This window comes from Streptomyces sp., assembly GCF_031181705.1.
Taxonomy (GTDB): domain Bacteria; phylum Actinomycetota; class Actinomycetes; order Streptomycetales; family Streptomycetaceae; genus Streptomyces.
The window spans coordinates 1-50805 of record NZ_JAPSKN010000018.1 but is presented as its reverse complement, the minus strand read 5'-3'; the positions used below and the strand labels follow the sequence as shown (position 1 = coordinate 50805).

The window sequence follows — 50805 nt, the reverse complement described above, 5'->3', positions numbered from 1 at the left end:
GGCGTCGCACGCGCCGAGGCCCTTGACGAGCGACTCGGGCTGGAACCCGAGGGAGAAGAAGTTCCTGACCGAGTCCGCGGCGCTCGGCCCGGTCGGAGGGCTCGTGGGCACGTGGCGGGCATCGCGCATCCCGCCCGTGGATGCGCTGCGCCGCTGAAGCCGGGCGCGGCCCGGAGACGGTAGAGGTCCCCGCGGCGGTCCGGGAGTTGTGAGGCAGCTCTCATCAGGCTGCTCGGCTGCCGCAGATCCGCACCGTCCGGCCGGCCGCCGGAGACGGCCAGGGCCGCCACCCCCCACAGGAGAGGCCCCGGCCGTCGCACGGCACGGGCCGCGCGGCGGCCCGTACCTCCTACAGCGTCCGGTGTGCGTTTTGTGTCACACCCCTCCGTGTCACGGCTTAGTTGCATCTCGGGGGGACGTGGACGGCGAGTGGTTTCAGGTCGTAACGTGCCTTTCGCGCCACACCGGAGGCAGCAGGACCACCGCAACCACCTGCGGTCTTGTGAACCGCAATGATCAACGAGGAACGACGACGGCGAGAACCCGGGCCGCGCCAAGCGGCGCCGGCTCAGGCGCAGAAGGGCACGCGGTGCTGGGGGACGACGCGGAGCTGACCGCCGCGGTGCGTGCGGCACAGGACGGGGACGAGACCGCGTTCCGTACTGTGTACCGCGCCGTGCACCCGCGGTTGCTCGGATACGTACGGACGCTCGTCGGCGACCCCGACGCCGAGGACGTGACGTCCGAGGCGTGGCTGCAGATAGCCCGGGACCTGGAGCGGTTCACCGGCGACGCGGACCGGTTCCGCGGCTGGGCCGCCCGGATAGCCCGCAACCGCGCGCTGGACCACATACGCATGCGCGGGCGGCGACCCGCCATAGGCGGTGACGAGACGGAGCTGACCGGCCGCGCCGCCGAGTGCGACACCGCGGGCGAGGCCATCGAGGCGCTCGCCACCGACGGCACGTTCTCCCTGATCTCCCGGTTGCCGCAGGACCAGGCCGAAGCGGTCGTGCTGCGCGTGGTCGTGGGGCTCGACGCGAAGACCGCCGCGCAGACGCTCGGCAAGCGCCCGGGCGCGGTCCGCACGGCGGCGCACCGGGGCCTGAAGCGGCTCGCCGAGCTGCTGGGCGACAATCCTCAGGCCGATCCGGAATCGGCCGGGGTGCTCGACGCCCTGCCGCCCCAGCGAGAACCGCGTGGCGGTGCGGTGACGTCCGCAGGTGTGACGCACAGCGTTGCGCGGACGCAGAAGGATGTGTGATGGCCGACGAGCAGTACGGGTGGCTGGACCGCGAAACGGCGGAGCGTTTGCTGAGCGGAGAGCCACCGGAAGCTGTCGACGGCGCCCACCGCGGCGAGGCCGAACGGCTCGCCAGGACACTCGGCGCGCTGTCCGTGCCACCCCCGCCGACCAGCGAGGAACTGCCCGGTGAGGCCGCCGCGGTAGCCGCTTTCCGCAAAGCCCGCGAGGAACGCGCCGACGCCCTGGCCGCCTCCGCCGCCACCCGTGATCAGGCCCTCGCCGGGACCGCCCACGCCGGGCTGGTCCGGATCGGCGGCGCACGCGGCCGCGGCGCGGGTGGCGTCCGGCGCTCCCGCCGGGTCCGTCCGGCCGGCCTGGCGCTGGCCGCCTCGCTGGCCGTCGGCACGGTCGGCTCAGTCGCCGTCGTGGCCGGAACCGGAGGCCTGGGCGCGCCGTTCGGCGGCGACGAGACCGGCCCCGGTGCCTCCGTCTCGGCCGCCACCACTCCTCCCGAGCGCCCCCTGGTCTCACCCTCGCCGACCGGCGCCGGGCAGGGCGACGGTGCTCCCGGCGACGACGCCCCGAACAGCGCCGCGACCGGCGGCGCCGGTGACCCCGGACGGAACGGCACCCGCGAGGACACCACCGGGAAGGGCGACGTCCGGGAGGGCCGCCCCGACAGCCGCGAGGCGATCGCCCGGGCCTGCCGCGACCTGCACGACGGCAGGCACCTGGACGACGACCGCAGACGCGCCCTGCGGGACGCGGCGGGCGGCACGCGCGTGTGGAAGTACTGCAAGGGCGTCCTGTTCATGGCAGGCCCCCGCTCCGGCGAGCCGGACGAGAAGGCGACGGGGCAAGGGCAAGGGCAGGGGCAAGGGCAGGGACAGGGGCAAGGGCAGGGCCACGGCAAGGGCCGGGACGGGCAACGGGACCGCGGCCAGGACCGCGAGGCGGACAAGGCGGAGCGGAAAGCCGAGCGGAAAGCGGAGCGGAAAGCCGAGCAGAAGGCCGAGCGGAAAGCGGAGCGCAAGGCCGACCGGAAGGCCGGGCGGCAGGCCGGGGTGAAGGCGGCCGACATCGCGGAGGACGTCGGCCACAGCCGCGCCGGGCACTCCTTTGCACCCCTGCGACCTGCGGTTTCGTACTCCGTGAGAATCCCTTGGCCGAGGGTGTGACGTTTTCGGCCGCCGCGGCGCAGTAATGAGTGAGCCGACTGGTCATCGGCTGTCGCACGGAGCCGGGGTTCCCCCCGTACCTACGGCTCGTGCACCTGAGCGCGGGCGGGACACGTTCCCCCGGTCCCGCCCGCGCCCCAAATCCCTCTCCCCGGTCTCACCAGGACACGACGACCTTGTCGCCGTTGCGCACCTGCGCGTACAGGCTTGCGATCGCCGCCTCGTCCCGGACGTTGACGCAGCCGTGCGAGGCACCCGCGTAGCCCCGGGCGGCGAAGTCCGCCGAGTAGTGCACGGCCTGGCCGCCGCTGAAGAACATGGCGTAGGGCATGGGGGAGTCGTAGAGCGTCGAGACGTGGTCGCGGGACTTCCAGTAGACGGAGAAGACGCCTTCCCGCGTGGGTGTGTACTCCGAACCGAAGCGGACGGCCATCGTCGACAGCGTCCGCCCGTCGACCATCCAGCGCAACGTCCGGCTGGTCTTGTCGATGCACAGCACCCGGCCGCTGCGGCAGCGCGGGTCCGGCGGATCGGCCGGCTGGCCGCCCATCAGATACAGCTCCCAGCGGCCCGGCTCGCGGGTCATCCGCAGCAGCCGCTCCCAGGTGACGGTGTCGGTCCGCCCGGTGCGCGGCAGCCCGCGCCTGCCCTGGAAGCCACTGACCGCCCGCTCCGTGGCCCCGTCGTACGTCCCGGTCGGGCCGTCGAACAGCCAGGCGACCTGCCGGAGCCGCGCCTGGAGCTCGCGGACGCCCCGGCCCGTGTCGCCGCGCGACCACAGCACGCGGGGCGCGGCCCGGGGCGTGTCCCCGGAGGGCGGGGCGGTGCTCGGCCGGCCCTCGCCACCGCCGGCGGGGCTGCGCGCGGGCGACGGCGTGCCGTCGGGCAGCTCGATGCGCACCGGCGAGCGGCCCCTGCCGTCGTCGCCGGGGGTCTGCACGGTGCAGCCCGTCAGCGCGGCCAGCACCGCGACCGCTGCCGCTGTCGATCTCCCCATGCCCGTGGTACGCACACGGCCCCCCGTCGTCTCAGCGGTCCGCCCGGATGTCACCTGAGATGTTCCCCGGGCGTGACCCGCCGCGAACCAGAGGGCATGGTGGTGAGCGAGGTCACTGCTTCCGGGAGGCATCCACCATGGCACGCGAGTCGGAGTCGGGACTGCCGATCGAGCCGGTCTACGGGCCCGAGGCCCTGGACGGCTGGGACCCGGCCGAGAAGCTGGGGGAGCCGGGGGAGTACCCGTACACGCGGGGCGTGTACCCGACGATGTACACCGGCCGGCCCTGGACGGTGCGCCAGTACGCCGGGTTCGGCACGGCGAGCGAGTCCAACGCGCGCTACCGGCGGCTGATCGCCCACGGCACCACGGGGCTGTCGGTCGCCTTCGACCTGCCCACGCAGATGGGCCACGACTCCGACGCGCCGCTCGCGCACGGCGAGGTCGGCAGGGTGGGCGTGGCGGTCGACTCGGTCGAGGACATGCGGGTGCTGTTCGGCGGGATCCCGCTGGAGCGGGTCTCGACGTCGATGACGATCAACGCCCCGGCGGCCGTGCTGCTGTTGCTGTACCAACTGGTCGCCGAGGAACAGGGGGCCGGGCCCGGGCAGCTGACCGGCACGATCCAGAACGACGTCCTGAAGGAGTACATCGCCCGCGGCACGTACATCTTCCCGCCCAAGCCGTCGCTGCGGCTGACCGCGGACATCTTCCAGTACTGCAGGGCGGAGCTGCCGCGGTGGAACACGATCTCGATCTCGGGCTACCACATGGCCGAGGCGGGTGCCTCGCCCGTGCAGGAGATCGCCTTCACCCTGGCCAACGGCATCGAGTACGTACGCACGGCGGTGGCGGCCGGGATGGACGTGGACGACTTCGCGCCGCGGCTGTCGTTCTTCTTCGTCGCGCGCACCACGCTCCTGGAGGAGGTCGCCAAGTTCCGCGCCGCACGCCGGATCTGGGCCCGGGTGATGCGCGAGGAGTTCGGGGCGCGCAACCCGAAGTCGCTGATGCTGCGCTTCCACACCCAGACCGCCGGGGTCCAGCTCACCGCCCAGCAGCCGGAGGTGAACCTGGTGCGCGTCTCCGTCCAGGCGCTGGCGGCGGTGCTGGGCGGCACCCAGTCGCTGCACACCAACTCCTTCGACGAGGCCATCGCCCTGCCCACCGACACCTCCGCCCGTCTCGCCCTGCGCACCCAGCAGGTCCTGGCCCACGAGACCGACGTGACGGCCACCGTGGACCCCTTCGCCGGCTCCTACGTCATGGAGAGGCTGACCGACGACGTGGAGGCGGCGGCGGTCGACCTGATGGGCCGGGTCGAGGAGCTGGGCGGGGCGGTCGAGGCCATCGAGCGCGGTTTCCAGAAGGGCGAGATCGAGCGCAACGCCTACCGCATCGCCCAGGAGACCGACTCCGGCGAGCGGGTCGTGGTCGGTGTCAACCGCTTCCGGCTCGACGAGGAGGAGCCCTACGAGCCGCTGCGGGTCGACCCGGCCATCGAGGCCCGGCAGACCGAACGCCTGGCCGCCCTGCGCGCCGAACGCGACCGGCAGGCCGTCACCACCGCCCTCACCGCCCTGAGGAAGGCCGCCGAAGGCGACGACAACGTCCTGTATCCGATGAGGGAGGCGCTGCGGGCCCGGGCGACGGTGGGCGAGGTGTGCGGCGCGCTGCGGGAGGTCTGGGGGGCGTACGTCCCCTCGGACGCCTTCTGAACGGCGGCCGAAGCGGGTGAGCACCGGGTCCGGAGTCCCGGCCTCCGTGCGACACTCCCTTCCATGTTCGGTGTCATCGATCTGCCCACCTACCTGGCGGGCCTCGTCCTGATCATTCTGCTGCCCGGTCCCAACTCCCTGTACGTGCTGTCCGTGGCCGCCCGCCGTGGCGTGCGCGCCGGGTACTCCGCCGCCGCGGGCGTCTGGTGCGGGGACGCGGTGCTGATGACCCTGTCCGCGGCCGGGGTCGCCTCGCTGCTGCAGGCGAACGCCGTGCTGTTCGGGATCGTGAAGTACGCGGGGGCGGGCTATCTGACCTGGCTGGCGATCGGCATGCTGCGCGCCGCCTGGGGCATGTGGCGGACGCGCGCGGAGCGGACCGTCCGTGACGAGGGCGCCGCGCCCGCGGAGGAGCGGCCCTTCCGGCGGGCCTTCGTCGTCAGTCTGGTCAACCCGAAGGCGATCCTGTTCTTCGTCGCCTTCTTCGTGCAGTTCGTGGACCCGGCGTACGCCTACCCGGCCCTGTCCTTCGTCGTCCTCGGCGTCCTCGCCCAGCTCGCCAGCGTGCTGTACCTCAGCGCGCTGATCTTCGGCGGCACCCGGCTGGCCGCGGCCTTCCGCCGCCGCAGGCGCCTGTCGGCGGGGGCGACCTCGGCTGCGGGCGCGCTGTTCCTGGGGTTCGCGGTCAAGCTGTCGCTGGCGAGTTCGTGACGCCTCGCCGCCGGAGGCAGAAGCGGGCCGGGTGGCCGGGGAGCCCGGCCGCCGTGTCGCCCGCCCAGCCGAGGTAGCCGTCTGGGCGGTAGAGGTACAGCCCCGGTGTCCGATGACCCGGTGTCAGGACCGCTTCGCCCGGGCCCGCCGCACGGCCCGGGTGACCACGGGCGGCAGCAGGTCCCTGACGATCCGGCGGGTCCGGGACGGGGCGGGACGGGCCGGGCGCGCGGCACGGGCCTCGGCGACCTCGGTGGCGGGAGCCTGCACGGGGACGGGTGCCACGTAGTGCCGCGAGGTCGGGAAGGGCGGCGGCTTCATGCCCCGGGAGCGGGTCCGGATCAGCCGGTGCCCGGCCGCCTCCTGCACGCTCAGCCCGACGTCCGTGCGCTGCCGCAGCATGTGCAGCAGCTCCTCCTGGAGCGGCTCGGGATCGCCCCAGGTGCCGTACAGCTTCTGCGTGCTGAGGCAGATCGGCCGCAGGCCGCGGTTGAGGACGGCCTCCCAGGCGGCGACCGAGACGCCCGGCGTGTGCTCGGAGCGGAAGTCGTCGAGGACCACGATGCCGTCGGGCCGCAGGATGTCGTGGGCCGCGCCGATGTCGCCGTAGACGTGCTCGTACAGGTGCGAGGCGTCGATGTGGACGAAGCGGCAGGTGCCCGGGGCCACCCTCTCCGGCACCACCGAGCTGGGGGCCGCGATCACCGTCGGCAGGCTGTCGTGGAAGGAGAGGTAGTTCCGCTCGAAGGCCTGCCGGGTCAGTGAGGAGTACGACTTCGCCGCCTCCGCCTGGTTGGCCCCGTCCGGGGCGTCGCCCTCGAACAGGTCGCAGACCGTGAACGTCTCGCCCGGCTGCAGGTGGTGACCGAGCAGGATCGCGCTCTTGCCCAGGTAGACGCCGAGCTCCAGCAGGTCGCCGCGGGTCCCCAGCTGCTGCTGCCGTTCCAGGAACCAGGTGAAGAGCATCTGGTCCAGCGCCGGGAACCAGCCCGGGACGTCCGCCAGTTCGCCGGGGTGCTTGTCGGTCACTTGCGCGTTGGTCATGAGACGAGCCTTCTCTGTGAGCGTTGCCCGAACCGACGGTGGGTTGAACGGCCCGTGAACAGCTCAGCGGGCCTTGGCCAGCAGCTCCCGCAGCCGCGGTGTCAGCGGCTCCTCCACATACTTGTTCAGCAACCACGCCAGAAGCAGCATTGACGCCACCGTCAGGGAGAAAGTCACCGCCGACGGCAGCCCCAGGCCGCGGTGCAGGGCGTGGATCACCACCCAGCCGAGATGCTCGTGGACCAGGTAGAACGGGTACGTCAGCGCCCCCGCCACCGTCAGCCAGCGCCAGTTCGCCCACCGCAGCCAGCCCAGCGCGATCGCCGCGACCGCCACGAAGCCGAAGGTGACGACGAGCATGATGCCGAGCGAGGAGCGGTACGAGAAGCCGCCCGCCTCCGGCGCGTGCCACAGGTCCTGCACCGCGTAGTGCTGCCCGACCAGGAAGCTCACGGCGACGATGCCCCAGCCGTAGACGTCCCGCCGGTCGAGGTGGACGAGGTAGAGCCCCACACCGCCGATGAAGAAGGGGGCGTACTCGGGCATCAGGACGATGTCGAGCAGCGGCATGCGCGCGTTGTCCGCGATCACCGCGGCCAGCGTCCAGGCCGCGCAGAACATGATCACCCGGCGCCGGGTGGCCCCGGGCAGCACGACGCACAGCGCGAACAGCGCGTAGAAGCGGACCTCCGCCCACAGCGTCCAGCACACCCCGAGCACCCGGTCCACGCCCAGCGGCATCTGCAGCATGGTGAGGTTGACCAGCGCGTCGCTCGGCGATACCGCCTCGTAGGCGACGACCGGCAGCGCGAAGACGGCCGTGACGAGCAGGACCGCCACCCAGTAGGCGGGCAGCAGCCGGGAGGCGCGGGAGGCGAAGAACGACTTCAGCGGCCGGCCCCAGCCGCTCATGCAGATCACGAACCCGCTGATCACGAAGAACACCTGCACGCCGAGGCAGCCGTAGGCGAGGAACTCGTGCAGCGTGGGGAACTGCAGCTCCGGCGAGGTACCCCAGGCCTCGGAGACCTCGCCGTCGCGCCCGCCGTAGTGGTACGCCGCGACCATGAGCGCGGCCACCAGCCGCAGGCCGTCGAGGGCGCGCAGCCGGCCCGCGGACTTCTCCCGGCGCCGTGGGACGGTCGTGGCGCCCGGTGGGTCGACCAGCACGGCGGGACCGGGCCGGGGCTTGCGGGGGCTGACGACCGTCTCGGTCACGCTGGAAACCTCTGTGTGGCTCGTATGTCCTCTACCTGGGCCGCCTGTGGGCGGGCAGGGCGCCTGTCACCCTAGGACGAGAGTTGACGGAATCGTGTTCGATGGCGACAGGCTTCGCCTGCCGGTTTCCAGGGATTCATCTGGATGTCGCCGTGACCGGCGGCCGGGCGCACCTTCGTCAGCGGCGTACCGCCTTGTTGCGCAGCGCCCGCGCCCGCCGGACCACCCGGCGCGCCGTGGAATTGCGCGGCAGGAACGCCAGCCGCTGCGGAATTCCCCCGGGCAGTCCGAGCGAGGTGAGGCGGCGCTTCTTGAAGTAGCGCCGGGTGCGCGGACCGAGGTGCCGGGCGAGGAACTGCTCGGCCTGGTCACGCAGCTCCGGATAGATCTGCGGCTGCATGGTGAATCCGACGGCGGTGAGCAGACCGGGCAGCCGCTCGGCGGGCAGGACGTCGCCCTCCGTGCCGCTCTCCAGGCCGGGCAGCAGTGCGTCCGCCAGGGTGGTGGGGACGCGGTTGCTGTTCTGGTAGGGCGTCAGCCGCTCCAGCAGCAGCTCGGTCCCGATGCGGGCGACCGGCAGGTCGTAGAAGGCCGACGCCGTGAACAGGGCGGTGGAGAAGCAGCCGACGACCAGCGCGGGCCGGGCGCGGTCGAAGAGGACCTCGGCGAGGACGGGCGTGTCCAGCACGGTGAGGTCCACGCCGAGCTTCTCGGCCTCGGTCTCCAGGGCGCGGCTGTAGCGGGCCGGGGCGGTCGGGTGGGGTTTGAAGACGACGGTGCGGTGGCCGCGGGCGACGGCGCCCCGCATCATCCGCACGTGCAGGTCCTCCTCCTCCTCGGGGGAGAGGATGTCCAGCGCCGACAGGTACTGGCCGAGCAGCAGCGCCGAGTCGCCGGGCAGGGCGGGCAGTTCGGGCACGGTCTCGGTGACCTCGCCCAGCACCTTCAGGAACGCGGGCGTCGGCACCAGGTGGGCCGGCACGCCGAACTCGGTCAGCAGCATCGGCGTGAGCCCCGGCACCAGGTCCAGGTGGAGCAGCCGCCGCACACGGGTGCCGACCAGCGGGTCCAGCTTGTTGCGCGTGGGGCCGTAGCTCATCAGGCCGTCGGCGTAGACGTCGACGGGGGCGTCGGTGAACAGCTGGGCCACCGTGAGCGCGGGCGCCACCTGGATGGACTCCAGGACCAGGCTGACGCGGTCGTCGCCGAGGTTCCACAGCATCCGCAGGTAGCGCTCGAAGAGCGGCACGTCGTCGGCGCGCGGGGTCCAGGCCCCGGGGTGGAACGGGCGGATGGCCTCGTTCCAGGAGAGCACCTCGTCGAAGTGCTCGCGCAGCGGCGCGAAGCCCGGCATCTCGTCCAGGGCCGGGGTGGTCTCCGGGGTCGCCGCGTTGTTGAACACCAGCAGCACCCGGCGGTCCGGCTCCTCGAACAGGTCCGAGTCGATCGCGGCGGCCAGGGTGGCGACGCCGTAGAGCGTCGAGGCGCAGAAGATCTGAGTGGTCCCGGGCATCAGGCGGCCGCTCCCGTCGTGGTCACCCGGCGGCGCAGCCGCCGCAGCTTGGACGCGCGGTCCATGTCCATGGCCTCCAGTGCGTCACGGAGCGCGTCCTGCGGCATCCGCTTGATGGCCGCCGCGCTCATCGACCGCAGCTGCCTCGCCACGGCCGGTTCGAACCTGTCTTCGTTGGAGAGGTGGTGGGCGATGATCGCGCAGTAGGTCCGCACCGCCTTGGGCAGCAGCCGGCCGGCCTCGCGGTCCGCGGCCGTCTCCTCGATCACCTGGTCGAAGGCGCGGATGAAGTCGAGCTGGCGGACATCGCCGATCTGCGTCAGCGACGAGGCCACCCCGCGCCGGTAGAACACGCCCAGCAGGCTGACCACGGCGAACGACTCCGCCTCCCGGTGCAGCTTCCAGATCCACGGCCGGTCCTCGGCCGTGCGCAGCCCGTCGGTGAAGTGGAGCAGGCCCTTGTCGACCAGGCGGCGGTGGTAGGCACCGGCCCAGGCGTAGGCGTAGTCCACCGAGGTGGAGCGGTGGGCCGGCAGGATCGCCTCACGCGGGTCGAACGCCTCCCAGCGGCGCCCGACCGGGACCCGGTGCACCGAGCGGGCGCGGGCCGTGGCCTGCACATGGTCGGTGCGCACGAAGTCACATCCCAACCCCTCGATGGCGGACACCAGTTCGGTGAGATAACCGGGGGCCAGCCAGTCGTCACCGTCCAGGAACGTCAGGTACTCGCCCTGCGCCGCGTCCAGGCCGGTGTTGCGGGCGGTGGCGAGGCCGCCGTTCTTCTCGTGTCGGATGTAACGCACCTGCGCGACATCCGAGAGCTCCTCGGCCGCCCGTTCGAGAATGGCCGGGGTTTCATCCTTCGAATGGTCGTCGACCAGGATGAACTCGAAATCGCGGTCGGCGTTCAGCCGAAGGCTTCTGAGGGTGTCCGGGGCATATTGCTGCACGTTGTAGAACGGCACGATCACGGAAAGCTTAGGCACCCGCAAGACGTTAGGAGCCCGCCCGGCAGCGCAACTTTCCGGTGAAGGTACACCGGGTGAACTCCATGTGTCAGAACGGTGCACCCCGTGTACTTACCGCTTTCCGGCGGGCCAGTTCGGCTCCCGGAGGGGTGTTGTTAACTTTTCGTTGAGTCGGGGTTCCGCCATACCTAGGATTCGCTTCCTAGCGTCATCGACGTGCCAGCAAGTACACCGAACCGCCCGCGCATCGCGGTCCTCGCGGACTCCGACACCCGATGGAAATGGGGTGCGTTGACCGCGCACCGCATCGCCCCGGGACCGTCCATGGAAACCGCGGCGCGTCAGGGCGCGCAAGTCGGTCCCGTCCTCGACGGCTTCCTGCTGCGCGGCCGGGCCACGCCCACCCCGCGCCAGCTCCAGGAAGTGGGCGTGCGCGCCGACTCGCTGCGGGAGGTCACCGCGGTCGAGTTCCTGCGCGCCATGGCCGAGGAGTCCTACGACGTCCTCGTCCTGTCCCTGGTGGGCGGCGGTGTGCAGGCGATGCTGCACGGCCTCAAGCGGGTCTGGGAGGACCGCACCTCGCGGCCCGTCGTCGTCACCGGCTACGTCGGCGTCGTCTACGAGAAGCTCGCCGACGGTCTGCTGCTGAGGCACGGCGCCGATCTCGTCCTCGCCAACTCCCGTCAGGACGCGGAGCGTTTCCGGGCCGTGTACGAGGGAGTGGGCGCCGACGCCTCCGCGGTGACGGAGGTGGCCCTGCCCTTCCTCGGCGGCGCGCCGTACACCGGCGAACACGACCCCTCTGCGAAGCAAGGGCGCAGGCCCTACACGGTCGTCTTCGCCGCCCAGCCCTCGGTCCCCGAGAGCCGCAGGGACCGCACCTACCTGCTGGACCGGCTGGTGCAGCACGCCCGCCGGCACCCCGAGCGCGAGGTGCTGCTGAAGCTGCGCTCCAAGCCGGGCGAACACACCACCCACATCGAGGAACTGCCCTACCAGAAGCTGGTCCAGCGGCTCGATCCGCCGGCCAACTTCCGCCTGGTGTACGGCAACATGGGCGAGGTCCTGGACCGGACCGACCTGCTGGTGACGGTCAGCTCCACCGCCGCCCTGGAGTCGCTGCACCGCCGCATCCCCACGGTCGTCCTCACCGACCTCGGCGTGCGCGAGTCGCTCGGCAACCACCACTTCGTGGGCTCCGGCTGCCTCGCCTCCTGGGACCAGCTCGACGCCGGACACCGCCCGGAACCCGACAAGGAGTGGGTCTCCCGGCAGGGCGTGGTGGCCGACGGTTCCTACGACTCCGCCTTCGACGCGGCCCGCGAGCGGATCGCCGAGCTGCTCGGCAGGCCCGGCGGCCTGCCCCCGCTGACCCCGTACTACACCCCCGCCACCGCCCCCGGGTACCTGCCCGGGATCCTCGCCCGCCACCACCTCGGCCCGGACGGCACGCCGCTGCCCGGCGCCCCCGCCGCCGACAAGGAGCCCGGACCGGTCCGGCAGATCGTGCGCCGGGCGGCGCGCGGCGCCTACCGGCACGGCGTGCAGCGCGTGGCGCCCGTCATCCGGCGGATGGGGGAGCTGTGAGCCGCCAAGAGACCCCTGCCCAAGGAGTAGACCCGATGTCCCGACCGGAAGCCGGCCAAGGCGCCTCCGTGCGCCGCGTGCTCGCGGTGATCCCCGCACGCGGCGGCTCCAAGGGCGTGCCCGCGAAGAACCTCCTGCCCGTCGGCGGCGTGCCGCTGGTGGCGCGGGCGGTCCGCGAGTGCCGCGCCGCGCGGCTCGTGACCGACGTCGTGGTCTCCACCGACGACCAGGCCATCGCCGCCGCCGCCCGCCAGGCCGGCGCCGAGGTCGTGCTGCGCCCGGCCGCCATCGCCGGCGACACCGCCACCTCCGAGGCCGCCGTCCTGCACGCCATGGACGCCCACGAGGCCCTGCACGGGGCGCCGGTGGACGTGGTCCTGCTCGTGCAGTGCACCAGCCCGTTCCTCGTCCGCGAGGACATCGACGGGGTCGCCGGCGCGATCGCCGAGAACGGCGCCGACACCGCCGTCACCGTCGCGCCCTTCCACGGGTTCATCTGGCGCGACGCCGACGACGAGGCCACGGCCAAGAGCGAGGCCGAGGCCGACGCCGCGGCCGGCGGCGGCTACGGCGTCAACCACGACAAGTCCTTCCGGCCCCGCCGCCAGGACCGTCCCCAGGACCTGCTGGAGACCGGCGCCGCCTACGCCATGGAGGCGACCGGCTTCCGCGAGCACCGGCACCGCTTCTTCGGCCGCACCGAACTGGTCCGCACGGACCCGGCACGCGTGCTGGAGATCGACGACCCGCACGACCTCGCCCGCGCCCGGGCCCTCGCCCCGCTGTTCGACGCGGACCGGCCCGGCGCGCTCCCGACCGCCGACGACATCGACGCGGTCGTCCTCGACTTCGACGGCACCCAGACCGACGACCGGGTGCTCGTCGACTCCGACGGACGGGAGTTCGTCTCCGTGCACCGCGGGGACGGACTCGGCATCGCCGCCCTCCGCAGGAGCGGCCTGAAGATGCTGATCCTGTCCACGGAACAGAACCCTGTGGTCGCCGCCCGGGCCCGGAAGCTCAAGCTCCCGGTGCTGCACGGCATCGACCGCAAGGACCTCGCGCTGAAGCAGTGGTGCGAGGAGCAGGGCATCGCGCCGGAGCGCGTGCTCTACGTCGGCAACGACGTCAATGACCTCCCGTGCTTCGCCCTCGTGGGCTGGCCCGTGGCGGTCGCGAGCGCCCACGACGTCGTGCGCGGCGCCGCACGCGCGGTCACCACCGTCCCCGGTGGCGACGGCGCGATCCGAGAGATCGCCAGCTGGATCCTCGGCCCCTCTCTCGATTCCCTCACCAAGTAAGGACATCTCCTGCCATGAGCACCAACTCCCGTATCCGCCAGTTCGGTTCGCGCGAGGTCGGCCCGGGCCGTCCGGTCTACGTCTGCGGTGAGATCGGCATCAACCACAACGGCGAGCTGGAGAACGCCTTCAAGCTGATCGACGCCGCCGCCGAGGCGGGCTGCGACGCCGTGAAGTTCCAGAAGCGCACCCCCGAGATCTGCACGCCGCGCGACCAGTGGGACATCGAGCGCGACACCCCCTGGGGCCGGATGACCTACATCGACTACCGCCACCGCGTGGAGTTCGGCGAGGACGAGTACCGCGCCATCGACGACTACTGCAAGTCGAAGAACATCGACTGGTTCGCCTCCCCGTGGGACACCGAGGCCGTCGCCTTCCTGGAGAAGTTCGACGTGCCCGCCCACAAGGTGGCCTCCGCCTCCCTCACCGACGACGAGCTGCTGCGCGCCCTGCGTGCCACCGGCCGCGCGGTGATCCTCTCCACCGGCATGTCGACCCCGAAGCAGATCCGCCACGCGGTGGAGGTCCTCGGCTCGGACAACATCCTGATGTGCCACGCCACCTCGACCTACCCGGCCAAGGCCGAGGAGCTCAACCTGCGCGTGATCAACACCCTGCAGCAGGAGTACCCGAACGTCCCGATCGGCTACTCCGGCCACGAGACCGGCCTGCAGACCACCCTCGCCGCGGTCGCCCTGGGCGCCACCTTCGTCGAGCGTCACATCACCCTCGACCGCGCCATGTGGGGCTCGGACCAGGCCGCCTCCGTCGAGCCGCAGGGCCTGACCCGCCTCGTCCGCGACATCCGCACCATCGAGGCCTCCCTCGGCGACGGCGTCAAGAAGGTCTACGAGTCCGAGCTGGGCCCGATGAAGAAGCTGCGCCGCGTCGCCGGCGTGGTCGCCGAGGCGGAGATCGCCACGGCCGCGGGCGAGCCGGTCGGCGTCTGAGCGCACCACCTCCACAACCCCCCTTACGACGGGACGGTCGTACGTCGATGAGCCCCCGCGCCGGGAACGCCGGCTCCCACACTCTCGCCTTCGTCGAGAGCCCGGTACAGCTGCTGAACGTGCTGGAGTGGGCGCACGCGCACGCCCCCGGCGTGGGGCTCACCCTCGTGGTGCTGTCACCCGTCGACCCGATGACGCGCGGCCAGCTGCGACGGATGTCCGACCTGGCCCGCGAAGAGGGGCACGAGGTCCGCTGGGAGGAGGCGCGCGGCGGGCCCCTGGCTCCCTTCCAGACCGTCGGCGGCCTGGCCGGCCTGCTCCGCAGGGCGAGCCGCGTCGTCCTGGGGGACCCCTTCTCCCGCTACGTCCAGCTGCTGCTGACGATCACCCGCGCCCGTGACCTGGTCGTCGTCGACGACGGCACGGCGACGATGGAGTTCGTCGGGCAGCTGGCCCGGGGCGAACGCCTGGTGCGCTGGCACCGCAAGGGCGGCCGTCCCGGCCCGCGGGACGTCCTCTTCGCGCCGGTGTCGGCCGCGGCGCGCCGCCGTCTGACCCCGGGCGACAGCCGCCGCGTCGAGATCTTCTCCTCCATGCCGATGGACGAGACCCCGGCGGGCGTGACGGTCCGGGCCAACACCTTCGCCTGGACCCGGGCCCGCTTCGGCCCGCCGCGCCTCACCAGGGGCGCGGACATGGTGGGCACGTCCCTGGTGGAGACGGGCGTGGTGGACGACGGCCGCTACCTGGAGGCGGTCCGCGCCCTGGCCGCGGCCCACGGCGCCACGCGCTACTTCGCCCACCGGCGCGAGAGCACCGACAAGCTGCACCGGCTGGCCGTCGAGACGGGCCTGGAGATCGTCCGGCCCGAGCTCCCCCTGGAACTGATCGCCCGCCGCGGCCCCATCGGCCGCACCATCCTCAGCTTCCCCTCCACGGTCGTCCACACCCTCCCGCTCGCCCTGTCCGGGACGGAGGTGCGCGTCGCGGTGTGCGACATCGACCCGGCCTGGCTGACCGAACACGCCTCGCCCCGCGCCCAGGGCTTCCTCTCCGGCGTCACGGGCACGGCCCGCGAGGCCCACGGCCTGACGACGGCGGCCCCGACGCACCCGCCGGACCCCGCGCCCGCCACGGACCCGACCGCCCCGCCGCACACGGCGACCTTCGCGACGCTGCCGGGTCCCACGGGCCGCACCGGCCCGGCGGGCACGACGGGGGCGGTGGCGGCGGGTTAGACCACCGACGCCCAATGGTCCGTCCGGCCGGCGCCCGCGGCGACCGGCCGGCCGCGGTCTTGGACCGGGGCCGCTAGGAGTGGTCGCGGCCGCGCCCCTGGGCTGCGGGCCACGGGCACGGGTTCCGGGAGGGACGGGCCGGGGCGACCGGGGACGTGGGGATCCGGGGAGGCGACCCGCCGGAGCCCGGCCGGAGCCCGGCCGGAGCCGGGCGCGTGCTGCCGGGCAAGGCGAGCCGAGGTGGCTCTGGGGGAGGGCGGAGCCCCGGGCCACGCAGCCCGGCGGCCCGTAACCGCTGCCACGACGTCACGCTCGTCGTCACGGGACGCCGACGCTGCCGACGCCGCCGACGCCGCGATTCCCGCGGTGAGGGGCACCCGGGGGGTCCCGGGGCACTGCGGGAGATTGAGGTCCGGGACCGGCGGCCCGGGCGGTTGGCCCTGGCCATGTGACCGGGCCGGTGGGCCCGGGACGCACTCGCCCGGGCGGGCCGGGGGCCCGCGGTCCGCAGCCCGGGCGGCGGCCTGCGCGGCGGCCATCCGGATGCCCGGTCGGGCCCGCGAGCCCGGGTCTGCCGGTCGGTTCAGCCAGCAGCCCGGCGGCCTGCGCGGCGGCCACCCCGACGCCCGGCCGGGCTTGCGAGGCCGGGCCTGCCGGTCGGTGCGGGAAGACCCGCCGGTGGGGCCCGCCGGTCGGTTCAGACGGGCCCGTCGGCCGTACCCGGCTTCCGGGCCAGCAGGAACGCGCGTGGCAGCTTCTCCTCGTCCTCGGGTTCCCTTACGACCCGGGCGTAGAGCTCCAGGCCCGCCTGCCGGAGCCGGTCGGCCACCGACTCCGGGGTGCGCCAGTAGTAGTCGAGCGAGATCTCCCGCCCGAAGCGCTCGGTCAGACGCCGGTGCCCGTCCGCCGTGCCGGACTGGAAGGCGAGCAGGACGGGCGCGCCCGGCACCAGGACGCGGTGGAACTCCGCGAAGACCGACGGCAGGTGACCGTCCGGCACATGGATGATCGAGTAGAGCGCGACGACGCCCCCCAGCGACGCGTCCGGCAGGTCCAGCGCGGTCATCGAACCGACGTGGAACCGCAGGTCCGGGTGTGCCCGGCGGGCCAGGGCCACCATGCGGGGCGAGAGATCCACCCCGAACACCGGCAGCCCGAGGTCGCGCAGCCGGGCCGTGACGTACCCGGGGCCGCTGCCGAGGTCGGCCACCGGGGGCCGCGACGGCCCCCCGGACGCACCGGCCAGCGCCGCGAACACCGTGAGCAGCGCGCTCTCCAGCGGTCTCCCGGCCAGGCTGTCCGGGTGCTCGGCGGCGTAGGCCTCGGCGACGGCGTCGTACGAGGCTCGCGTCGGGTCGAGGAACTCGGGGCTGTCGGCGCGCACGGGGCGCACCCTATCGGCGCACGCGTCCGCCAGATGAACGCGCCCGTGTTCGGCGCGCAGGGCGTGGTATCCGTGAAGGAGGAAGGATGGATACCCGAAGCTCCGAGTCGGGTGTGGCCGAAGTCACAGCCAGTGACGCGACCGCCGACTCGGCCGGAAAGGCGGCAAGTTTACCCAGCTCAGTCGATACATATGCGTCCGGCAGTCATATTTTCTTCCCCTAACGGGTTGAAGTTTTGTCGATCCAGGGTCGGGCGACCGCACCGGCGCCCTACCCTTCAGAGGGTGAAGCCACTGATGTCACTGGAGTCCGAGGTCGGCCTTCCCGCGGGAGCCGTGCTTCCCGGCGCGCTTCCCGACCCCCTGCGCGCCGAGCTCATCGCGTTCCGGCGCGATCTGCACATGCACCCGGAGCTCGGCAACCAGGAGTTCCGCACGACCGCGGCGATCAAGGAACGGCTGGAGGAGGCCGGCCTCAAGCCGCGCGTCCTCCCGGTCGGGACCGGGCTCGTCTGTGACATCGGCGTAGCGGGCGAACAGTGGGACGGGGGTCCCAGCATGCTCGCCCTGCGGGCCGACATCGACGGCCTGCCCATCCCGGACACCAAGTCCGACTGCGCGTACCGCTCGACCGTGCCCGACCGCGCGCACGCCTGCGGCCACGACGTGCACACCACCGTCGTCCTCGGCGCCGGGCTCGTCCTCGCCGAACTGCACAAGCGGGGCCAGCTGCCCCGCCCCGTCCGGCTCGTCTTCCAGCCGGCCGAGGAGGTGCTGCCCGGCGGCGCCGCCGACGCCATCAAGGGCGGGGCGCTGGAAGGTGTCGGCGCGATCATCGCCGTGCACTGCGACCCCCGGGTGGACGCCGGGAAGATCGGGCTCCGGGAGGGCCCCATCACCTCCGCCTGCGACCGGCTGGAGATCGGCCTGGACGGCCCGGGCGGCCACACCGCGCGCCCGCACCTGACGACCGACCTGGTCACCGCGGCGGCCCGGGTGGTCACCGACGTGCCCGCCCTGGTCGGCCGGCGCTTCGACACCCGCAGCGGGCTCGCCATCACCTGGGGCCGCATCGAGTCCGGACACGCGCCGAACGTCATCCCGCAGCACGCCGAGCTCTCCGGCACCGTGCGCTGCCTCGACATCGAGGCGTGGCGGCAGGCCCCCGACGTGGTGGTCGCCGCGATCGACGAGATCGCCAACCTGCACCGCGCCAAGTCGGAGATCAACTACGTGCGCGGCGTCCCGCCCGTGGTCAACGAGCCCGGCGTGACCGAGCTGCTGCGCGACGCGATGGTCGCCCGGCGCGGGGTCGACTCCGTCGTGGGCACCGAGCAGAGCCTCGGCGGCGAGGACTTCTCCTGGTACCTGGAGCACGTCCCCGGCGCCATGGCCCGCCTGGGCGTCCGCACCCCCGGCGAGCGCCAGATCCGCGACCTCCACCAGGGCGACTTCGACGTCGACGAGTCGGCCATCGCGGTAGGCGTGGAACTCTTCACCGCAGCGGCCCTCGTCAACGGCCTGCGCTGACCCCGAACTCCACGACGGGCCGCCCCCGGTTGCGAGCGGCGCAGCCCGGGGGCAGCCTGGTGCGCGTGACGAGCAGGCACGCGCCGTGTCCCCGAGTACACCTTTCGACCCCGTTCGATCCCGCGGTTCACAAGGGCGTAACCGGCCATCGGCACGAATGGATAACGGCCCCGCGGCGACCCGTTCCCAGGAGTGTCTACGCGCGTTAATGTGCGCCGAACTGAGCACCCGCTGCGGAGCTTCGGAGAATGGGGAACTTCAGATGCGTCGGATTTCGAAACTGACCCGCGTCGCGGTGGGGGTCGCGTCGCTGGGGCTCGTCGCCACGGCGTGTGGCGGCACCAGCAGTGACAGCGGCGACAGCGACAGCAGCGACCGCGGCGTCGCCATCGCCTACGACGTCGGCGGCAAGGGTGACCAGTCCTTCAACGACGCCGCCTACGCCGGCCTGACGAAGGCCAAGGACGAGTTCGGCTACAAGACGGCCGACATCGAGCCCACCGAGGGCGAGACGGACGCCGACAAGGAGCAGCGCCTGGCCTCGCTGGCCAAGCAGGGCTACAACCCGGTCATCGGCGTCGGCTTCGCCTACGGCCCCGCTATGAAGGCCGTCGCCTCCAAGTACCCGAAGACCACTTTCGGCATCGTGGACTCCGTCGTCGAGGGCAAGAACGTCGCCTCCCTCGTCTTCGCCGAGGAGCAGGCCTCTTACCTCGCCGGTGTCGCCGCCGCCAAGGCCACCAAGAGCGACGTCGTCGGCTTCGTGGGCGGCGTGGACATCCCGCTGATCCACAAGTTCGAGGCCGGCTACAAGCAGGGTGTCCAGGACACCAAGCCCGGGGTGCAGGTGCTGTCGCAGTACCTCACCCAGACGGCCGAGGAGGGCGGCTTCTCCAGCCCCGACAAGGGCAAGGCCGCAGCCGAGGGCCAGATCGAGAAGAAGGCCGACGTGCTCTACGCGGCCGCCGGTCTGTCCGGACAGGGCGTGATCGAGGCCGCCGCCAAGGCGAAGGCCTGGGCGATCGGCGTCGACTCCGACCAGTACAAGCAGGCCGCTCTCGCCCCGTACAAGAACTACATCCTCACCTCCGCGCTCAAGGACGTCGGCGGCGCGGTCTACGCGCTGTCCAAGTCGGTCCAGGACGACAAGCCGCTGACCGGCACGCAGACCTTCGACCTGAAGGTCGACGGCGTCGGCCTGTCCGAGTCGAACCCGGAGTTCGCCAAGGTCGCCGGCCTCAAGGAGGCCGTGGACAAGGCGAAGCAGGGCATCGACGACGGCTCCATCAAGGTGAAGACCGAGTAGAACGGCCCTCGCAGGGCACCAGGGCGGGCGGGCACCTCAGGGTGTCCGCCCGCTTCGCGCTCCCCGGGGCGCGGATCACCCAGCGCCACCTCCCGTTTGCGGTCGGCAACACCCGGGACAAGGCGCGGTGATGGCTTGGCCACGGGCGCATAACAAGGTGGACAGAAGGGGTTTTCAGGCAGGTCTACGCGCGTTAATCTGCGGCGAAGCCAGCGCTGAAGCTGAACCGTCCCGGCGCTGTGCGACCTCGTTGTACGACAGGAGCACCCAGACATGCGCCGGATTTCCCGGATCACGGTCGCAGGCGCAGCGACCGCCTCCCTGGCCCTCGCCCTCTCCGCCTGTGGCAGCACCTCGACCTCCGGGTCGTCGGACTCGAAGGGCGACAAGGGGCTCGCCATCGCGTACGACGTCGGCGGCAAGGGCGACCAGTCCTTCAACGACGCGGCGTACGCGGGCCTGGAGCAGGCGAAGAAGGAGTTCGGGTACCAGACGGCCGACCTGGAGCCCACCGAGGGCGAGACGGACGCCGACAAGGAGCAGCGCCTGGTCTCGCTGGCCAAGCAGGGCTACAACCCGGTCATCGGCGTCGGCTACGCGTACGCCTCGGCCATCAAGGGTGCCTCCGAGAAGTTCCCGGACACCACCTTCGGCATCGTCGACGACGCCACCATCAACTCCAAGAACGTCGCCGACCTGGTCTTCAGCGAGGAGCAGGCCTCCTACCTGGCCGGTGTCGCCGCCGCCAAGTCCACCAAGTCGAACGTCGTCGGCTTCGTCGGCGGTGTGGACATCCCGCTCATCCACAAGTTCCAGGCGGGCTTCGAGCAGGGCGTCAAGGACACCAACCCGAAGGTCAAGGTCCTCTCCCAGTACCTGACGCAGACGGCCGAGGAGGGCGGCTTCTCCAGCCCCGACAAGGGCAAGACGGCCGCCGAGGGCCAGATCGAGAAGAAGGCCGACGTGGTCTACGCGGCCGCCGGCCTGTCCGGTCAGGGCGTGATCGAGGCCGCCGCCGCCAACAAGGTGTGGGCCATCGGCGTCGACTCCGACCAGTACCGGCAGGAAGCCCTCGCCAAGTACAAGGACTCGATCCTGACCTCGGCGATGAAGGACGTCGCCAAGGCGGTGTACAACCTGGCGAAGTCGGTCGAGGACGGCAAGCCCGAGACCGGTATCGTTCGTGGCGATCTGAAGACCGGCGAGGTGAGCCTGTCGAACTCCAACCCGAAGTTCGCGGACGACGCCGAGCTCCAGGAAGCCATCAAGACGGCCAAGGAGAAGATCATCAGCGGCGAGATCAAGGTCAAGAGCAGCTGACGAGCGACTGCCTCGAAGCAGGCGGTAACCCCCGGGGTTACGTCCGCTCGACGGGGTACGGGGAGCTGCTCCTCGTGCCCCGTTGCCGCGGGGCGTCGGCCCCTTTGCATGCCGTAGGGGCGCTACGCGCGTAGACGACCCCCGTCCCCAGGAGAGTGCGCCATCAACGCGTCCAGCAGCCCTCCGGCCGGAGCGGCGGTCAACGAATCGGTGACCGCTGTGGAGCTCGCCGGGATCACCAAGCGTTTCCCCGGTGTCGTGGCCAACCACGACATCCACCTCAGCGTCCGCAAGGGCACCGTGCACGCCCTCGTCGGCGAGAACGGCGCCGGCAAGTCGACCCTGATGAAGATCCTCTACGGCATGCAGAAGCCGGACGAGGGCACCATCTCCGTCGACGGGCAGCAGGTCGCCTTCTCGTCCCCGGCCGACGCCATCGCCCGCGGCATCGGCATGGTCCACCAGCACTTCATGCTGGCCGACAACCTCACGGTCCTGGAGAACGTGGTCCTCGGCAGCGAGAAGCTCCACGGCATCGGCGCCAAGGCCCGCCGCAGGATCAAGGAACTCTCCGAGCGCTACGGCCTCGACGTCGAGCCCGACCTGCTGGTCGAGGAGCTCGGCGTCGCCGCCCGCCAGCGGGTGGAGATCCTCAAGGTCCTCTACCGCGGCGCCACCACCCTCATCCTGGACGAGCCGACCGCCGTGCTCGTGCCGCAGGAGGTCGACGCGCTCTTCGCCAACCTGCGCGAACTGAAGTCCGAGGGCCTGTCGGTCATCTTCATCTCGCACAAGCTCGGCGAGGTGCTCTCCGTCGCCGACGAGATCACCGTCATCCGCCGCGGCACCACCGTCGGCACGGCCGTCCCCGCCGAGACCACCCCGCGCCAGCTCGCCGAGATGATGGTCGGCAGCGAGCTGCCCACGCCCGAGACGGCCGAGTCCACGGTCACCGACCGCCCGGTCATCAGCGTCGAGAAGCTGCACCTCGCCGCCCCCGGCGGCAAGGCGCTCCTCGACGACATCACCTTCACCATCCACGCGGGCGAGGTGCTCGGCATCGCCGGTGTCGAGGGCAACGGCCAGACCGAGCTCGTCGACGCGCTCATCGGTCTGCGGGCCCCCGACTCCGGCACCATCCGGCTCGCCGACGAGGAGATCACCTCCTGGCCGACCCGCAAGCGCCGCGAGCAGGGCATCGGCTACATCCCCGAGGACCGGCACCGCCACGGCCTGCTCCTGGAGGCCCCCCTCTGGGAGAACCGCATCCTCGGCCACGTCACCGAGAAGCCGCTGGCCAAGGGCGTCTGGCTGGACCCGAAGGCGGCCCAGGAGGACACCCGCCGGATCGTGACGGAGTACGACGTCCGCACCCCCGGCATCGACGTCACCGCGGCCTCCCTGTCCGGCGGCAACCAGCAGAAGCTGATCGTCGGCCGCGAGATGAGCCACAAGCCGCGCTTCCTCATCGCCGCCCACCCCACCCGCGGCGTGGACGTCGGCGCCCAGGCCGCCATCTGGGACCACATCCGCGAGGCCCGCCGCGAGGGCCTGGCCGTGCTGCTGATCTCCGCCGACCTGGACGAGCTGATCGGCCTGTCCGACACGCTGCGCGTGATCTACAACGGCAAGCTGGTCGCGGACGCCGACCCGGCCGCCATCACCCCCGAGGAGCTCGGCTCGGCCATGACCGGCGCCGCCACCGGGCACCTCGAACACGACGAGACCGCCGACGAGACCGCCGAGACCCCGGCGAAGGCCCCCGAGCCGTCCGAGTCTCCGGAAGACGAGGCCCGCTGATGAAGAAGTTCGACAAGGAGCGCCTGCTCCTCGCGGTGGCCGGACCGGTCATCGCGCTCGCCGTGGCCTTCGTCCTGAGCGCGATCGTGCTGATCGCGTCGGGCAAGAACCCCGTCGAGCCGTTCGCCCTGATGTTCGAGCAGCTCGGCTTCTCCGACATCCAGGTGCTGATCATCAACCAGGCGTCGATGTACTACATCGCGGCGCTGGCGGTGGCCATCGGCTTCCGGATGAACCTGTTCAACATCGGTGTCGACGGGCAGTACCAGCTCGGCGCCATGATGGCCGCCATCGTCGGCGCCCACATGAACCTGCCGGCCGCCCTGCAGATCCCGCTGCTGCTGCTGACGGCCGTCCTCACCGGCGCCTTCTGGTCCGGCATCGCCGGTGTCCTCAAGGTCACCCGCGGCGTCAGCGAGGTCGTCGCGACGATCATGCTCAACGCGATCGCCACCTCCGTCATCGCCTACCTGTGGCTGCCGGACGTCTTCGGCGTGAAGGTCGGCAACAACAACACCACCGGCGAGATGCACGAGTCCGGCTGGATCCCCGGCATCCCCATGGGCGCCGCCGGCGAGATCTACGGCCTGGTCCTGCTCGCCGTGCTGCTCGGCATCGGCTACTGGGTCGTCCTCAACCGCACCCGCTTCGGCTTCGACCTGCGCGCCTCCGGCGCCTCGCAGACCGCCGCCGCCGCCAGCGGCGTGGACCCCAGGCGCATGGTGCTCAGCGCCATGCTGATCTCCGGCGGCATCGCGGGCCTCGCCGGCCTGCCGATCCTGCTCGGCGACACCCACACCTACAGCCTGAACTTCCCCACCGGCATCGGCTTCCTCGGCATCGGCATCGCCCTGCTCGGCCGCAACAGCCCCGTCGGCATCGCCTTCGCGGCCCTGCTGTGGGCCTGGCTCGACAAGGCCTCGCCGGAGCTGGACTTCCACGGCTACGACAAGGAGATCGCGGTCATCATGCAGGGCCTGATCGTCCTCTCGGTCGTCGTCTCCTACGAGGCCGTCCGGGAATGGGGCCTGCGCCGCCAGCAGCGCCGCGTCGGCGCCGAACTGGCCGCCGGTCACGTCCTCGGCGCCCACAACACCACGAAGGAGGTGGCTGGCCGATGACCGCTCCTACCTCGGCGATCGACGTCAACCAGCCCACGCTGCAGCCCGCGGCGCCCACCGGCCGCCGCCTGTCGTGGCCCGTCCTGCTGCTGATCATCGCCGGCGGACTGGCGCTCACCTCGATCGTCCGCCTCATCACCGGCGCCGACGGCATCACCAACGTCAGCCAGATGTCCACCGCGCTCCAGCTCGCCGTGCCGATCGGCCTCGCCGGCCTGGGCGGTCTGTGGGCCGAGCGCGCGGGCGTGGTCAACATCGGCCTCGAGGGCATGATGATCCTCGGCACCTGGTTCGGCGCCTGGGCCGGCTTCCAGTGGGGCCCCTGGACCGGTGTCCTGGTCGGCATCCTCGGCGGCGCGATCGGCGGTCTGCTGCACGCCTTCGTCACCGTCACCTTCAACGTCAACCACATCGTCTCCGGTGTGGCCATCAACATCCTCGCCCTCGGCGCCACCCGCTACCTCGCGCCCCTCGCCTTCGAGGGACACACCGGCGGCTCCGCCAAGCAGTCCCCGGCGGTGGACTCCCTCGGCCACTTCACGGTGCCCGGCCTGTCCGACGCCCTGCGGGACCTGAACAACCAGGGCTGGTTCTTCGTCTCCGACATCGCCGGCCTGCTCGGCGGCCTGGTCACCAACGTCTCCTGGCTGACCCTGATCGCCGTCGCGCTGATCCCCGCCACCTGGTGGATCCTGTGGCGCACCGCCTTCGGCCTGCGGCTGCGCTCCTGCGGCGAGAACCCGGTCGCCGCCGAGTCCCTCGGCGTCAACGTCTACAAGTACAAGTACATCGCCGTCGTCGTCTCCGGCGGACTGGCCGGCCTCGGCGGTGTCTTCCTGTCCATCGTGGCCAACCCCTTCTACCTGGAGGGCCAGGTCAGCGGACGCGGCTTCATCGGCCTCGCGGCGATGATCTTCGGCAACTGGATGCCGGGCGGCCTCGCCCTCGGCGCGGGCCTGTTCGGCTACACCGACAGCCTCAACCTGCGTGGCGGCTCCGCCAACGTGCACGCCCTGCTGCTGCTCGGCGCGCTGCTGCTGGTCATCGGCGCGATCTGGCTGGTGGTCCGCAGGAAGTACGTCCCGGCGGTGATCACCGCGGTCGTCGCCGCCCTGGTGTTCGCCTGGTACGCCTCCACCGACGAGGTCCCCAACCAGGTCGTCTCCGCCACGCCGTACGTCATCACCCTGATCGTCCTCGCGCTGTCCGCCCAGCGGCTGCGCATGCCGAAGGCGGACGGGCTGCCGTACCGGAAGGGACAGGGCAAGTGACCGACGCCGGCCCGGCCGTGGACTGGGAGAGGCTGCGGGAGGTGGCCCGGGAGGCCATGTCCCGGGCGTACGCCCCGTACTCGGGCTACCCGGTCGGTGTGGCGGCCCTGGTCGACGACGGCCGGATCATCTCCGGCTGCAACGTCGAGAACGCCTCGTACGGACTGGGCCTGTGCGCCGAGTGCGGCCTGGTCTCCGAGCTGCACAACACCGGCGGCGGGCGGCTGACGCACTTCGTCTGCGTCGACCGGGACGGCGCGCCGCTCGTCCCGTGCGGCCGCTGCCGCCAGCTGCTGTACGAGTTCGGCGGTCCCGACCTCCTGCTGGAGACCCCGGCGGGAATCCTGCCGCTGTCGGAGATGCTGCCGCAGGCCTTCGGGCCCGGCCACCTCAGCAAGTAACTCCCGTGCGGCCCTCCTGAGTCGATCAGGGGGGCCGTACGGCTTGTGGAACCCTCGGAAGGAAGCCAAGCCATGGCCATGGACGCCATCTCCGTCATCCGCGCCAAGCGGGACCGCGGCGAACTCAGCGACGAGCAGATCGACTGGGTCATCGACGCGTACACCCGCGGGGAGGTCGCCGACGAGCAGATGTCCGCGCTCGCCATGGCGATCCTGCTCAACGGCATGAACCGCCGTGAGATCGCCCGCTGGACGGCCGCGATGATCGCCTCCGGCGAGCGCATGGACTTCTCGTCCCTGTCCCGCCCGACCGCCGACAAGCACTCCACCGGCGGCGTCGGCGACAAGATCACCCTCCCGCTGGCCCCCCTGGTCGCCGCCTGCGGCGCGGCCGTCCCCCAGCTGTCGGGCCGCGGCCTCGGCCACACCGGCGGCACCCTCGACAAGCTGGAGTCCATCCCCGGCTGGCGGGCGCTGCTCTCCAACGAGGAGATGCTGCGCGTCCTGGACACCACCGGCGCGGTGATCTGCGCGGCGGGCGACGGCCTGGCCCCCGCCGACAAGAAGCTGTACGCGCTGCGGGACGTCACCGGCACGGTCGAGGCGATCCCGCTGATCGCGTCCTCGATCATGTCCAAGAAGATCGCCGAGGGCACGGGCTCGCTGGTCCTGGACGTCAAGGTCGGCACCGGCGCCTTCATGAAGACCATCGAGGACGCCCGGGAACTGGCCTCCACCATGGTCGGCCTGGGCACCGACCACGGCGTGCGGACGGTCGCGCTCCTCACCGACATGGCGACCCCGCTGGGCCTGACCGCCGGCAACGCCCTGGAGGTCCGCGAGTCCGTCGAGGTCCTGGCGGGCGGTGGCCCCGCTGACGTGGTCGAGCTGACGATCGCCCTGGCCCGCGAGATGCTCGACGCGGCCGGCGTGAAGGACGCCGACCCGGCCAAGGCCCTGGCCGACGGCTCGGCGATGGACGTCTGGCGGCGGATGATCTCGGCCCAGGGCGGCGACCCGGACGCCGAGCTGCCGGTGGCCCGCGAGCAGCACGTGATCAAGGCTCCGGCCTCGGGCGTCCTCACCCGCCTCGACGCCTACGACATCGGCGTCGCCGCCTGGCGTCTCGGCGCGGGCCGGGCCCGCAAGGAGGACCCGGTGCAGGCGGGCGCGGGCGTGGAGATGCACGCCAAGCCGGGCGACACGGTGACGGAGGGCCAGCCGCTGCTCACCCTGCACACCGACACCCCGGACCGCTTCGCCTACGCCCTCCAGGCGGTCGAGGGCTCCTACGACATCGCGGCCGCCGGCACGGACTTCACGCCGTCGCCGGTGGTGCTGGAGCGCATCGCCTGACCCGGCTTCCGCGCGGGGAGGCGAAAGGGGCGGCGCACGCCGACGGTTGTCGGTGTGCGCCGCCCCCGGCGCTGGGACGCGGTGCGTGAGGCGGCTCCCGTGGCCGTGGCGGCTACTGCGGATCGGCGTCGAACCGGGCCGCCGACCAGAAGTGGCCGAGGACCGCGAGACCCAGACACGAGGCCACCCCCAGCCAGCCGTTGTGGCCGATCCCGGTGCCCAGGAGCATTCCGCGCAGGGTCTCGATGGCCGGGGTGAACGGCTGGTACTCGGCGATCGGCCGGAACCAGCCCGGCAGCGCGTCCAGCGGCACGAAGGCGCTGGACAGCAGCGGCAGCAGGATCAGCGGCATGGCGTTGTTGCTCGCCGCCTCGGCGTTCGGGCTGACCAGGCCCATGCCGACCGCGATCCAGGTGAGCGCGGTGGCGAAGAGCACCAGCAGCCCGAAGGCCGCGAGCCACTCCAGCACGGTCGCGTCGGTGGAGCGGAAGCCGATGGCCCGGGTGGTGGCGAGGTCGTGGCCGCCGACGCGGATCTCGCCCGCGTCGGCGCCGGTCAGGGTGGAGAGGATCTTGACGACGGTGGTCTTGCCGGCGCCGTTCGGGCCGAGGAGGGAGAAGACCGTGCCCTCCGGGACGGCCAGGTCGATGCCGTCGAGGACGGTCCTGCCGCCGTAGGACTTGCGCAGTCCGGTCGCCGCGATGGCAGGTCGGTCATGGGGAGGCGCTCCTTCACACTGCGGGTGGTCACACGCCGCGGGCGGTGATGTCGCCGTGGGCGGTGGTCGCGTGGATGGTCAGGGCGGGGGAGCCGTCGGTGTTCCGGAGCGAGTTGTGGATCCGGCCGTAGGAGGTGCCGGCGTCCAGGGAGGCGGAGACGCCGCGGGCGGCGCCGACCGTGATCCCGCCGAACTCGGTGCGCAGGGTGACCGAGCCGCGCAGCGCCTCGGCGACGCCGATGTCGCCCTTGCGGGTGCTGATCTCCGCGCCGCCGTTCAGCCGTCCGACCGAGACGTCGCCGGCGGCCAGGGCCAGGCGGGCGCGGCCGACCTCGTCGAGCTTGACCGTGGCCTGCGCGCCCTCGAAGACGACGTCCCCGAGCCGGCCGACGCCGCGCAGTTCGCCGGCGGCGGCCTTCGCCTCCACGCGGGAGCCGGCCGGCAGCCGGACGGTGATCTCGACGGTTCCGGACTGCCCGAGCATCCGGTGCTTCGCCTCCGGGGCCGTGATCCGCAGGACACCGTCGGCGCAGGCGACCTCGATCCGCTCCGCGGCCTGCACGTCGCGACTCCGGGAGGCGTCGGCGGGCAGGACCTCGACCGTGGTGTCGGCGCGGTCGGCGGCGATGAACCGGATGGCCCCGGCCGGGATGTCGAGGACGGCCAAGACCGGGCCGGGGGTGGGGAACGTCTGCATCGTGCACTCCTTCGATCGGCGTTTCTGATATCGAAAACGCTACGTTGCGTTCATGAATTCGGCAACAAGTCTGTTGCATCGGGATCACGTCAGCGCAGGTGAACGCAGGTATTTCGTTGCAACGGGTGGGAATTCAACGCAACAGAACATCGAGTGATGCGTTGCAACGAAACCAGGTGAACGCTACTGTGGGGCTTCCCCGCAGCACGGAGGAGATCGCGATGCCGGGAGGCAGGCTCACCCAGCAGGAACGCCAGCAGATCGCGCTGGGACTGGCCGACGGCCTCGCCTACGCCGAGATCGCCCGACGCCTGGACCGCCCGACCTCGACCGTCACCCGTGAGGTGATGCGCAACGGCGGCCCCACCGCCTACCGGGCCGATCTGGCCCATCGCGCCACCGAACAGCGCGCCCACCGCCGCAGGCGGGCGGCGCCCCGGGACGCCGGCGCGCCCCCGCTGCCCCACGGCCGGGACCCCGAGGCGGTGCGCCGGTACGAGGAGGTGTTCACCACCCTCTTCATGCGGCAGGGCCTGCCCAAGATGATGTCCCGGGTGCTGACCTGCCTCTACACCACCGACGAGGGCAGCCTCACCGCCGCCGAACTGGTCCGCCGCCTCCAGGTCAGCCCGGCGTCCGTCTCCAAGGCCGTGGCGTTCCTGGAGAGCCAGGGCCTCATCCGCCGCGAGCGCGACGAGCGCCGCCGCGAGCACTACATCGTCGACGACGACGTCTGGTACCAGTCGATGATCGCCGCCGCCCGGGGCAGCGCCGAGATCGCCGAGGCCGCGCGGCAGGGCGTCGGCATCCTCGGCCCCGGCACCCCCGCCGCCGTCCGTCTGGAGGGCATCGCCCGCTTCGTCGACTTCGTCACCGAGAGCATGGCCCGCGCCGCGGAACAGGCCCGCGACTGCCTCTACACGAAGCCCCCCGCGACGGCGGACACCACCCCCGAGCCGGCCCCGACGGGGACCGCCTCCGACCGAAGGGCCGTCACCGGCCGAAGGCCGGCCACCGACTGAGGGCCCGTCACCCCAGCAAGGCCGCCACCACCACCAGGACCGGCACCGCCAGGACCGTCGACAGCAGGATCGCCTCCCGGGCCAGCACCTCGCCCACCCGGTAACTGCTCGCGTACGTGAACAGGTTCTGCGCCGCCGGCAGGGCGGACGTGACCACCACGTCGAGCAGGGGCGCCCCGCGCAGTCCGAACACGCCCGCCGCCAGGGCCCAGGCGACCAGGGGCTGGACGACCGACTTGAGGGTCACGGCGAGGAGCACGGGGGTCCGCTCCGCGCCGCGCAGGGGGAGGGTGCTGCCGCGCAGCGAGATGCCGAAGGCCAGCAGGACCGCCGGGACCGACATGTTGCCGATCAGGACGAGGGGGTCCATCAGCGGCCCCGGCACCGTCAGGCCCGACGCCGACGCCGCCACCCCCGCCAGGGAGCCCAGCGCTACCGGGTTGCGCAACGGGGTGAGCAGACGCTGCCACAGCGGCCGCTTCGCCCCGCCGCTCGCCAGGTCCAGGACGGTCAGCGCCACCGGTGTGACACCGACCAGCTGGAACAGCAGCACCGGCGCGACCAGTGAGGCGTCGCCCAGCACGTACACGGCGATCGGGATGCCCAGGTTCCCGGAGTTGACGTAGCTGGAGCACAGGGCGCCGATGGTCGTCCGGCCCACCCCCCAGCCGCGTGCGGCGCCCACGGCCACGAAGACGCCCGCCGCCGCTGCCGTGCTCAGCGCCGTGACCAGCAGCCGGTCCGAGAAGATCACCGACAGGTCGGCCCGGGCGAGCGTCGTGAACAGCAGGGCGGGGGAGGCCACGTGGAAGGCGAGCTTGGTGAGCACCTCGCGCCCGCCGTCCCCCAGATACCCCCGGCGGCCGATCAGATAGCCGACCGCGATGACGACGGCGATGACGGCGAAACCGCTCAGCACCCCCTGCACGGCACCCCCCGACCGGCGAAGGAGGGGTCACGCGGCGCGGGAGGGGCAGATGCATGGGGCATACAGCAAACCCTCGGGGCCGGGCCGCACCCGGGTCAATGTGATCCTCACGGCGCCGGCGGGACGGACCGCCCCGATGAATTACCGCAGCCCGCCCGGTCTACCGATCGTGGACGCCATGACACCGCCCGTGCTCGTACTGCCCGGACCCGTCACCCGGGACGAGGTGAACGGGCTGAGCGACGACGTACGGGCACTGCTGCGCTCCGGCGGCGCCCGGGTCGTGGTCTGCGACGTCGCAGGGCTGGGCCCGCCGGGGCTGGCCGCCGTGGACCTGCTGGCGCGGCTTCAGCTGGCCGCGCGCCGGGCCGGGGGCCGGATCCGGCTGCGCGACCCCGACCCGGCCCTATGCGCCCTGCTCGACCTGGTCGGGCTCCGCTTCGAGGTGGAGGGGCAGGTCGAACAGCGGGAACCAGCGCTGGGTGTCGAGGAAGCAGTGGAACCCGGTGATCCGGCCGTCTGAGATCTCCAGCACCTGCACGGCCCAGGGCGTGAAGCCGCCCTTCTCCGGGTCCGGCTTGTACTGGGCGAACCCGGGCAGGCCGTTGACCTGGACCGGCACCAGCCGGGAGCCCGCGCAGGGCGCGCCGAGCGTGGTCATGAAGCCGGTGATGTCCCGCACGCCGGTCAGCCACAGGTCGAACGGCGGCATCGTCATGACGGCGTCCTCGTGCAGCAGGGCCGTCAGCGCCGTCATGTCGTAGCCCTCGAAGGCCGTGACATAGCGGTCCAGCAGCTTCCGCTGGTCCTCGTCGAGCGGGTCGCAGACGGCCGCGTCCGCGCCCGGCTCCTGCCGCTCGGCGAGGGTGGCCCGGGCTCGCTGGAGGGCGCTGTTGACCGACGCCACCGACGTGTCCAGCAGCTCGGCGACCTCGCTCGCCTTCCAGGCCAGCACCTCGCGCAGGATCAGCACCGCCCGCTGCTTGGCCGGGAGTTGCTGCAGGGCGGCCATGAACGCGAGCCGCACGGACTCCTTGGCGACCGCCGCCTCCGCCGGGTCGTGGGTCGTGGGCAGCACGCGGGCGTCGGGCATGGGCTCCAGCCAGGTGTTGTCCGGTCGGGGGGAGAGGGCCGCCTGGGCCAGCGGGGTGGAGTCCGTCAGGTCCATGGGCCGGGCGCGCTTGTTGCCCGCGGTCAGCATGTCCAGGCACACGTTCGTCGCGATGCGGTAGAGCCAGGAGCGCAGGCTGGAGCGGCCCTCGAACTTGTCGTAGCTGCGCCAGGCGCGGACCATCGTGTCCTGCACCGCGTCCTCCGCCTCGAAGGAGGAGCCGAGCATCCGGTAGCAGTAGCCCGTCAGCTCCGTGCGGTGTGCCTCCAGCCTGGTGTCCAGATCCGTCGGTGTCGCCGTGCCGTTCGCCATCTCCACCCACCCCTGTGGACGTCCTGTTCACGCGCCATCGCGCCCCAGCACTTCGGAAGCTACCGCAGCCCACTGACAACGGCCCCCCGAGCGCATGAAGGCGCAGGTGGGAGGTGGTGATCCACTACCTCGCGGGGGCAGCCGCACCCCTTCGCACACGCCGCCCCGGCAACGGCCCGAGCCGCCCCCGGCAGCAGGGCGGCCCGCAATCTCAGGCGGCGGTGGCGAGGTGCCGCTGGTGCCGGGCCGCCCGGGTTCCGAACAGCGTGATCGTCACGACGCCCAGGACCGCCAGCAGCCCGACCCCGACGGTCCCGGCCCAGCCGCCCGCGTGGAAGGCGAGGGCGCCGGCCGTACTGCCCGCGCTGGAGCCGATGTAGTACGCGGACTGGTAGAGCGCGGAGGCCTGGGCGCGGCCGTGCGTGGCGGTCTTGCTGACCGCCGAGGAGGCCACCGCGTGCCCCGCGAAGAAGCCCGCCGTGATGAGGACCAGGCCCAGCAGGACCAGCGGCAGGGAGCCCGCAAGGGACACCAGCAGGCCCGCGGTGGTCGTGCCGCCGGCCGCGTACAGCGCGCCCCGGCGGCCCAGCCGGCCCACCAGGCGCCCGGCCGTCGACGCCGAGACCGTACCGACCAGGTACACCAGGAAGATCGAGCCGATGATGCCCTGCGGCAGCGAGAACGGGGCCTCGGTCAACCGGTAGCCGATGACGGTGTAGACCCCGCCGAACACCGTCATGAACAGCGCGCCGATCGCGTACAGCCGGCACAGCAGCGGGTCGGACAGGTGGTCGCGGACCGTGCGGGCCAGCACGCCGGGCCGCAGCGAGCCGGCCGTGAAGTGCCGCGGGGCGGGCAGCAGCGCCCGGAAGGCCACCGCGCAGCCCACGGCGATCACGCCGATGACACCGACGGCGACCCGCCAGCCCCACTCCTGAGCGACCCAGCCGGTGATGACCCGGCCGCTCATCCCGCCGACACTGTTGCCCGCGACGAACAGCCCGATCGCGGTGACCAGCGCCTTGGGGCTGACCTCCTCCGCGAGATACGCCGTCGCCGAGGCCGGCAGCCCGGCCAGCGCGGCGCCCTGCAGCGCCCGCAGCACGACCAGGACGCCCAGCGAGGGCGCGAAGGGCACCAGCAGCCCCACGGTCACCGCCACGGCCAGCGAGGCCGTCATGACCGTACGCCGTCCGAAGCGCTCCGACAGCGCGCTCATCGGCAGCACGAACAGCGCCAGCCCGCCCGTCGCGGCCGCCACGGTCCAGCTCGCGTCGCTCGCCGCGACCCCGAACTCGCCGGAGATCAGCGGGAGCAGCGCCTGCGTGGAGTACAGCAGCGCGAAGGTCGCGACACCCGCGAGGAAGAGGGCGAGGCTCATCCGGCGGTAGCCGGGCCCGCCCGGGGACACGCGTGAGCCGGAAGCAGGGACGGAGGCATCGGCGCCCACGGCGGTGGACGCCCCGGTACTGGCGGGAGACATGCCTCGAACGTACGGACCCTTTGACTGATCCGTCCAATGCATGGAACGGCCATAATCGTTCCCATGGCGCATCAACGCAGTTCAGGCGAGCGGCTGTCACCGTCCAGTGACACAGAAGACATGGTGACGACGCTGGCGCCACGCCTGGCGTACTTCGCCGGCGTGGCCCGCACCGAGCACGTCACCCGCGCGGCCCGGGAGATGAACGTCCCGCAGTCCACGCTCTCCCGCTCCATGGCCCGGCTGGAGCAGGACCTGGGCGTCGACCTGTTCGCCCGGCACGGCCGCACGGTCTCCCTCACCCCGGCCGGCCGCACCTTCCTCACCTCCGTCGAACGCGCCCTGGCGGAGATCGGACGGGCCGCCGAGGAGGTCCGGGCCGACGCCGACCCCACCACCGGCAAGGTGGCCTTCGGCTTCCTGCACACCATGGGCGCCGAGACCGTACCCGGTCTCCTCCAGGCCTTCCGCGCCGACCACCCCCGCGTCCGCTTCAGTCTCGTGCAGAACTACGGCGAGGCCATGCTCGAACGCCTGCGCGCCGGCGAGCTCGACCTGTGCCTGACGTCCCCGGTCCCCGACGCGCCGGACCTGGTCGCCCGCCGCCTGGACGAACAGAAACTCCGCCTGGTCGTCCCGGCCGACCACGCCCTGGCCGGCCGCCGCCGCATCCGCCTCGCCGAGGCGGCCGACGAAACCTTCGTCACCCTGGAGCCGGGCTACGGCCTGCGCCGCATCACCGACGATCTCTGCAAGGAGGCCGGCTTCAAGCCCCGCATCGCCTTCGAGGGCGAGGAGGCGGAGACCCTGCGTGGCCTGGTCGCGGCGGGCCTGGGGGTCGCCCTCCTGCCACCGCCGGCGGTCCCTCGCCCGGGAGTGGCCGAACTGACGGTCACGGCTCCCCGGGCCGTACGCGAGATCGGCGTGGCCTGGCTGGAGGGCCACCCCGACACGCCCCCGGTGGCGGCCTTCAAGAAGTTCCTGCTGTCCAGAAGAGGCAGCCTGCTCCCCACCTGAAGGGGCCCGCTCCCCACCTGAAGGGGTGCGGGGAAACCTGAAGGGGCGCGGGGAACCGCGCGAGCGACCGCCACGGACCCGCACCCCGGGAACCGCCGGCAGCCGGACGGCGCTACCCCCGCGACGGACTGAACCCCGCCGCCAACGGCATCCGCAACCCCAACGGCGGCGGCGCGGCCAGCGCATCCCGCACGGGCCGCGACACGGGCCGCCCGAACACCGCCCCCATCACGAAGTCCTCGGCCAGCGCCAGCACTTCGTCCCGGTACTGGTGCAACCCGTGCCCGTCCGCGTGCACTTCGAACCGGCACACGTCCCGGTTCGCCTTCTTCGCCCGCGCCGCCAGCCGGAACGACAACTCCGGGTCCGTCCGCCCGTCGTTCGTGCCGTGCACGATCAGCACCTGCCGGCCCACCAGTTGCCTCACCGGTTCGGGTGGCGCCGCCACGTCCTCCTCCGGCAGCCAGGGGGCGAGCGCCACCACGGAGTTGACGGCCTCGTGCCCACCCGCGTGCAGCGCCGCCCGCCCGCCCATCCCCACCCCGGCGAGGCAGACCGGAACGTCTCCGTAGCGCCGTACGGCCTCGTCCGCGGCCCAGGCCGCGTCGCGCGCGAGATTCGCCTCGCTGCCGTTCCAGCCGCGGCAGCGGTAGTGCACCACGTGCGCGGCGAACCCCTCCTCCCGGCCGGCGCGGGCCAGCCGGCGCCCCAGGGCGCGCACGGAGGCGGTCGCCAGCAGCGGCGACGGCCTGCGGCTGGAGACCTCGTCACCGCCGGGAAGCAGCAGCACCACGCCGCTCACCGCCGTCGGCTCCGGTCCGAGTGTCCTTCCCAACCGGGCCCTGCGCGCCGGCGTCGCTTGGTGTGCCATGACAGAACAGTGTCAGAAGGCCGGGTGTACTCGACCTGTCCCGGCGGTCACCGTTACATATCGACGGAAACGTCAAGCAGTCGAGGACGCGCCGTCTACGCGCGTAGGAGTTAGAGTGCGGAAATGACGAGCCAGACCATCGCGAACACCCCGACTCCGGACCAGATCCGCCGGGCGCCCAAGGTTCTGCTGCACGACCATCTCGACGGCGGCCTGCGCCCCGCCACCATCGTCGAACTCGCCCGCGGCAACGGCTACACCCGGCTTCCCGAGACCGACCCGGAGAAGCTCGGCCTCTGGTTCCGCGAGGCCGCCGACTCCGGTTCCCTGGAGCGGTATCTGGAGACCTTCTCCCACACCGTCGCCGTCATGCAGACCCGCGACGCCCTGGTCCGGGTCGCCGCCGAGTGCGCCGAGGACCTCGCCGCCGACGGCGTCGTCTACGCCGAGGTGCGCTACGCGCCCGAGCAGCACCTGGAAGGCGGGCTCGGCCTCGAAGAGGTCGTCGAGGCCGTCAACGAGGGCTTCCGGGAAGGGGAGCGGCGCGCCCGGGAGGCCGGACTGCGCATCCGCGTCGGCGCCCTGCTCACCGCCATGCGGCACGCCGCCCGGGCCCTGGAGATCGCCGAACTCGCCAACCGCTACCGCGACCTGGGTGTCGTCGGCTTCGACATCGCGGGTGCCGAGGCCGGCTACCCGCCCACCCGGCACCTCGACGCCTTCGAGTACCTCAAGCGCGAGAACAACCACTTCACCATCCACGCCGGCGAGGCCTTCGGGCTGCCGTCCATCTGGCAGGCCCTGCAGTGGTGCGGCGCCGACCGGCTCGGGCACGGCGTGCGGATCATCGACGACATCCAGGTCCACGAGGACGGCCGGGTCGAACTCGGGCGGCTCGCCTCGTACGTCCGCGACAAGCGCATCCCGCTGGAGCTGTGCCCGAGCTCCAACCTCCAGACCGGTGCCGCCTCCTCGTACGCCGAACACCCCATCGGGTTGCTGCGCCGGCTGCACTTCCGGGCCACGGTCAACACGGACAACCGCCTGATGTCCCACACCAGCATGAGCCGGGAATTCGAGCACCTTGTCGAGGCGTTCGGTTACACGCTCGACGACATGCAGTGGTTCTCCGTCAATGCGATGAAATCAGCGTTCATTCCTTTCGATGAACGACTGGCCATGATCAATGACGTGATCAAGCCCGGATATGCCGAGCTGAAATCCGAATGGCTGTTCCGTCAAACCGCCTCCACCAGCGGTTCTTCACCCTCCGAGGGCTGACCGGGCGGGAATCGGCGCACAGCGGGTGCGGGCGGTGTTCACAATCCGTCCGCATTTCGATGTTTGCGGCGAGCGGCGCTGGGTGTCTACGGTCGCTGGACCGCTCACACACCCCGTCATCCCATTACGAGGACGCCTTTCATGAAGCAGTCTGCTGCCAAGTCCCTCGGTGTCGCCGCTCTCGGTGCCGCCTTCGCCGCCGCCGGCGCCGGTGCCGCCAACGCCGCCGCCCCGGCCCTTCCGGACACCGCCCAGACGCTCGAGACCGTCACCACGGCGCTCCCGGCGGAGCAGTTCTCCCAGACGCTGCCGGGCTCGGGCGAGGCGCTGGGCCAGGGGCAGACGGCGGCCAGTGCCGGTCTCGCCGCCGCCCAGCCGGTGGCCGAGCAGCTGCTGGCCGAGGGCCCGACCGGCCCCGCCGCCAAGCTGCTGGGCGGTCTCCCGGTGCAGGGCCTGCCCACGCACGGCCTGCCGGTGAACGGCGTGCCGGTCGGCTGACCGTACGCCGAGGCGGACACACGCCGGTGGGGCGCACCCGTGGACACGGGGTGCGCCCCACCGGCGTTCCGGCGCGGGTGCGTCACCAGGCCGTCTGCGCCTTGCCCTGCGTCCCGCTCTCCGCGGGCAGCAGGATCCACAGGGCGATGTAGAGCAGGAACTGCGGGCCGGGCAGCAGGCAGGAGACCAGGAAGATCACCCGCATCGTCGTCGCGGAGGTGCCGAAGCGCCGTGCCAGTGCGGCGCACACTCCGCCGATCATGCGGCCGTGGGTGGGGCGGGCGGGGCGGGACATGTGCGGCTCCTTCACCGTCGGTGTGCGTGAGGCCTCTGGTCCGAGTACCCCATCTGCACTCCACGCTACGGAGACGAAGGGGGTAAAGCGTCGCTCCACGGGGCGATCCCGACCCTGGGAATCGTCGGGGTCCGACCCTGAGCCGGCTCCTCCACGGCCAGGGGCGCGCGGGGTGGGTACGCGCCGGTGCGGCGGCGCAGCCAGGAGCGGCCGGCGGGCACCAGCGCGAGGTGCGCGAGGACGACGCCCGCGGTGTTCACGAACAGCGAGTCCACGTCGACGACCTGGCCGGGAACCCCGGTCTGCAGCAGTTCGATGCCCAGCGACAGCAGGGCGCCGGCCGCGGCGGTGCGCAGCAGGGACACCAGGGGCGAGACGACCAGCCGGCCGCTCGCCATCGGCAGCAGCACGCCCAGTGGGGCGAGCAGGGCCAGCTTCTCGCCGATGGGGCGGACCGCCTGCGGCCAGCCCAGGGCCAGGTCGGCCCGGATGCCGGCGAAGGGCCGCAGATTGGCGGGCATCACCCAGGGCACGTCCAGCGGCCGCAGCGTCAGCCAGGCGACGAACGCGAGATGCGCGACGAGGAGGACACCCCCTGTCACCCGGATACGGAACGCGGCGCTGCCGCCGATGGAGCCTTGACGCTGCACGCCCCCCTAGACGCCGCCTGCGGCGGGATCGGTTCCGGGAGGGGCCCCGGTACGGCGGTGAGGCATGCGCCACAGCGGGTCCGCGTCACTCCGCGGCGACCTCCTTGGAGGGCGGTGCCGTGCTGCCCGGGCGGGCCCGCACCTCGTCGGTGCACTCGTAGCGGCGCGGCCGCTCGGCCCCGGGGCCCGCCAGGACCACCGAGCCGTCGCCCTCGGCGGCCGTCGAGTCGGAGAAGGTGCAGACGATCTGCGCGAGGGCGTACGAGGTGAGGCTGTCCGGCGCCGTGCCCAGCCGCAGCGTGTCGTCCGGGTCGCCGGGCCGGGGCCCGCCCACCGTGATGCCGCCGCGTACGTCGGTGCTGTACCCGGCCTCCTTCTCGGCGGGCGAGGGCGGCTGCGCGAGCTGGTCCAGCAGGCCCTGTGCGACCAGGATGCGCCGCTCGGAGTCGGCCGTGCCGTCCGGTACCCGCACGGTCCGGTCGACGGTGACGAGCTGGGAGCCGCACAACAGGAACACCTGCACCGGCAGGCCCCGGGCGGCCTGCGCCGACCCGTCCGGCTCGGCGAGCGAACACTGCACCCGCGAGGGCGCGGGCCCGTAGTTCGTCGGCACTTCGGTGGCCCGGATCCCGCACCCGGCCAGCAGCACGGCGAGTACCGGGAGACCGGCCAGCCGGGACACGCGCGCCGGGCGCCGCCACCGCCGGTCCCGAGTCCTCCGCGCCGCCGGGGCCGTGAGGGCCCTCCCGGGCGCCACCGGGCCCGCACCGCGTGCCCCTGCCGCGGCCCGTGGACGTCGTACGGTCATCGGGCGTCCCCCTTCGCGTCCTCATCCGTGTCGTGGCCCGCGTCGTCCCCCGGCTCCTCGCCGTCCCCGGCGGGCCGCTCCCCGGGTTCGGAGGAGTCGCGCGGGAGGCGCAGGGTGAACACGGCGCCCGAGTCGGGGGAGTTGGCCGCGGTGATCTCGCCGCCGTGGATATGGGCGTTCTCCAGGGCGATGGACAGGCCCAGGCCGCTGCCCTCGGAGCGCGGCCGGGAGGCGCTGGCCTTGTAGAAGCGGTCGAAGACGTGCGGCAGGACGTCCTCGGGGATGCCGGGTCCGTGGTCCTGCACCTGGATGACGAGGGAGTCGTCCTCCTCGCGGACGGACACCCGCACCGGGGAGCCGCCGTGCTTGAGCGCGTTGCCGATGAGGTTCGCCAGGATGACGTCCAGCCGGCGCGGGTCCAGCCGGGCGTGGATGCCGCGCTCGGCGTCCAGCTCGACCGCGTCCAGCCAGGCGCGGGCGTCGACGCAGGCGGTGATCTGGTCGGCGATGTCGACGTCGTCCAGCACGAGCCGGGCGGTGCCCGCGTCGAAGCGGGTGACCTCCATCAGGTTCTCGACCAGGTCGTTCAGCCGCCGGGTCTCGCTGACGACGAGCCGTACGGCCGGCTCGATCATCGGGTCCATGCTGCCGGTCTCCGCCTCCAGCTCCTCCTCCAGCACCTCCGTGACGGCGGTGATGGCGGTCAGCGGCGTCCGCAGCTCATGGCTCATGTCCGCGACGAACCGCCGGGACGCCTCGTCCCGCGCGGCCATGTCGGCGACCCGTTTCTCCAGCGCCTCGGCCGCGTTGTTGAACGTCCGTGACAAATCGGCCAGTTCGTCGGTCCCGGACACCCGCAGCCGGGTGTCCAGCTTGCCCTCGCCGAGCCGCCGGGCGGCCGCCCCGAGCCGCTGCACCGGCTTCAGCACGGTCGTCGCCGCGGCCTGCGCGAGCAGCGCCGAGCCGATCAGCGCGAGACCCGTGGCGATCCCCAGCGACCAGGCCAGCGAGTTGAGGTCCTTGGCCTCCGGCTCCAGCGACTTGAGCATGTAGCCGGTCGGACCGCCGCCGATCACCCGCGTACCCGCCACGAGGTAGGGGGTGTCGTGGTCGACTATCCGCTGCCAGTACAGGTGGTACGGGTGCTTGTCGGACCCGTCGGCCTGCTGCCTCTTGTTCACCGCAGTGCGCAGCGACACCGGCACGTCCCGCAGCGAGAAGCCGCTCAGCCCGCCGGAGCTGCCGTAGACGGTCTTCCCGTCGGCGTTGCGGGCCACCAGCAGCACGCTGAAGCGCTGGTCGCTGCCCGCCATCTGGCCGGCCGTGTGCTGCAGTTCGTCCTGCGTCGGCTGCTCGGGCAGCGCGCTCGCCCGGTTCTGCATCTCCTGCTCGAAGTCCCGCAGCACGGCGTCCTGGGTGCGGGTGAGCACGGCCTCGCGGTTGAGCCAGTACGCGATGCCGGACGCGGACACGGCCGCCGTCAGGGCCACCAGGCCGAAGACGAGGACCAGCCTCAGCCGCAGGCTGGTGAAGCGCAGCCGCGACAGAACTCCCTTGCGTGCCGCGGTCCAGCCGCGGGTCCCCCCTGGGTGCTGCTGGGTCACTGAGGCGGATCCAGCCGGTAGCCGACACCCCGCACGGTACGGATCAGCGTCGGGGACGACGGCACGTCCTCGACCTTGGCGCGCAGCCGCTGGACACAGGCGTCCACCAGCCGCGAGTCGCCCAGGTAGTCGTGCTCCCACACCAGCCGCAGCAGCTGCTGCCGCGACAGCGCCTGCCCGGGCCGCCGGCTCAGCTCCAGCAGCAGCCGCAGCTCGGTCGGCGTGAGCTGGAGGTCCTCGCCGTTCTTGGTCACGGTCATCGCCGAGCGGTCGATGACGAGGCTGCCGAACGTCGCCGCGTCGTTGGACTCCCGCTCGCCGCGCCGCAGCACGGCCCGGATCCGGGCGTCCAGCACCCGCCCCTGCACCGGTTTCACCACGTAGTCGTCGGCCCCGGACTCCAGCCCGACCACCACGTCGATGTCGTCGCTGCGCGCGGTCAGCAGGATGATCGGCAGTTGGTCCGTGCGCCGGATGCGCCGGCACACCTCGAACCCGTCGATGCCGGGCAGCATCACGTCCAGCACGATCAGATCCGGCCGCTGCTCGCGCAGCAGCTTCAGACCGTCCTCACCGCTGGCAGCGGTCGCCACGCGGTGGCCCTGGCGCGTCAGTGAGAGCTCCAGGGCCGTCCGGATGGCGTCGTCGTCCTCGATCAGCAACAGGGAAGGCACGGGCTCATTCTGGCCCATGGAGGGCTCGGGGTTCGACCGGTGGGCCCGAGAGGATCCCGCCGGTACCGGTGAACCCTGTGGACGAGGTGTGTCGGTCCTGTGGCCGACCCCTGTGACAGGTCTGTGACAGTCGGCGGACACGGCCATGAAAGTGCGACGGCAAGCTTTTCGGCACAGGCAAGGAAGCCCGCCCGACCGGCGGGCCGCACACCGGAAGTCCACGACGGGGGGCGCGAGATGAACACGCTGCACGGCACCAGCTCCAGCGCAGTGATCACGCGTCTGCACGACGTGCACCGGGGTTCCGAGAAGTCCGGTGCTGTGAGCGGGCGGGGGTGCGCTCGCGGCGCCGGGCGTCAGCACACCGGGTTCATGACGGTGGTTGACGCACGCACGGGGGAGAGCAAGGGGACGGGGGCGGTTCACGGGGGAGCCGCGTACGGGGAGGACTCGGGGGAGCGTCGTTCACTGACGGAGGCGGAGTTCACCGCCTACGTCCAGGAGCGCCGCGCCTCCCTGTACGCCACCGCCTACCACCTCACCGGTGACCGCTTCGAGGCCGAGGACCTGCTGCAGAGCGCGCTGTTCTCGACCTACCGGGCGTGGGACCGGATCAGCGACAAGGCCGCGGTCGGCGGATACCTCCGCCGCACCATGACCAACCTGCACATCAGCGCCTGGCGGCGCCGCAAGCTCAACGAGTACCCGACCGAGGAACTGCCGGAGACGCCCGGCGACACGGACGCGATGCGCGGCACCGAGCTGCGCGCGGTCCTGTGGCAGGCGCTGGCCCGGCTGCCCGAACTCCAGCGCACCATGCTGGTCCTGCGCTACTACGAGGGCCGCACGGACCCGGAGATCGCGGAGATCCTCGACATCAGTGTCGGCACGGTGAAGTCCAGCATCTGGCGGTCGCTGCGCCGGCTGCGGGAGGACGAGGTCCTCAGCTTCGGCCGTGACGAGGAGGACGCCTTCGGCGAGCTCGTCGCCTGAAGGTACGGGGGGGAGCACCACAAGAGGGGGCCCACGGGGGATCTGTGGAGACGCTGGGGGGCGTCTCCCCAGGAGAGTGGGGACACGGGGGAACACGGGGGAAACGGAGAGCGGGACTGGAGGGCCGGGGGGTCCGTCCAGTCCCGCTTCTTCGCGTGCGCCGCGGGTCCCCGCCTGCCCGCCGGCGGCTCGGTCCCACCGGAGGACCCGGTCCGTGCCGGCACCCGACGGGCGGCGACGGAGTCCCGCGGCGAACGACGCGTGGTCCTCGCCGCCGGAGCCGCCGCCCGGTGCGACCGCGCACTCCCACTCCGCGGGGGCGCGTGTGTGACGAAGGGCCACCGGCCCGGGGCCGGGTGGCGCTGACGGGCGCGCCGCCGGACGTCGAGGCCCGCCCGGGGCGCACACCGGAGGCCGGCGAGGGCGCCCCCGCGCGGGGTGCGGATCCGTCGCACGTCCTCGGCCGAGCGCCCGGTCGGGCCGCGAGCGCGGCCACGAGGCACGGCCCGGGGCCTCAGGCCGCCGTGCGCATCCCCTCGCAGCGGCCCGCTGCCGCCAGCCGCTCCAGCGCCTCGTCGCGGTCGCAGGCGTACGCGCCCAGGGCGGTCTGGCGGGCGACGATGGTGCGTTCCTGGCGCATCAGGCGCCAGCCGCGGCGCAGCAGGAACGGCACCGACTTGCGGCCCTCCCGCAGATCCCGCAGGAAGCGGCGGCGGAACGTCTTCACGGGCCCGCGGCTCAGGCACAGCGCGTCGGCGAGGACGCCGAGCTCCCGGCAGCGCGTGACGATCTCGGCGGCGAAGATGCCCTCCGCGATGAACAGCGGGGTCCGCCCGATGTCGACCGTCTCCGCGCCGGTGCGTGCGCTGAGCCCGAGGTCGTAGACGGGAACGTCCGTACGGCCCGTGCGGCACAGTTCGGTGATCGCGGCGACGGCCGTGTCCGCGTCCCAGGAGTCCGGGTGGTCCCAGTCGATGTCGGAGCTCCCCGCCACCAGGGGCAGTGTCGGGTCGTCGCCCTCCTTGTAGAAGTCGTCGAGGCGCAGCACCGGGAGGCCGGAGCGGGCCGCGAGGAGGGACTTGCCGGAGCCGGAGGGGCCGCAGAGCAGCACGACTCGCGCGGGTATGGACGCAGGGGAACTCACGGGACACCAGTGTGGGGCATCCGCCGGGGGCCGTACGACCCCGCGGGTCGGCTTTGATGCGGGCGTCACACCTCAACTACCCTTCGCGTTGATTCGGTTACCGAGTGCATCAGAAGGTGGCAGCGATGGCCCGACACGACTCCCCCAAGAAGCCGACCGCCCGGCGTGCTCTGGCCGTCCTCGCCACCGCGGGAGCGGCGCTGGGCGCGGGCACGGCGACCGCCGCGGCGGACACCACGTCCCTCCTCGGCGTGGTCAACACGCGACCCACCGACCTCGGCAGGATCGACCCCCAGTCCGGCCTGCAGGCCACGACCGGCACGCTCGGCTACGTCACCGGCCCGGTCGCCGGCCTCAAGCCCAACCCGCTCGCCGGCACGGGAGTCGACCCGCTCGACAACGGCGTCGGCACCCAGCTCGCCGACTTCAAGCCGATGACGTCCCAGGCGCTGACGGGGCCGGTGGCGCAGGCCCGGTCGATCGCGGGCATCCCGGTGGTGGGACAGGCGGCGGGGCTGCTCTCGCAGCAGCGGTAGCCGCGCACACGGCGAAGCCCCGGCCCTCCCGGACGGAGGAGAGCCGGGGCTTCAGTCGTGGGGCGCCTAGTAGGAGGAACCCGACGCGCCCAGCGACCCCGTGGGGTGCCAGACCGTCTTGGTCTCCAGGAACGCCGTCATGCGGTCGGTGCCGGGCGTCTGCGCGTAATCCACAGGCTGTGGACGCAGGACGCGCTTGAGGTTGTCGGCCGCGGCGATCTCCAGCTCCTTGGCGAGGACCTCGTCGGCGCCCGCGAGGTCGATCGCGTTGACGTCCTGGTGGGCGGCGAGCGGGGTGGCGATCTCCGCCGTGCGGCCCGACAGCACGTTGACCACGCCGCCGGGGACGTCCGAGGTGGCCAGCACCTCGGCCAGGGACAGCGCGGGCAGCGGGGCCTTCTCGCTGGCCACCACGACCGCCGTGTTGCCGGTGGCGATCACCGGGGCGAGCACCGACACCAGGCCCAGGAAGGACGACTCCTGGGGTGCCAGGACCGCCACCACGCCGGTCGGCTCGGGGGAGGACAGGTTGAAGAACGGGCCCGCGACCGGGTTGCCGCCGCCGACCACCTGGGCGATCTTGTCGGTCCAGCCCGCGTACCAGACCCAGCGGTCGATCGTGGCGTCCACGACCACGGCCGCCTTGGACTTCGACAGGCCCTCCGCGTCGGCCACCTCACGGGTGAACTGGTCCCGGCGGCCCTCCAGCATCTCGGCGACGCGGTAGAGCACCTGGCCGCGGTTGTACGCCGTCGCCCCGGACCAGCCGCCGAACGCCTTGCGGGCCGCGACGACCGCGTCCCTGGCGTCCTTGCGGGAGGCCAGGGGCGCGTTGGCCAGCCACTTGCCCTTCGAGTCGGTCACCTCGTACACCCGGCCGCTCTCGGAACGCGGGAACTTCCCGCCGACGTACAGCTTGTAGGTCTTGAACACACTGAGACGGTCAACTGCATTCATCTAACGCTCGCCCTCCGGGCTCGACGGGGCGAGGTACGCCTCCAGGCCGTGGCGGCCGCCCTCGCGGCCGAAGCCCGACTCCTTGTAACCGCCGAACGGCGAGGTCGGGTCGAACTTGTTGAACGTGTTGGACCAGACGACGCCCGCCCGGAGCTTGTTCGCGACCGCGAGGATGCGCGAGCCCTTCTCCGTCCAGATGCCGGCGGACAGGCCGTACGGCGTGTTGTTGGCCTTGGCGACCGCCTCGTCCGGGGTGCGGAACGTCAGCACCGACAGGACGGGGCCGAAGATCTCGTCCCGGGCGACCGTGTGCGCCTGGGTGACGTTCGTGAACAGCGTCGGGGCGAACCAGTAGCCGCTCTCCGGCAGTTCGCACGCCGGGGACCAGCGCTCGGCGCCCTCCGCCTCGCCCTGCTCGACGAGCGAGGTGATGCGGGTGAGCTGCTCCGCCGAGTTGATCGCGCCGATGTCGGTGTTCTTGTCCAGCGGGTCGCCCAGGCGCAGCGTGGACAGCCGCCGCTTGAGCGAGTCGAGCAGCTCGTCGTGGATCGACTCCTGGACCAGCAGACGGCTGCCGGCGCAGCAGACCTGGCCCTGGTTGAAGAAGATGCCGTTGACGATGCCCTCGACGGCCTGGTCGATCGGAGCGTCGTCGAAGACGATGTTCGCGCCCTTGCCGCCCAGCTCCAGGGTGACCTTCTTCCTGGTCCCGGCGACCGTGCGGGCGATCTCCTTGCCGACGGCCGTGGAACCGGTGAAGGCCACCTTGTTCACGTCGGGGTGGGCCACCAGCGCCGCGCCCGCGTCGCCGTAGCCGGGGAGGATGTTGACGACGCCCCTGGGCAGGCCCGCCTGGCGGCAGATGTCCGCGAAGAACAGGGCGGACAGCGGGGTCGTCTCGGCCGGCTTCAGCACGACCGTGTTGCCCGTCGCGAGCGCCGGGGCGATCTTCCACGCCAGCATCAGCAGCGGGAAGTTCCAGGGGATGACCTGGCCCGCGACACCGAGCGGGCGCGGGTTCGGGCCGAAGCCCGCGTGGTCGAGCTTGTCGGCCCAGCCCGCGTAGTAGAAGAAGTGCGCCGCGACCAGGGGCAGGTCCGCGTCGCGGGTCTCCTTGATCGGCTTGCCGTTGTCGAGGGTCTCGAGGACGGCGAGCTCGCGGGATCGCTCCTGGATGATCCGCGCGATGCGGAACAGGTACTTGGCGCGCTCCGAGCCGGGCAGCGCCGACCACGACCCGAACGCCCTGCGCGCGGCCTTCACCGCGCGGTCGACGTCCTCGGAACCGGCCTGCGCGATCTCGGACAGGACCTCCTCGGAGGACGGCGAGACGGTCTTGAAGACCTTGCCGTCCGCCGCCTCGACGAACTCGCCGTCGATGAACAGGCCGTAGGAGGGCGCGATGTCGACGATCGCGCGCGACTCGGGGGCCGGGGCGTATGCGAATACGGATGACACGTTGTCCATGCTCATGGGGTCTCAGTCCACCGTCACGTAGTCGGGACCGGAGTAGCGGCCGGTGGCCAGCTTCTGGCGCTGCATCAGCAGGTCGTTGAGGAGCGAGGAGGCGCCGAAGCGGAACCAGTGGTTGTCCAGCCAGTCCTCGCCCGCCGTCTCGTTGACCAGCACGAGGAACTTGATGGCGTCCTTGGAGGTGCGGATGCCGCCGGCCGGCTTCACACCGACCTGGATGCCGGTCTGGGCGCGGAAGTCGCGCACCGCCTCCAGCATCAGCAGCGTGTTCGCCGGGGTCGCGTTGACCGCGACCTTTCCGGTGGAGGTCTTGATGAAGTCCGCCCCCGCCAGCATCCCGAGCCAGCTCGCGCGGCGGATGTTGTCGTACGTCGAGAGCTCGCCCGTCTCGAAGATGACCTTCAGGCGCGCCGAGCTGCCGCAGGCCTCCTTCACGGCGGTGATCTCGTCGTACACCTTCAAGTATCGCCCCGCGAGGAACGCCCCGCGGTCGATGACCATGTCGATCTCGTCGGCGCCGGCGGCGACGGCCTCGCGGACGTCGGTCAGCTTCACGTCGAGCGAGGCGCGGCCGGCCGGGAACGCCGTGGCCACCGAGGCGACCTTCACGCCGGAGCCGGCGACGGCCTCCTTGGCCACGCCCACCATGTCGGGGTAGACGCAGACCGCGGCCGTCGAGGGCGTCGTACGGTCGGTCGGGTCGGGCCTGACCGCCTTCGCGCCGAGCGCCCGGACCTTGCCCGGGGTGTCCGCGCCTTCCAGCGTCGTCAGGTCGACCATCGAGATGGCGAGGTCGATCGCGTACGCCTTCGCGGTCGTCTTGATCGAACGCGTCCCGAGGGAGGCCGCACGTCCTTCGAGTCCGACCGCGTCGACGCCCGGGAGCCCGTGGAGGAAGCGGCGCAGCGCGCTGTCGGACGCGGTGACGTCCTTGAGGGGGTGAGCTGCGGTGAGTGCAGAACTGGGCATGGTCACCAGACGAGCATATCTACGCGCGTAGCGGCTGTACAGCCCTCCGACTCTCCTCGGGCGGATGACGGAGCGCGGAACCGGTCCGGCAGAATCGAGACATGACGAGCCCCGAACCCCAGTCACCAGCGCCGCAGCCTACGGAATCCGAGTCCGGCGACCGGGTGCACCGGTCGGTTCCGGCCATCGCCGGTGGCGCGATGCTGCTCGCCATCGCCGCGTGGATCGGCATCGACGCGGTGATCAACGGCGAGGGCCGCACGCCCTGGCTGGCCCTCGCCGTGCTGCTCCTCGTCGTACCGCTGGTGGTCGCCTTCACGCTGCGGCCCGCCGTGTTCGTGGGCCACGACCGGCTGCGGATCCGCAATCCCTGGCGGATCGTCGTGGTGCCCTGGGGGCAGGTCGCCTCGCTGAGGTCCGCCTACTCGAACGAGGTCCTCACCGGGTCCGGCGCGAAGTACCAGCTGTGGGCCGTCCCCGTCTCGCTGCGTGCCCGCAAGAAGGCCGCCCGGCGCGAGATGCGGGCGACGGCGCAGGCACGGCGGCAGATGGGGCAGGACGGGGGCCGCGGCGGCGTGACCGGAACGCGGTCGGGGCTCGGTGGCGGCTTCGAGGCCGGGCCCGTGTCCGACGGGCCGGTGCGGGCCGAGACCGACCGGATCATGGACGACCTGCGCGCGCTGCACGAGGACCGGCGCGAGGCGGCGTCGGCGCAGGGTGAGGTGACCGTGCGCTGGGCCTGGGAGATCCTGGGCCCGGCGGCCGCGGGGGCGGTGCTGGTGCTGGTCCTGGTGGCGCTGGGCTGAGGGTCCCCGGGGGCGGGTGGCCTGGAGCAGCCGCGGGTGGCCTGGGGTGGCCTGGGCTGGTCCCGGGGGCCCGGTCCTGGCGTCTGTTCCGGTGGCTGTGCGATGACGGTTCGGCGGGCTGGGTGGCCGCCGGGGTGTTGGTTCCGGTGGCGGTGGGCCGAGGGCTCCGGTGGGGCGGACGGCTGCCGGGCGGGGGGTTCGGCGGGCCCGGTGGTCGCCGGGCGGAGGGCTCCGGCGGGCGGGTGGTCGCCGGTACCGACGGTTCCCGTGGGGCGGTGGTCGCCGGTGCGGAGGGTTCCGGCGGGCCGGGTGGGCGGAAAAGCGGTGGAGCGGGCGGGGCTGCGGGCCTACGTTGCGGGGATGAGCACTCGTACCTTCCGCGTCACCGTGCGCGGGGTCTTCGACGGGCTGAGCGACGAGCAGCGGGCCGCGCTGCTGGAGCGCGCCGCCGAGCACGACATGCTGCGCGCGGCCTTCACCCCCGAGGGACACCTGGCCTACGACGTGGCGGCCCGCCCCGCCTTCACGTTCCGGTTCCTGGACTCCGGGGAGGCCGAGGAGGACATCCTGGAGGCGACGGAGCGGGCCGAGAACGCCGCGCGGGCCTGGCTGGAGCAGCGCGGATACGGCTACAAGAACCTCAGGTCGTCGGCCGAGGACCTCTCCCTGGCGCCTCTGGGCAAGCGGCAGCGGCGTGAGGCCGCGAAGCGGGGCTGCTGACCGGGGCCGGGGGCGCCCGGGGGGCGACCGGGCGCCCCTCGGGTCAGATGCCCGCGGCCGCCGACAGGTCGCGCTTGATCGACTGCAGTACGTCCGTCGCCTTCGCGCGGGCCTCGGGGAGGCCGGCGTGCGAGGCGACCGGGACGACGACCTCCAGGTAGCACTTCAGCTTCGGCTCCGTGCCGCTCGGGCGGACGATGACCCGGGCGCCTTCGAGGGTGTAGCGCAGGCCGTCCGTGGGCGGGAGGGTGTCCGAGCCCTGGGTGAGGTCGTCGGTGCGGGTGATCGGCAGACCGGCGAGCTCGGTCGGGGGCTGCTCGCGCAGGCGGGTCATGGCCGCCGCGATGAGGGAGAGGTCCTCCACGCGGACCGACAGCTGGTCCGTCGCGTGCAGGCCGTGTTCCACCGCCAGGTCGTCCAGCAGGTCGAGGAGGGTGCGGCCCTCCTCCTTCAGCTGCGAGGCCAGTTCCGCGACCAGGAGCGCCGCCGTGATGCCGTCCTTGTCACGGACGCCGTCGGGGTCCACGCAGTAGCCGAGGGCCTCCTCGTAGCCGTAGCGCAGGCCCTCCGCGCGGGCGATCCACTTGAAGCCGGTCAGCGTCTCGACGTGGCGCAGGCCCGCCTTCTCGGCGATACGGCCGAGCAGGGACGACGAGACGATCGACTCCGCGAACGTGCCGGTCGCGCCGCGCCGGACCAGGTGGGCGGCGAGGAGCGCGCCGACCTCGTCACCGCGCAGCATGCGCCAGTCGGTGCCGTCCTGTACGGCGACGGCGCAGCGGTCCGCGTCCGGGTCGTTGGCGATGATCAGGTCCGGGGAGGTCTCGCGGGCCTTGGCGAACGCCAGGTCCATCGCGCCGGGCTCCTCCGGGTTGGGGAACGCGACGGTCGGGAAGTCCGGGTCGGGGTCGGCCTGCTCGGCGACGAGGACCGGTTCCGGGAAACCGGCGCGGGCGAAGGCGGCCAGCAGGACGTCCTTGCCGACGCCGTGCATCGCCGTGTACACCGTGCGGGCGGTGCGCGGGGAGCCCTCGGCGAGGACGGCGTCCGTGCGGGCGAGGTAGGCGTCGAGGACGCTGTCGTCGAGGGTGTCCCAGCCTTCGGTGGGGCGGCGGACGGTGGTGAGGGACGGGACGGCGGCGATCTCCGCGGCGATGTCGATGTCCGCCGGGGGGACGATCTGGGAGCCGTCGCCGAGGTACACCTTGTAGCCGTTGTCGCGCGGCGGGTTGTGGCTGGCGGTGACCTCCACACCGGCGACCGCGCCGAGGTGCCTTATCGCGAAGGCGAGGACGGGCGTGGGCAGCGGGCGGGGGAGGATCGCCGCGCGCAGGCCGGCGCCGGTCATGACTGCGGCGGTGTCGAGGGCGAAGTCGCGCGACTTGTACCGGGCGTCGTAGCCGATGACGACGAGGCCGGCCGTGTCGTCCCCGTGCGGGGTCCCCTGCTTCTTGAGGTACGCGGCGAGGCCGGCGGCGGCGCGGATGACGACCGTGCGGTTCATGCGCAGGGGGCCGGCGCCGAGTTCGCCGCGGAGGCCGGCGGTGCCGAACTGGAGCGTGCCGCTGAAGCGGGCGGCGAGTTCGGCGTGGTCCCCGGCCTCGATGAGGCGGGCGAGCTCGGTGCGGGTGTCCGGGTCGGGGTCCTCGGTGAGCCACGCCTGGGCCTGTGCGATGAGTTCGTCGTGCACGGTGTGGTCAGCCTCTCCGGTTGTCGTGGGTGCGGGTGCGGGTGCGGTGCGGCGCGAGTGCGGATGCCCGCGGCGGCCTGTGCGGGGGTGGTGGGGTGCGCGTGGCGCGTGACGCCGGGTGGGGGGTCGGGGCCGCGCCGGGGGGTGTCCGTTCTCGGAACGGCGCGATCGACGTGCGTGCCGACTCACTCCCCGTTGACGCGCCAACCGCTGCGGGCGGACACCCCCCGACACGGCCCCTTCCGGCGTCCGGCGGGTGAGGGCGCGTCCGGCCCCGGCTGCGGGCAGGCGTGCCGCTGGGGCGCACCCCCGCCGCGCCGTGTGTCTTACAGGCGGCCCAGGACCTGGGCGAGCAGGGAGCCCATGCGGGTGGCGGAGTCGCGGCCC

The 50805-nt window shown here is 72.5% G+C and carries 46 protein-coding genes and 2 pseudogenes; 25 read left to right on the top strand and 23 right to left on the bottom strand.

Translation table 11 applies throughout. The features are described from left to right. Nucleotides 1–589 precede the first annotated feature (589 nt). Complete coding sequence (locus RIN80_RS06465) at nucleotides 590–1264, top strand: RNA polymerase sigma factor (protein ID WP_309094522.1); 675 nt, start codon at nucleotides 590–592, stop codon at nucleotides 1262–1264. Beyond that, entirely contained in the window at nucleotides 1264–2424 is a 1161-nt protein-coding gene (locus RIN80_RS06460) for a hypothetical protein (RefSeq protein WP_309094521.1), read from the top strand. Before RIN80_RS06465 ends, RIN80_RS06460 begins: the two co-directional genes overlap by 1 nt. Before the next feature lie 157 nt (nucleotides 2425–2581). Here the strand turns inward: RIN80_RS06460 and RIN80_RS06455 are convergent, their stop codons facing one another. Beyond that, the gene (locus tag RIN80_RS06455) at nucleotides 2582–3421 is read right to left on the bottom strand and encodes a L,D-transpeptidase family protein (protein WP_309094520.1); all 840 of its coding nucleotides are present in this window, start codon (nucleotides 3419–3421) and stop codon (nucleotides 2582–2584) included. 137 nt (nucleotides 3422–3558) lie between these two features. On the opposite strand from RIN80_RS06455, the gene RIN80_RS06450 reads away from it, so the two are divergent. Continuing rightward, nucleotides 3559–5139: a methylmalonyl-CoA mutase family protein gene (locus RIN80_RS06450; protein ID WP_309094519.1), complete on the top strand. Its 1581-nt coding sequence runs from the start codon at nucleotides 3559–3561 to the stop codon at nucleotides 5137–5139. Nucleotides 5140–5202: 63 nt separating this feature from the next. After that, entirely contained in the window at nucleotides 5203–5850 is a 648-nt protein-coding gene (gene leuE / locus RIN80_RS06445; RefSeq protein ID WP_309094518.1) for a leucine efflux protein LeuE, read from the top strand. A gap of 123 nt (nucleotides 5851–5973) precedes the next feature. Here leuE and RIN80_RS06440 read toward each other — a convergent pair whose 3' ends face one another. The 4 genes from RIN80_RS06440 to RIN80_RS06425 all read right to left on the bottom strand — a co-directional run bounded on the left by RIN80_RS06440 (nucleotide 5974) and on the right by RIN80_RS06425 (nucleotide 10611). Beyond that, a complete protein-coding gene (locus RIN80_RS06440) occupies nucleotides 5974–6894 on the bottom strand; it encodes a class I SAM-dependent methyltransferase (protein ID WP_309094517.1) in 921 nt (306 codons plus the stop codon). A gap of 63 nt (nucleotides 6895–6957) precedes the next feature. Then, nucleotides 6958–8112 (bottom strand): acyltransferase family protein, encoded by a 1155-nt coding sequence (locus RIN80_RS06435; RefSeq protein WP_375141628.1) that lies wholly within the window; start codon nucleotides 8110–8112, stop codon nucleotides 6958–6960. Nucleotides 8113–8290: 178 nt separating this feature from the next. Beyond that, entirely contained in the window at nucleotides 8291–9625 is a 1335-nt protein-coding gene (locus tag RIN80_RS06430; protein WP_309094516.1) for an alpha-2,8-polysialyltransferase family protein, read from the bottom strand. Further along, complete coding sequence (locus RIN80_RS06425; RefSeq protein ID WP_309094515.1) at nucleotides 9625–10611, bottom strand: glycosyltransferase family 2 protein; 987 nt, start codon at nucleotides 10609–10611, stop codon at nucleotides 9625–9627. Before RIN80_RS06425 ends, RIN80_RS06430 begins: the two co-directional genes overlap by 1 nt. A 228-nt stretch (nucleotides 10612–10839) precedes the next feature. Between RIN80_RS06425 and RIN80_RS06420 the strand changes: the two genes are divergently transcribed. The 4 genes from RIN80_RS06420 to RIN80_RS06405 are packed head-to-tail and all read left to right on the top strand — an operon-like array spanning nucleotide 10840 to nucleotide 15672. Continuing rightward, nucleotides 10840–12180, top strand: coding sequence for a DUF6716 putative glycosyltransferase (locus RIN80_RS06420; protein WP_375141629.1), 1341 nt, complete (start codon nucleotides 10840–10842; stop codon nucleotides 12178–12180). A 35-nt stretch (nucleotides 12181–12215) separates the two neighbouring features. After that, nucleotides 12216–13481, top strand: a complete 1266-nt coding sequence (locus RIN80_RS06415; RefSeq protein ID WP_309094513.1) for an N-acylneuraminate cytidylyltransferase — start codon at nucleotides 12216–12218, stop codon at nucleotides 13479–13481. 14 nt (nucleotides 13482–13495) lie between these two features. Beyond that, the gene (locus RIN80_RS06410) at nucleotides 13496–14434 is read left to right on the top strand and encodes an N-acetylneuraminate synthase family protein (RefSeq protein WP_031119834.1); all 939 of its coding nucleotides are present in this window, start codon (nucleotides 13496–13498) and stop codon (nucleotides 14432–14434) included. Nucleotides 14435–14481: 47 nt separating this feature from the next. Further along, nucleotides 14482–15672 (top strand): hypothetical protein, encoded by a 1191-nt coding sequence (locus tag RIN80_RS06405; RefSeq protein ID WP_309094512.1) that lies wholly within the window; start codon nucleotides 14482–14484, stop codon nucleotides 15670–15672. A 697-nt stretch (nucleotides 15673–16369) separates the two neighbouring features. Here the strand turns inward: RIN80_RS06405 and RIN80_RS06400 are convergent. Next, on the bottom strand, nucleotides 16370–17056 hold the full coding sequence (locus tag RIN80_RS06400; RefSeq protein ID WP_309094511.1) for a class I SAM-dependent methyltransferase: 687 nt from the start codon (nucleotides 17054–17056) through the stop codon (nucleotides 16370–16372). A gap of 297 nt (nucleotides 17057–17353) precedes the next feature. On the opposite strand from RIN80_RS06400, the gene RIN80_RS06395 reads away from it, so the two are divergent. The 8 genes from RIN80_RS06395 (at nucleotide 17354) to RIN80_RS06360 (ending at nucleotide 27161) form a co-directional block, all read left to right on the top strand. Further along, the gene (locus tag RIN80_RS06395; RefSeq protein WP_309094531.1) at nucleotides 17354–18586 is read left to right on the top strand and encodes a M20 family metallopeptidase; all 1233 of its coding nucleotides are present in this window, start codon (nucleotides 17354–17356) and stop codon (nucleotides 18584–18586) included. Between the two features lie 262 nt (nucleotides 18587–18848). Then, the gene (locus RIN80_RS06390) at nucleotides 18849–19892 is read left to right on the top strand and encodes a BMP family ABC transporter substrate-binding protein (protein WP_309094510.1); all 1044 of its coding nucleotides are present in this window, start codon (nucleotides 18849–18851) and stop codon (nucleotides 19890–19892) included. 273 nt (nucleotides 19893–20165) lie between these two features. Then, a complete protein-coding gene (locus RIN80_RS06385) occupies nucleotides 20166–21212 on the top strand; it encodes a BMP family ABC transporter substrate-binding protein (protein ID WP_309094509.1) in 1047 nt (348 codons plus the stop codon). 210 nt (nucleotides 21213–21422) lie between these two features. Further along, the gene (locus RIN80_RS06380) at nucleotides 21423–23012 is read left to right on the top strand and encodes an ABC transporter ATP-binding protein (protein WP_309094508.1); all 1590 of its coding nucleotides are present in this window, start codon (nucleotides 21423–21425) and stop codon (nucleotides 23010–23012) included. Beyond that, complete coding sequence (locus RIN80_RS06375; RefSeq protein WP_309094507.1) at nucleotides 23012–24133, top strand: ABC transporter permease; 1122 nt, start codon at nucleotides 23012–23014, stop codon at nucleotides 24131–24133. Before RIN80_RS06380 ends, RIN80_RS06375 begins: the two co-directional genes overlap by 1 nt. Continuing rightward, the gene (locus RIN80_RS06370) at nucleotides 24130–25404 is read left to right on the top strand and encodes an ABC transporter permease (protein WP_309094506.1); all 1275 of its coding nucleotides are present in this window, start codon (nucleotides 24130–24132) and stop codon (nucleotides 25402–25404) included. Before RIN80_RS06375 ends, RIN80_RS06370 begins: the two co-directional genes overlap by 4 nt. Beyond that, nucleotides 25401–25805: a cytidine deaminase gene (locus tag RIN80_RS06365; protein WP_309094505.1), complete on the top strand. Its 405-nt coding sequence runs from the start codon at nucleotides 25401–25403 to the stop codon at nucleotides 25803–25805. Before RIN80_RS06370 ends, RIN80_RS06365 begins: the two co-directional genes overlap by 4 nt. Nucleotides 25806–25883: 78 nt before the next feature. Beyond that, nucleotides 25884–27161, top strand: coding sequence for a thymidine phosphorylase (locus tag RIN80_RS06360; protein ID WP_309094530.1), 1278 nt, complete (start codon nucleotides 25884–25886; stop codon nucleotides 27159–27161). 112 nt (nucleotides 27162–27273) lie between these two features. On the opposite strand, the pseudogene RIN80_RS06355 reads toward RIN80_RS06360, so the two are convergent. The 3 genes and pseudogenes from RIN80_RS06355 to RIN80_RS06350 form a co-directional block, all read right to left on the bottom strand. Further along, a pseudogene (locus RIN80_RS06355) lies at nucleotides 27274–27666 on the bottom strand (ABC transporter permease); the annotation flags it as partial. Nucleotides 27667–27675: 9 nt separating this feature from the next. Beyond that, nucleotides 27676–27810 (bottom strand): annotated as a pseudogene (locus RIN80_RS26540) (ATP-binding cassette domain-containing protein); the annotation flags it as partial. A gap of 97 nt (nucleotides 27811–27907) precedes the next feature. After that, nucleotides 27908–28576: a DUF4097 family beta strand repeat-containing protein gene (locus tag RIN80_RS06350; RefSeq protein ID WP_309094504.1), complete on the bottom strand. Its 669-nt coding sequence runs from the start codon at nucleotides 28574–28576 to the stop codon at nucleotides 27908–27910. A gap of 221 nt (nucleotides 28577–28797) precedes the next feature. On the opposite strand from RIN80_RS06350, the gene RIN80_RS06345 reads away from it, so the two are divergent. Beyond that, nucleotides 28798–29598, top strand: coding sequence for a helix-turn-helix domain-containing protein (locus RIN80_RS06345; RefSeq protein ID WP_309094503.1), 801 nt, complete (start codon nucleotides 28798–28800; stop codon nucleotides 29596–29598). A 7-nt stretch (nucleotides 29599–29605) separates the two neighbouring features. Here the strand turns inward: RIN80_RS06345 and RIN80_RS06340 are convergent, their stop codons facing one another. Further along, nucleotides 29606–30526 carry an AEC family transporter gene (locus RIN80_RS06340; protein ID WP_309094502.1) on the bottom strand — a complete coding sequence of 307 codons (921 nt, stop codon included), beginning with the start codon at nucleotides 30524–30526 and terminating at the stop codon, nucleotides 29606–29608. Between the two features lie 136 nt (nucleotides 30527–30662). On the opposite strand from RIN80_RS06340, the gene RIN80_RS06335 reads away from it, so the two are divergent. After that, nucleotides 30663–31049 carry an STAS domain-containing protein gene (locus RIN80_RS06335; RefSeq protein ID WP_309094501.1) on the top strand — a complete coding sequence of 129 codons (387 nt, stop codon included), beginning with the start codon at nucleotides 30663–30665 and terminating at the stop codon, nucleotides 31047–31049. On the opposite strand, the gene RIN80_RS06330 is transcribed toward RIN80_RS06335, so the two are convergent. Both RIN80_RS06330 and RIN80_RS06325 read right to left on the bottom strand, forming a co-directional pair. Continuing rightward, on the bottom strand, nucleotides 30933–31949 hold the full coding sequence (locus tag RIN80_RS06330; protein WP_309094500.1) for a sigma-70 family RNA polymerase sigma factor: 1017 nt from the start codon (nucleotides 31947–31949) through the stop codon (nucleotides 30933–30935). The genes RIN80_RS06335 and RIN80_RS06330 overlap by 117 nt on opposite strands. A gap of 211 nt (nucleotides 31950–32160) precedes the next feature. Continuing rightward, nucleotides 32161–33432, bottom strand: coding sequence for an MFS transporter (locus RIN80_RS06325; protein ID WP_309094499.1), 1272 nt, complete (start codon nucleotides 33430–33432; stop codon nucleotides 32161–32163). A 63-nt stretch (nucleotides 33433–33495) separates the two neighbouring features. Here RIN80_RS06325 and RIN80_RS06320 point away from each other — a divergent pair, with 63 nt between their 5' ends. Further along, the gene (locus RIN80_RS06320) at nucleotides 33496–34449 is read left to right on the top strand and encodes a LysR family transcriptional regulator (RefSeq protein WP_309094498.1); all 954 of its coding nucleotides are present in this window, start codon (nucleotides 33496–33498) and stop codon (nucleotides 34447–34449) included. 112 nt (nucleotides 34450–34561) lie between these two features. On the opposite strand, the gene RIN80_RS06315 is transcribed toward RIN80_RS06320, so the two are convergent. Continuing rightward, nucleotides 34562–35320: an alpha/beta hydrolase gene (locus tag RIN80_RS06315; protein WP_309094497.1), complete on the bottom strand. Its 759-nt coding sequence runs from the start codon at nucleotides 35318–35320 to the stop codon at nucleotides 34562–34564. Between the two features lie 123 nt (nucleotides 35321–35443). On the opposite strand from RIN80_RS06315, the gene RIN80_RS06310 reads away from it, so the two are divergent. Continuing rightward, nucleotides 35444–36601, top strand: a complete 1158-nt coding sequence (locus RIN80_RS06310) for an adenosine deaminase (protein ID WP_309094496.1) — start codon at nucleotides 35444–35446, stop codon at nucleotides 36599–36601. Nucleotides 36602–36742: 141 nt separating this feature from the next. Further along, nucleotides 36743–37099, top strand: coding sequence for an ATP-binding protein (locus RIN80_RS06305; protein ID WP_309094495.1), 357 nt, complete (start codon nucleotides 36743–36745; stop codon nucleotides 37097–37099). An 82-nt stretch (nucleotides 37100–37181) separates the two neighbouring features. Here RIN80_RS06305 and RIN80_RS06300 read toward each other — a convergent pair whose 3' ends face one another. The 5 genes from RIN80_RS06300 to afsQ1 form a co-directional block, all read right to left on the bottom strand. Next, entirely contained in the window at nucleotides 37182–37394 is a 213-nt protein-coding gene (locus tag RIN80_RS06300) for a PspC domain-containing protein (protein WP_309094494.1), read from the bottom strand. A 65-nt stretch (nucleotides 37395–37459) separates the two neighbouring features. After that, nucleotides 37460–38044: a VanZ family protein gene (locus RIN80_RS06295; RefSeq protein ID WP_309094493.1), complete on the bottom strand. Its 585-nt coding sequence runs from the start codon at nucleotides 38042–38044 to the stop codon at nucleotides 37460–37462. 85 nt (nucleotides 38045–38129) lie between these two features. After that, complete coding sequence (locus tag RIN80_RS06290) at nucleotides 38130–38726, bottom strand: hypothetical protein (RefSeq protein ID WP_309094492.1); 597 nt, start codon at nucleotides 38724–38726, stop codon at nucleotides 38130–38132. A 122-nt stretch (nucleotides 38727–38848) separates the two neighbouring features. Beyond that, nucleotides 38849–40456: a HAMP domain-containing sensor histidine kinase gene (locus tag RIN80_RS06285; RefSeq protein ID WP_309094491.1), complete on the bottom strand. Its 1608-nt coding sequence runs from the start codon at nucleotides 40454–40456 to the stop codon at nucleotides 38849–38851. Then, nucleotides 40453–41130, bottom strand: a complete 678-nt coding sequence (gene afsQ1 / locus RIN80_RS06280; protein ID WP_010048893.1) for a two-component system response regulator AfsQ1 — start codon at nucleotides 41128–41130, stop codon at nucleotides 40453–40455. The genes RIN80_RS06285 and afsQ1 overlap by 4 nt, the downstream gene beginning before the upstream one ends. Before the next feature lie 237 nt (nucleotides 41131–41367). Between afsQ1 and RIN80_RS06275 the strand changes: the two genes are divergently transcribed. Next, nucleotides 41368–42123, top strand: a complete 756-nt coding sequence (locus RIN80_RS06275) for a SigE family RNA polymerase sigma factor (RefSeq protein WP_309094490.1) — start codon at nucleotides 41368–41370, stop codon at nucleotides 42121–42123. Between the two features lie 514 nt (nucleotides 42124–42637). Here RIN80_RS06275 and RIN80_RS06270 read toward each other — a convergent pair. Beyond that, nucleotides 42638–43336, bottom strand: coding sequence for a uridine kinase (locus tag RIN80_RS06270; RefSeq protein ID WP_309094489.1), 699 nt, complete (start codon nucleotides 43334–43336; stop codon nucleotides 42638–42640). A 56-nt stretch (nucleotides 43337–43392) separates the two neighbouring features. Between RIN80_RS06270 and RIN80_RS06265 the strand changes: the two genes are divergently transcribed. Next, nucleotides 43393–43803, top strand: coding sequence for a hypothetical protein (locus RIN80_RS06265; RefSeq protein WP_309094488.1), 411 nt, complete (start codon nucleotides 43393–43395; stop codon nucleotides 43801–43803). Between the two features lie 66 nt (nucleotides 43804–43869). Here RIN80_RS06265 and RIN80_RS06260 read toward each other — a convergent pair whose 3' ends face one another. From RIN80_RS06260 to deoC, 3 genes are read right to left on the bottom strand one after another with little or no spacing between them, the layout of a single operon-like run. Next, a complete protein-coding gene (locus RIN80_RS06260; RefSeq protein ID WP_309094487.1) occupies nucleotides 43870–44760 on the bottom strand; it encodes an aldehyde dehydrogenase family protein in 891 nt (296 codons plus the stop codon). Beyond that, a complete protein-coding gene (locus RIN80_RS06255) occupies nucleotides 44761–46218 on the bottom strand; it encodes an aldehyde dehydrogenase family protein (RefSeq protein WP_309094486.1) in 1458 nt (485 codons plus the stop codon). 21 nt (nucleotides 46219–46239) lie between these two features. Further along, nucleotides 46240–47202 carry a deoxyribose-phosphate aldolase gene (deoC, locus tag RIN80_RS06250; RefSeq protein ID WP_309094485.1) on the bottom strand — a complete coding sequence of 321 codons (963 nt, stop codon included), beginning with the start codon at nucleotides 47200–47202 and terminating at the stop codon, nucleotides 46240–46242. A gap of 101 nt (nucleotides 47203–47303) precedes the next feature. On the opposite strand from deoC, the gene RIN80_RS06245 reads away from it, so the two are divergent. After that, on the top strand, nucleotides 47304–48008 hold the full coding sequence (locus tag RIN80_RS06245; RefSeq protein ID WP_309094484.1) for a PH domain-containing protein: 705 nt from the start codon (nucleotides 47304–47306) through the stop codon (nucleotides 48006–48008). Between the two features lie 360 nt (nucleotides 48009–48368). Next, nucleotides 48369–48728, top strand: coding sequence for a DUF6204 family protein (locus tag RIN80_RS06240; protein WP_309094483.1), 360 nt, complete (start codon nucleotides 48369–48371; stop codon nucleotides 48726–48728). 43 nt (nucleotides 48729–48771) lie between these two features. Here the strand turns inward: RIN80_RS06240 and RIN80_RS06235 are convergent, their stop codons facing one another. Further along, nucleotides 48772–50418, bottom strand: coding sequence for a phospho-sugar mutase (locus RIN80_RS06235; RefSeq protein ID WP_309094482.1), 1647 nt, complete (start codon nucleotides 50416–50418; stop codon nucleotides 48772–48774). Nucleotides 50419–50805 lie beyond the last annotated feature (387 nt).

Bases quoted from the DNA above. Each gene is read 5' to 3' on its own strand.
- deoC (WP_309094485.1), bottom strand. From the start codon at position 47,202: ATGCCCAGTTCTGCACTCACCGCAGCTCACCCCCTCAAGGACGTCACC.
- RIN80_RS06345 (WP_309094503.1), top strand. From the start codon at position 28,798: ATGCCGGGAGGCAGGCTCACCCAGCAGGAACGCCAGCAGATCGCGCTG.
- RIN80_RS06310 (WP_309094496.1), top strand. From the start codon at position 35,444: ATGACGAGCCAGACCATCGCGAACACCCCGACTCCGGACCAGATCCGC.
- RIN80_RS06375 (WP_309094507.1), top strand. From the start codon at position 23,012: ATGAAGAAGTTCGACAAGGAGCGCCTGCTCCTCGCGGTGGCCGGACCG.
- RIN80_RS06370 (WP_309094506.1), top strand. From the start codon at position 24,130: ATGACCGCTCCTACCTCGGCGATCGACGTCAACCAGCCCACGCTGCAG.
- RIN80_RS06385 (WP_309094509.1), top strand. From the start codon at position 20,166: ATGCGCCGGATTTCCCGGATCACGGTCGCAGGCGCAGCGACCGCCTCC.
- RIN80_RS06405 (WP_309094512.1), top strand. From the start codon at position 14,482: ATGAGCCCCCGCGCCGGGAACGCCGGCTCCCACACTCTCGCCTTCGTC.
- RIN80_RS06360 (WP_309094530.1), top strand. From the start codon at position 25,884: ATGGACGCCATCTCCGTCATCCGCGCCAAGCGGGACCGCGGCGAACTC.
- RIN80_RS06300 (WP_309094494.1), bottom strand. From the start codon at position 37,394: ATGTCCCGCCCCGCCCGCCCCACCCACGGCCGCATGATCGGCGGAGTG.
- RIN80_RS06320 (WP_309094498.1), top strand. From the start codon at position 33,496: ATGGCGCATCAACGCAGTTCAGGCGAGCGGCTGTCACCGTCCAGTGAC.
- RIN80_RS06325 (WP_309094499.1), bottom strand. From the start codon at position 33,432: ATGTCTCCCGCCAGTACCGGGGCGTCCACCGCCGTGGGCGCCGATGCC.
- RIN80_RS06265 (WP_309094488.1), top strand. From the start codon at position 43,393: ATGGCCCGACACGACTCCCCCAAGAAGCCGACCGCCCGGCGTGCTCTG.
- RIN80_RS06240 (WP_309094483.1), top strand. From the start codon at position 48,369: ATGAGCACTCGTACCTTCCGCGTCACCGTGCGCGGGGTCTTCGACGGG.
- RIN80_RS06395 (WP_309094531.1), top strand. From the start codon at position 17,354: ATGTCACTGGAGTCCGAGGTCGGCCTTCCCGCGGGAGCCGTGCTTCCC.
- RIN80_RS06260 (WP_309094487.1), bottom strand. From the start codon at position 44,760: ATGAATGCAGTTGACCGTCTCAGTGTGTTCAAGACCTACAAGCTGTAC.
- RIN80_RS06245 (WP_309094484.1), top strand. From the start codon at position 47,304: ATGACGAGCCCCGAACCCCAGTCACCAGCGCCGCAGCCTACGGAATCC.
- RIN80_RS06410 (WP_031119834.1), top strand. From the start codon at position 13,496: ATGAGCACCAACTCCCGTATCCGCCAGTTCGGTTCGCGCGAGGTCGGC.
- RIN80_RS06440 (WP_309094517.1), bottom strand. From the start codon at position 6,894: ATGACCAACGCGCAAGTGACCGACAAGCACCCCGGCGAACTGGCGGAC.
- RIN80_RS06275 (WP_309094490.1), top strand. From the start codon at position 41,368: ATGAACACGCTGCACGGCACCAGCTCCAGCGCAGTGATCACGCGTCTG.
- RIN80_RS06460 (WP_309094521.1), top strand. From the start codon at position 1,264: ATGGCCGACGAGCAGTACGGGTGGCTGGACCGCGAAACGGCGGAGCGT.
- RIN80_RS06315 (WP_309094497.1), bottom strand. From the start codon at position 35,320: ATGGCACACCAAGCGACGCCGGCGCGCAGGGCCCGGTTGGGAAGGACA.
- RIN80_RS06330 (WP_309094500.1), bottom strand. From the start codon at position 31,949: ATGGCGAACGGCACGGCGACACCGACGGATCTGGACACCAGGCTGGAG.
- RIN80_RS06455 (WP_309094520.1), bottom strand. From the start codon at position 3,421: ATGGGGAGATCGACAGCGGCAGCGGTCGCGGTGCTGGCCGCGCTGACG.
- leuE (WP_309094518.1), top strand. From the start codon at position 5,203: ATGTTCGGTGTCATCGATCTGCCCACCTACCTGGCGGGCCTCGTCCTG.
- RIN80_RS06450 (WP_309094519.1), top strand. From the start codon at position 3,559: ATGGCACGCGAGTCGGAGTCGGGACTGCCGATCGAGCCGGTCTACGGG.
- RIN80_RS06350 (WP_309094504.1), bottom strand. From the start codon at position 28,576: ATGCAGACGTTCCCCACCCCCGGCCCGGTCTTGGCCGTCCTCGACATC.
- RIN80_RS06390 (WP_309094510.1), top strand. From the start codon at position 18,849: ATGCGTCGGATTTCGAAACTGACCCGCGTCGCGGTGGGGGTCGCGTCG.
- RIN80_RS06415 (WP_309094513.1), top strand. From the start codon at position 12,216: ATGTCCCGACCGGAAGCCGGCCAAGGCGCCTCCGTGCGCCGCGTGCTC.
- RIN80_RS06305 (WP_309094495.1), top strand. From the start codon at position 36,743: ATGAAGCAGTCTGCTGCCAAGTCCCTCGGTGTCGCCGCTCTCGGTGCC.
- RIN80_RS06430 (WP_309094516.1), bottom strand. From the start codon at position 9,625: ATGCCCGGGACCACTCAGATCTTCTGCGCCTCGACGCTCTACGGCGTC.
- RIN80_RS06335 (WP_309094501.1), top strand. From the start codon at position 30,663: ATGAATTACCGCAGCCCGCCCGGTCTACCGATCGTGGACGCCATGACA.